General features: G+C 71.1%; 50 protein-coding genes (1 of these 50 running past the window's edge). 23 read left to right on the forward strand and 27 right to left on the reverse strand.

Annotated elements, in window-relative coordinates:
• Positions 1-705: 705 nt before the first annotated feature.
• Both B7W94_RS06735 and B7W94_RS06740 read right to left on the reverse strand, forming a co-directional pair.
• Complete coding sequence (locus B7W94_RS06735; protein ID WP_085605466.1) at positions 706-1,560, reverse strand: alpha/beta fold hydrolase; 855 nt, start codon at positions 1,558-1,560, stop codon at positions 706-708.
• Positions 1,561-1,569: 9 nt separating this feature from the next.
• Entirely contained in the window at positions 1,570-2,328 is a 759-nt protein-coding gene (locus B7W94_RS06740; protein WP_085605468.1) for a copper homeostasis protein CutC, read from the reverse strand.
• A 71-nt stretch (positions 2,329-2,399) separates the two neighbouring features.
• Between B7W94_RS06740 and B7W94_RS06745 the strand changes: the two genes are divergently transcribed.
• Genes B7W94_RS06745 through B7W94_RS06755 form a run of 3 tightly spaced genes read left to right on the forward strand, consistent with a single transcriptional unit; the run spans position 2,400 to position 4,522 of the window.
• Positions 2,400-2,840, forward strand: coding sequence for a MarR family winged helix-turn-helix transcriptional regulator (locus B7W94_RS06745; protein ID WP_025105433.1), 441 nt, complete (start codon positions 2,400-2,402; stop codon positions 2,838-2,840).
• Between the two features lie 5 nt (positions 2,841-2,845).
• On the forward strand, positions 2,846-4,177 hold the full coding sequence (locus tag B7W94_RS06750) for an MFS transporter (protein ID WP_025105432.1): 1,332 nt from the start codon (positions 2,846-2,848) through the stop codon (positions 4,175-4,177).
• A gap of 60 nt (positions 4,178-4,237) precedes the next feature.
• Positions 4,238-4,522, forward strand: a complete 285-nt coding sequence (locus tag B7W94_RS06755; protein ID WP_025105431.1) for a hypothetical protein — start codon at positions 4,238-4,240, stop codon at positions 4,520-4,522.
• Between the two features lie 90 nt (positions 4,523-4,612).
• On the opposite strand, the gene rocD is transcribed toward B7W94_RS06755, so the two are convergent.
• The 7 genes from rocD to B7W94_RS06790 all read right to left on the reverse strand — a co-directional run bounded on the left by rocD (position 4,613) and on the right by B7W94_RS06790 (position 13,620).
• Positions 4,613-5,842: an ornithine--oxo-acid transaminase gene (gene rocD / locus B7W94_RS06760; protein WP_085605470.1), complete on the reverse strand. Its 1,230-nt coding sequence runs from the start codon at positions 5,840-5,842 to the stop codon at positions 4,613-4,615.
• A 2-nt stretch (positions 5,843-5,844) separates the two neighbouring features.
• Entirely contained in the window at positions 5,845-6,723 is an 879-nt protein-coding gene (ddaH, locus tag B7W94_RS06765; protein WP_085605472.1) for a dimethylargininase, read from the reverse strand.
• Between the two features lie 163 nt (positions 6,724-6,886).
• Entirely contained in the window at positions 6,887-7,885 is a 999-nt protein-coding gene (locus B7W94_RS06770) for an NAD(P)-dependent alcohol dehydrogenase (protein WP_085605474.1), read from the reverse strand.
• A complete protein-coding gene (locus B7W94_RS06775) occupies positions 7,882-8,112 on the reverse strand; it encodes a helix-turn-helix transcriptional regulator (RefSeq protein WP_060922632.1) in 231 nt (76 codons plus the stop codon). The genes B7W94_RS06770 and B7W94_RS06775 overlap by 4 nt, the downstream gene beginning before the upstream one ends.
• Positions 8,112-8,546 (reverse strand): hypothetical protein, encoded by a 435-nt coding sequence (locus B7W94_RS06780; protein ID WP_085605475.1) that lies wholly within the window; start codon positions 8,544-8,546, stop codon positions 8,112-8,114. The genes B7W94_RS06775 and B7W94_RS06780 overlap by 1 nt, the downstream gene beginning before the upstream one ends.
• A 774-nt stretch (positions 8,547-9,320) precedes the next feature.
• Positions 9,321-12,995 (reverse strand): proline dehydrogenase family protein, encoded by a 3,675-nt coding sequence (locus B7W94_RS06785; RefSeq protein ID WP_085605476.1) that lies wholly within the window; start codon positions 12,993-12,995, stop codon positions 9,321-9,323.
• Between the two features lie 64 nt (positions 12,996-13,059).
• Complete coding sequence (locus B7W94_RS06790) at positions 13,060-13,620, reverse strand: acyl-CoA thioesterase (protein WP_025105424.1); 561 nt, start codon at positions 13,618-13,620, stop codon at positions 13,060-13,062.
• A 130-nt stretch (positions 13,621-13,750) separates the two neighbouring features.
• Here B7W94_RS06790 and B7W94_RS06795 point away from each other — a divergent pair, with 130 nt between their 5' ends.
• The gene (locus B7W94_RS06795) at positions 13,751-14,260 is read left to right on the forward strand and encodes a GNAT family N-acetyltransferase (protein ID WP_025105423.1); all 510 of its coding nucleotides are present in this window, start codon (positions 13,751-13,753) and stop codon (positions 14,258-14,260) included.
• A gap of 53 nt (positions 14,261-14,313) precedes the next feature.
• On the opposite strand, the gene B7W94_RS06800 is transcribed toward B7W94_RS06795, so the two are convergent.
• The 5 genes from B7W94_RS06800 to B7W94_RS06820 are packed head-to-tail and all read right to left on the reverse strand — an operon-like array spanning position 14,314 to position 19,354.
• Entirely contained in the window at positions 14,314-15,465 is a 1,152-nt protein-coding gene (locus B7W94_RS06800) for an acetyl-CoA C-acetyltransferase (protein ID WP_085605478.1), read from the reverse strand.
• Positions 15,466-15,478: 13 nt separating this feature from the next.
• Complete coding sequence (locus B7W94_RS06805) at positions 15,479-15,952, reverse strand: ASCH domain-containing protein (RefSeq protein WP_062636986.1); 474 nt, start codon at positions 15,950-15,952, stop codon at positions 15,479-15,481.
• A 3-nt stretch (positions 15,953-15,955) separates the two neighbouring features.
• Positions 15,956-17,602, reverse strand: a complete 1,647-nt coding sequence (locus B7W94_RS06810; protein ID WP_085605480.1) for a cytochrome b/b6 domain-containing protein — start codon at positions 17,600-17,602, stop codon at positions 15,956-15,958.
• A gap of 2 nt (positions 17,603-17,604) precedes the next feature.
• A complete protein-coding gene (locus B7W94_RS06815) occupies positions 17,605-18,576 on the reverse strand; it encodes an electron transfer flavoprotein subunit alpha/FixB family protein (RefSeq protein ID WP_085605482.1) in 972 nt (323 codons plus the stop codon).
• Between the two features lies 1 nt (position 18,577).
• Positions 18,578-19,354, reverse strand: coding sequence for an electron transfer flavoprotein subunit beta/FixA family protein (locus tag B7W94_RS06820; RefSeq protein ID WP_085605484.1), 777 nt, complete (start codon positions 19,352-19,354; stop codon positions 18,578-18,580).
• A 175-nt stretch (positions 19,355-19,529) separates the two neighbouring features.
• Here B7W94_RS06820 and B7W94_RS06825 point away from each other — a divergent pair, with 175 nt between their 5' ends.
• The 3 genes from B7W94_RS06825 to B7W94_RS06835 are packed head-to-tail and all read left to right on the forward strand — an operon-like array spanning position 19,530 to position 20,976.
• A complete protein-coding gene (locus B7W94_RS06825; protein ID WP_085605486.1) occupies positions 19,530-20,066 on the forward strand; it encodes a MarR family winged helix-turn-helix transcriptional regulator in 537 nt (178 codons plus the stop codon).
• Complete coding sequence (locus B7W94_RS06830; protein ID WP_085605487.1) at positions 20,066-20,536, forward strand: SRPBCC family protein; 471 nt, start codon at positions 20,066-20,068, stop codon at positions 20,534-20,536. Before B7W94_RS06825 ends, B7W94_RS06830 begins: the two co-directional genes overlap by 1 nt.
• Entirely contained in the window at positions 20,533-20,976 is a 444-nt protein-coding gene (locus B7W94_RS06835; protein WP_085605489.1) for a YdeI/OmpD-associated family protein, read from the forward strand. The genes B7W94_RS06830 and B7W94_RS06835 overlap by 4 nt, the downstream gene beginning before the upstream one ends.
• A gap of 14 nt (positions 20,977-20,990) precedes the next feature.
• Here B7W94_RS06835 and B7W94_RS06840 read toward each other — a convergent pair whose 3' ends face one another.
• From B7W94_RS06840 to B7W94_RS06855, 4 genes are all read right to left on the reverse strand, one after another.
• Positions 20,991-21,767, reverse strand: a complete 777-nt coding sequence (locus tag B7W94_RS06840; protein ID WP_085605491.1) for an enoyl-CoA hydratase — start codon at positions 21,765-21,767, stop codon at positions 20,991-20,993.
• 101 nt (positions 21,768-21,868) lie between these two features.
• On the reverse strand, positions 21,869-22,747 hold the full coding sequence (mmsB, locus tag B7W94_RS06845; RefSeq protein WP_085605493.1) for a 3-hydroxyisobutyrate dehydrogenase: 879 nt from the start codon (positions 22,745-22,747) through the stop codon (positions 21,869-21,871).
• Positions 22,744-23,925 (reverse strand): acyl-CoA dehydrogenase family protein, encoded by a 1,182-nt coding sequence (locus B7W94_RS06850; protein ID WP_025105413.1) that lies wholly within the window; start codon positions 23,923-23,925, stop codon positions 22,744-22,746. The genes mmsB and B7W94_RS06850 overlap by 4 nt, the downstream gene beginning before the upstream one ends.
• A 9-nt stretch (positions 23,926-23,934) precedes the next feature.
• Complete coding sequence (locus B7W94_RS06855; RefSeq protein ID WP_025105412.1) at positions 23,935-25,434, reverse strand: CoA-acylating methylmalonate-semialdehyde dehydrogenase; 1,500 nt, start codon at positions 25,432-25,434, stop codon at positions 23,935-23,937.
• Between the two features lie 394 nt (positions 25,435-25,828).
• Here B7W94_RS06855 and B7W94_RS06860 point away from each other — a divergent pair, with 394 nt between their 5' ends.
• Both B7W94_RS06860 and B7W94_RS06865 read left to right on the forward strand, forming a co-directional pair.
• Complete coding sequence (locus B7W94_RS06860) at positions 25,829-26,803, forward strand: hypothetical protein (RefSeq protein WP_085605495.1); 975 nt, start codon at positions 25,829-25,831, stop codon at positions 26,801-26,803.
• A gap of 154 nt (positions 26,804-26,957) precedes the next feature.
• Positions 26,958-27,560: an antibiotic biosynthesis monooxygenase gene (locus B7W94_RS06865; protein ID WP_062765537.1), complete on the forward strand. Its 603-nt coding sequence runs from the start codon at positions 26,958-26,960 to the stop codon at positions 27,558-27,560.
• Between the two features lie 9 nt (positions 27,561-27,569).
• Here the strand turns inward: B7W94_RS06865 and B7W94_RS06870 are convergent, their stop codons facing one another.
• The 6 genes from B7W94_RS06870 to B7W94_RS06895 all read right to left on the reverse strand — a co-directional run bounded on the left by B7W94_RS06870 (position 27,570) and on the right by B7W94_RS06895 (position 34,674).
• On the reverse strand, positions 27,570-29,057 hold the full coding sequence (locus B7W94_RS06870; RefSeq protein WP_085605497.1) for an MFS transporter: 1,488 nt from the start codon (positions 29,055-29,057) through the stop codon (positions 27,570-27,572).
• A 172-nt stretch (positions 29,058-29,229) separates the two neighbouring features.
• Positions 29,230-30,363: a bifunctional 2-methylcitrate synthase/citrate synthase gene (locus B7W94_RS06875; RefSeq protein ID WP_085605499.1), complete on the reverse strand. Its 1,134-nt coding sequence runs from the start codon at positions 30,361-30,363 to the stop codon at positions 29,230-29,232.
• A gap of 77 nt (positions 30,364-30,440) precedes the next feature.
• A complete protein-coding gene (prpB, locus tag B7W94_RS06880) occupies positions 30,441-31,349 on the reverse strand; it encodes a methylisocitrate lyase (protein ID WP_085605501.1) in 909 nt (302 codons plus the stop codon).
• Positions 31,349-32,875: an MmgE/PrpD family protein gene (locus tag B7W94_RS06885; protein ID WP_085605503.1), complete on the reverse strand. Its 1,527-nt coding sequence runs from the start codon at positions 32,873-32,875 to the stop codon at positions 31,349-31,351. Before B7W94_RS06885 ends, prpB begins: the two co-directional genes overlap by 1 nt.
• On the reverse strand, positions 32,872-33,537 hold the full coding sequence (locus tag B7W94_RS06890; protein ID WP_025105405.1) for a GntR family transcriptional regulator: 666 nt from the start codon (positions 33,535-33,537) through the stop codon (positions 32,872-32,874). The genes B7W94_RS06885 and B7W94_RS06890 overlap by 4 nt, the downstream gene beginning before the upstream one ends.
• Positions 33,538-33,729: 192 nt before the next feature.
• Positions 33,730-34,674 (reverse strand): EamA family transporter, encoded by a 945-nt coding sequence (locus B7W94_RS06895; RefSeq protein ID WP_085605505.1) that lies wholly within the window; start codon positions 34,672-34,674, stop codon positions 33,730-33,732.
• A 38-nt stretch (positions 34,675-34,712) separates the two neighbouring features.
• Here B7W94_RS06895 and B7W94_RS06900 point away from each other — a divergent pair, with 38 nt between their 5' ends.
• The 8 genes from B7W94_RS06900 (at position 34,713) to B7W94_RS06935 (ending at position 43,032) form a co-directional block, all read left to right on the forward strand.
• Positions 34,713-35,249, forward strand: a complete 537-nt coding sequence (locus tag B7W94_RS06900) for a CGNR zinc finger domain-containing protein (protein WP_085605507.1) — start codon at positions 34,713-34,715, stop codon at positions 35,247-35,249.
• 140 nt (positions 35,250-35,389) lie between these two features.
• Positions 35,390-36,658: an ABC transporter substrate-binding protein gene (locus B7W94_RS06905; RefSeq protein WP_025105402.1), complete on the forward strand. Its 1,269-nt coding sequence runs from the start codon at positions 35,390-35,392 to the stop codon at positions 36,656-36,658.
• 99 nt (positions 36,659-36,757) lie between these two features.
• The gene (locus tag B7W94_RS06910) at positions 36,758-37,741 is read left to right on the forward strand and encodes a carbohydrate ABC transporter permease (RefSeq protein ID WP_253247401.1); all 984 of its coding nucleotides are present in this window, start codon (positions 36,758-36,760) and stop codon (positions 37,739-37,741) included.
• Complete coding sequence (locus B7W94_RS06915) at positions 37,741-38,595, forward strand: carbohydrate ABC transporter permease (RefSeq protein ID WP_085605509.1); 855 nt, start codon at positions 37,741-37,743, stop codon at positions 38,593-38,595. The genes B7W94_RS06910 and B7W94_RS06915 overlap by 1 nt, the downstream gene beginning before the upstream one ends.
• Positions 38,592-40,508, forward strand: coding sequence for a hypothetical protein (locus B7W94_RS06920; protein WP_085605511.1), 1,917 nt, complete (start codon positions 38,592-38,594; stop codon positions 40,506-40,508). Before B7W94_RS06915 ends, B7W94_RS06920 begins: the two co-directional genes overlap by 4 nt.
• Positions 40,505-41,287 (forward strand): dimethylmenaquinone methyltransferase, encoded by a 783-nt coding sequence (locus B7W94_RS06925; protein ID WP_025105399.1) that lies wholly within the window; start codon positions 40,505-40,507, stop codon positions 41,285-41,287. Before B7W94_RS06920 ends, B7W94_RS06925 begins: the two co-directional genes overlap by 4 nt.
• Complete coding sequence (locus tag B7W94_RS06930; protein WP_025105398.1) at positions 41,257-42,201, forward strand: aldo/keto reductase; 945 nt, start codon at positions 41,257-41,259, stop codon at positions 42,199-42,201. Before B7W94_RS06925 ends, B7W94_RS06930 begins: the two co-directional genes overlap by 31 nt.
• Positions 42,202-42,222: 21 nt before the next feature.
• Positions 42,223-43,032, forward strand: coding sequence for an amidohydrolase family protein (locus B7W94_RS06935; RefSeq protein ID WP_085605513.1), 810 nt, complete (start codon positions 42,223-42,225; stop codon positions 43,030-43,032).
• 300 nt (positions 43,033-43,332) lie between these two features.
• Here the strand turns inward: B7W94_RS06935 and B7W94_RS06940 are convergent, their stop codons facing one another.
• Genes B7W94_RS06940 through B7W94_RS06950 form a run of 3 tightly spaced genes read right to left on the reverse strand, consistent with a single transcriptional unit; the run spans position 43,333 to position 48,672 of the window.
• Entirely contained in the window at positions 43,333-43,983 is a 651-nt protein-coding gene (locus B7W94_RS06940; RefSeq protein WP_060922931.1) for a GntR family transcriptional regulator, read from the reverse strand.
• A gap of 19 nt (positions 43,984-44,002) precedes the next feature.
• A complete protein-coding gene (locus B7W94_RS06945; RefSeq protein ID WP_085605515.1) occupies positions 44,003-44,608 on the reverse strand; it encodes an SGNH/GDSL hydrolase family protein in 606 nt (201 codons plus the stop codon).
• Positions 44,599-48,672, reverse strand: a complete 4,074-nt coding sequence (locus B7W94_RS06950) for an Ig-like domain-containing protein (protein ID WP_085605517.1) — start codon at positions 48,670-48,672, stop codon at positions 44,599-44,601. The genes B7W94_RS06945 and B7W94_RS06950 overlap by 10 nt, the downstream gene beginning before the upstream one ends.
• Before the next feature lie 438 nt (positions 48,673-49,110).
• Here B7W94_RS06950 and B7W94_RS06955 point away from each other — a divergent pair, with 438 nt between their 5' ends.
• The 6 genes from B7W94_RS06955 to B7W94_RS06980 form a co-directional block, all read left to right on the forward strand.
• Positions 49,111-49,965 carry a carbohydrate ABC transporter permease gene (locus tag B7W94_RS06955; protein WP_172400085.1) on the forward strand — a complete coding sequence of 285 codons (855 nt, stop codon included), beginning with the start codon at positions 49,111-49,113 and terminating at the stop codon, positions 49,963-49,965.
• Positions 49,962-50,867, forward strand: coding sequence for a carbohydrate ABC transporter permease (locus tag B7W94_RS06960; RefSeq protein ID WP_025105392.1), 906 nt, complete (start codon positions 49,962-49,964; stop codon positions 50,865-50,867). The genes B7W94_RS06955 and B7W94_RS06960 overlap by 4 nt, the downstream gene beginning before the upstream one ends.
• A 50-nt stretch (positions 50,868-50,917) precedes the next feature.
• Positions 50,918-52,243: an extracellular solute-binding protein gene (locus B7W94_RS06965; RefSeq protein ID WP_025105391.1), complete on the forward strand. Its 1,326-nt coding sequence runs from the start codon at positions 50,918-50,920 to the stop codon at positions 52,241-52,243.
• Between the two features lie 11 nt (positions 52,244-52,254).
• Complete coding sequence (locus B7W94_RS06970; protein WP_085605521.1) at positions 52,255-54,060, forward strand: BNR-4 repeat-containing protein; 1,806 nt, start codon at positions 52,255-52,257, stop codon at positions 54,058-54,060.
• A gap of 36 nt (positions 54,061-54,096) precedes the next feature.
• The gene (locus B7W94_RS06975) at positions 54,097-56,358 is read left to right on the forward strand and encodes an FAD-dependent oxidoreductase (RefSeq protein WP_025105389.1); all 2,262 of its coding nucleotides are present in this window, start codon (positions 54,097-54,099) and stop codon (positions 56,356-56,358) included.
• A 68-nt stretch (positions 56,359-56,426) separates the two neighbouring features.
• Positions 56,427-56,522, forward strand: partial view of a LacI family DNA-binding transcriptional regulator gene (locus B7W94_RS06980; RefSeq protein WP_025105388.1) — the 5' portion only. The gene runs 792 nt beyond the window's last position; the window shows 96 of its 888 coding nt (coding positions 1-96); it begins with the start codon at positions 56,427-56,429; the stop codon falls past the right edge of the window.

Consider the following 56,522-nt stretch of genomic DNA (forward strand, 5'->3'; position numbering starts at 1 on the left):
CAAAACCGCCCCCCGCCACCCCATCCCGCGCCCGTTTCTGACCCCGCCACCCGGGCGCCGCGACCGCCCCCTCCCGCGCAGGATCAAAACCGCCCCCTGGCACCGCGTTCCGCGCCCGTTCCTGATCCCGCCAGCCAGACCCGGCCCGCCACGCACCTCCCTCGGGTTCGAAACCGCACCCGCCATCCCGTCCCCCAGCCCGTTTGTGATCCCGCCACCGCGCGGCCCTCCGCCACTCGCACGCTCCGAACTCACCACCACCGCCCCGATCAGCGGCGCGGTCACCGGCGTACCCGCTCACCGCGTGTGTTCGAAAACGTTCTCCCGCCGCCCACCCCGGGCCCGAAAGTGATCCCGCACAGGGCCGGAGGGAGGCACGAACGTTGTCCCGGAGTGGGGTGAGGCGCCCGTGATCCCGACGATGAGCCCGGGCGCCAACGCACCCACTCACCGCGTGTGTTCGAAAACGCCCTCCCGCAGCCCGTCACAGGGCCGAAAGTGATCCCGCGGGATGGCCGGAGGCGCGAAAGTGATCCCGACACGTCGCCGCCGACGCTGCCTCGTCGACGCGCGCCGAGGCCCCACACTCGTCGCGAGCGCAAGAACGCGCCTCTGGGACGTGTTCCGGGCACCAAAGTGATCCCGCGTGGCGGACGGAAGGGGCGAAAGTGATCCCGGACGGAACGGCCGGCCGGGGCGGGGGGGTCAGCGGGCGGGGATGTGGGCGTCGAGCCACGCGAGGACGTCGGCGCGCACCTCGTCCTGCTGGAGCTCCTGGAAGATCTCGTGCCGCGCGTCGGGGTAGACGAGGGTCGTGACGTCGGTGAGCCCGGAGCGCCGGCGGTACGCGTCGGCGAGCTTGTGCACGCTGCGGGGACCGCCGACCGGATCGTCACGGCCGACCAAAAGCAGCACCGGAATGTCGCGCGCGAGGTGCTTCGCGGGACGCCCGTACAGCCGCGCCGCGTCGAGCAGGCCGAAGAGCTTGAGCAGCGGCACTCCCGTCGTGAGCGGATCCTCCTCGAAGGCCTTCCACACCGCGGGGTCCCGGCTCAGCCACTCGTATCCGGTCGCGTCGTCGGCGGCCCACGCGGCGTTCAGCGGCGCCGGGTTCAGGGAGCGGGGTGTGCGCAGCGCCGAGCCGGACAGGATGACCGCATCGAAGGCCTCCGCGTGCTCGTTCACCAGCATCTGCGCGAGGAACGACCCCCACGAGTGCCCGAGGAGCACGAGCGGGAGGTCGGGGTTCTCGTCGCGGATGATGCCGGTCAGCTGCCAGACCGCGTCCTTGGCCGCCCGGAGACCCCCGGGACCGAGCCGTCCGAGCTGGGCGCGGTCGCCGTGCTGACGCATGCCGGTGCGCCCGTGCCCGCGGTGGTCGTCGGCGTAGACGGTGAACCCGGCTCCGGTGAGCGCGGCGATCAGCGCCGGATACCGTCCCGCGTGCTCGCCCACCCCGTGCAGGAGCTGGACGACGCCGCGGGGCGTCCCCTCCGCCGGGTGGACGTCGTAGACGATGGCGATGCCGTGGCTGTCGGTGTACTCGCGGGTCTCGGTCATGATCCTGCCTTACCGGTCGGTCTCCGCGAGCGCCTCGCGGATGGCGTCGCGGATAGCGAAGGCGATGTCGCGATCCGTCACCTCGTAGCCGCCGACCCCGTCGGAAGCGGAGCCCATGCGCACGCCGCCGTCCTCCGTCACGGCCCGCTTCGCGGAGAAGTGGAGGGCGTCCACCCCGGTCCCGGCGAGCACCGGAGCGCTCGCGACGTCGACGCCGCTTCCGGCCATCACCTCGATCTGCCCCTCGGCGGCGGCGACGAGCGCGCGCAGGGTGTCGATGCCGTCGATCGCGGCGGACGCCCCTCCGGAGGTGAGCACGCGCCGGAGCCCGAGCTCCCTCGCGGCCCGCAGGGTCGCCACCGGGTCGGCGGTCACGTCGATCGCGCGGTGCAGGGTCGCCGGAGCTCCCCCGGCCGCATCCCGCAGCCGGGCCATGGCGTCGCGATCCAGCTGCCCGTCGCCGTCGAGAGCACCGATCACCACTCCCGCGGCCCCCGCCGCGACCGCGTGCCGCACGTCGCGTTCGGCGGCGGCCAGCTCGTCGGCGCTGTAGTGGAAGCCGCCGGCGCGCGGACGGATGAGGACGTGCACCTCGGGGCCGTTCGCCCCCGCGGCTTCGAGCGCGAGCTCCAGGGTGGCCGGCGACGGGGTGAGCCCACCCAGCGCGAGGGCCGTGGCGAGCTCGACGCGAGCGGCGCCGACCTCGGCGGCGATGCGCACTCCGGCGGGATCCTGGACGGCGATTTCGAGAGCGATCGTTCGGGTCACCCCTCCATTGTGCCCGCTGGCCTCGGCTCCCCCGGCCCCCGGGTCAGAAATATTAGATAGACTAACTAAGTATGTCTGCGTCCGATGATTCCCTGCACCTCACCGCCACAGACCTTCGCATGGCCACGTTCCGGCTCGCCCGCCGGCTCCGCTGCGCCCGTGCCGCCGACATGATGAGCGACACCCAGCTCGCCGTCCTCGCCGACCTCCGCATGAACGGTCGGCGCACGATCTCCACCCTCGCCGAGCGCGAGCGCGTGACCGCCCCCTCGATGACGAGCATCGTGAACGGCCTGGAGGAGCAGGGCTATGTCGCCCGCACCCCTGACGAGGACGACCGCCGCCGCGTGCAGGTGGACATCACCCCCGCCGGCGTCGAGATCGTCGTCGAGACCATCCGCCGCCGTGACGTGCTGCTGGCCGACATGCTCCGCGAGGTCGACTACACCGAGGAGGAGCTGGCGACGCTGCGAGAAGCGAGCGCCCTGATGCGGAGAGCGGTGGAGCGATGAACGCCATGTTCCGTTCGTTCGCGAACATCAACTACCGGATCTGGTTCGCCGGAGCCCTCGTGTCGAACGTCGGCGGGTGGATGCAGGCCACCGCGCAGGACTGGGTCGTGCTGACCGAGCTCACCGACAACGACGCGACCGCGATGGGCGTCACCATGGCGCTGCAGTTCGGCCCTCCCCTGGTGCTCGTGAGCCTGACCGGCTGGGTCGCGGATCGCTTCGACCGGCGGAAGATCCTCCTGACCACGCAGACCGCGCTCCTCGCCCTCGCGATCGCCGTGGGCTCCCTGCTGCTCGCCGGGGTGATGACCCTGCCGATGATGCTCACCTTCGCCCTCGGATTCGGCATCGTCAACGCCTTCGACGCCCCCGCGCGGCAGGCCTTCGTGTCGGACATGGTGTCCGCGACGGAGACCTCCAACGCCGTGGCGCTCAACTCCGCCTCCTTCAACCTCGCCCGGATGATCGGCCCCGCGGTCGGCGGTCTGCTCATCGTCGCCATCGGCTCCGGCTGGGTGTTCATCGTCAACGCCGCGACGTTCCTCGCCATGATCGTCGCGCTGCTGCTCATGCGCACGCACCTGCTCGCACCGCGGCCGAAGAACCGCAACCGCGGCGGCCTCGCCGAGGGATTCCGGTACGTCTGGGCGCGCAGCGACCTCAAAGTCGTGTTCGTGACGGTGTTCCTCATCGGCGCGTTCGGCATGAACTTCCCGATCTTCGCCTCGACCATGGCGCTGGAGTTCGGAGCCGGCGCCGACGGGTACGGGGTGCTGAGCTCGGTGCTCGCGATCGGGTCCCTGATCGGCGCCCTCCTCGCCGCGCGTCGGGACCGGGCGAGGGTGCGCGTGGTGATCCTCGCGGCGGGCGGCTTCGGGATCGCGGCCTTCGTCTCGGCCGCGATGCCCACCTACCTCTCCTATGCGGTCACGCTCACGTTCACCGGCTTCATGATCGTGACGCTGCTGACGACGGCCAACGGCTACGTGCAGATCACGACGGATCCGGCACTGCGCGGCCGCGTGCTCGCCCTCTACATGGCGGTCATCATGGGGTCGACTCCGGTCGGGGCGCCGATCGCCGGCTGGGTCGCCGACGCGTTCGGTCCTCGCGCCGCCATCATGCTCGGCGGGACCGCCGGTTTCATCGCGTGCGCGATCGGGGTGACGTGGGTGCTCACGTCCGGGCGTCTGCGCCGTGAGGAGAGCAGCCGCTTCCGCCTGACGCTCGACGAGACCCGGCCGCTGCGGGTCGTGCAGGCGGTCGAGCCGGTCGACTACACGGAGAAGGCGGCGGCGACCACGCCCATCCGGCTGCCGCGCCGCGACGGCGAGTGAGCTGCGAAGGCGTTTGTCAACGCCTTCCTCATCGCGGCCCGACGGTCGTAGCGTCGGGTCATGGACGAGAACATGAGCACCCCGCACCCGCAGGATCCGGCCGAAGGCGCTCCCGGCGTCGACGTCCCTGACGAGAACTCCGGCCAGGGCGACGGCACCGGCGGCGCCATCCAGGGCGACAGCTCTCGCGGCGAGTCGACCGGCGGCGCCATCCAGGGCAGTTCCGGCCCGGGCCACGACGCTCCGCTGGGCGGAGACGAGAACACCGAGGACGAGCTCGCGGCCGACAACGCCGCCGAGGAGGACACCCTCCGCACGCTCGACCCGGACTCCCCGCCGGCCTGAGCCGTCGACCCACCCCTTTCGAGACGAGCCACCCCCTTGCGAACGTTCGCAAGGGGGTGGCTCGTGCAGAAGGGGGTGGGTCGGCCGCGATCAGGCGTCGAGGACCACCTTGAGCTGCTCGACGGCCCAGTCGAGCTCGGTGGCCCGGATGACGAGCGGCGGGGCGATGCGGATGGTCTGCCCGTGCGTGTCCTTCACGAGCACACCGCGGTCGAGCAGCTTCTCCGCGATCTCGCGGCCGGTGCCGATGGCGGGATCGATGTCGACGCCCGCCCACAGCCCGGCGATGCGCACACCCGTGACACCGTGGCCGATCAGCGGCTGCAGTGCCTGCTCGAGGTGCGCGCCGAGCGCCCGCGCACGCTCCTGGAACTCGCCCGTCTGCAGCATCTCCACCACGCGGAGGCCGACGGCCGCCGCGAGCGGGTTGCCGCCGAACGTGGAGCCGTGCTCGCCGGGGCGGATCACGCCGAGCACATCCGTGTTCCCCACCACGGCCGAGACCGGCAGGATGCCGCCGCCGAGCGCCTTGCCCAGCAGGTACAGGTCCGGAACGACGCCTTCACGGTCGCACGCGAACGTCTCGCCGACCCGACCGAGCCCGGCCTGGATCTCGTCGGCGATGAACAGCACGTTCTTCTCGTCGCAGATCTCGCGGATGCGGCGGAGGTACCCCTCCGGCGGGATCACGACCCCGGCCTCGCCCTGGATCGGCTCAACGAGCACGCCCGCCGTGTCCTCCGTGATGGCCGCGGCGATCGCCTCCGCGTCGCCGAACGGCACACGGTCGAAGCCCGGCGTGTACGGGCCGAAGTCGTCGTGCGCGGTCTCGTCGTCGCTGAAGCTCACGATCGTCGTCGTGCGGCCGTGGAAGTTGCCCTTCGCCACGACGATCCGCGCTTTCCCCTCGGGGATGCCCTTCACGCGGTAGCCCCAGGCCCGGGCGACCTTGATGCCGGTCTCGACGGCCTCGGCTCCCGTGTTCATCGGGAGGACGAGCTCCTTGCCGCAGAGCTCGGCGAGCGCCGCGGCGAAGGGCTCCAGGGTGTCGCTCTGGAACGCCCGGCTGACGAGCGTGACCCGACCGAGCTGCTCGGTCAGGGCCGCGACGAGAGCGGGGTGCCGGTGCCCGAAGTTGACCGCGGAGTACGCCGCGAGCAGGTCGAGGTACCGCTTGCCCTCGACATCGGTGACCCACGCCCCCTCGCCGCGCGCGATCATCACGGGCAGCGGGTGGTAGTTGTGCGCGACGTGCGGCTCCGCGACCGCGCTGGGTCCCTGAGCCTGTCGAAGAGTCGAAGCGTCCGCCGCCTGCTCCATCGTCACTTCGCACCCCGCAGCTCGAGCGTGCAGCACTTGATGCCGCCGCCGCCGAGGAAGAGCTCGGAGAGGTCGACGGTGATCGGGTTGTAGCCGCGCTCGCGGAGCTGCTGCTCGAAGCCCTTCGCCCGCGGCGAGATGATGACGTTGTAGCCGTCGCTCGAGGAGTTCAGGCCGAACACCGCGCCGTCTTCGTCCGACACGAGGATCGCGTCCGGGAAGCGCTTCTCCAGCTCGGCACGGCTGGCGTCGTCGAAGGCCCCGGGGAGGTAGGCGATGTTCGCCCGCTCGGGGCCGCCGTTCTCCACGCCCTGCACGGGGTCGAGCACCGCGATCGCGGTGTCGAGGTGGTAGAAGCGGGGGTCGGTGAGGTTCAGCGACACGACCTCGCGGCCGAAGACCTCTCCGACCTCGCGGTGGCTGTCACCGGTGGAGCGGAAGCCGGTCCCGGCGAGGATCACGTCGCCGACGAGCAGGAAGTCGCCCTCGCCCTCGTTGACCTCCTTCGGCATCACCGTGTCGTAGCCCGCGGCGCGGAACCAGTCGGCGAAGGCCGGAGCCTCGCCCTGGCGCTCGACGAACCGGAACTCCGGCACATAGGCGCGGCCATCGATGAGGAAGCCGCCGTTGGCGGTGTAGACCATGTCCGGGTAGCCGGGGAGCGGATCGATGAGCTCGACCTCGTGGCCGAGCTCGACGTACAGGTCATAGAGCTTCTGCCACTGGGCGACCGCGTTGGCGGTGTCGGTCGGCCGCGACGGCTCCATCCACGGATTGATGGAGTAGTTCACCGTGAAGTGCTCGGGACGGCACATCAGGTAGTGGCGGCGGTGCGCGGTGCGCGTGGGGGCGGTGGTGACGGCGGTCTCCGGCGTCGACATGGATGCTCCTCGTGTGAACGGGCGCGGCGGACGCTGTCCAGGGGCCCGGCGGTCCTTCGACCCCCTGCTCGGACGAGGCGGAGGGGAAGATGCGACTCGGGCACGCCGGTGACCATTGTGCCACCGGACCCTGGGCGCCACCAGCATCCGTCCCGTGTCGCCCTCAGCCCTCGCGCTGCGTCACCACGACCTTGCCGACCGTGTGCCCGGCCTCGACGTGCGCGAGCGCCGACACCGCCTCGTCGAACGGGTACGTGCGCTCGATCACCGGAACCAGATGCCCCTCCTCGACGAGCTCGAGCAGCTTCGTGAGGACCTCGGGGCGCGAGGTCGCCGTGAGCGACACCACTCGGGGTCCGCGGAGCGAGAGCACGGCGGCGCGGATCATCCGCGGCACGGGGCCGAGCACGCGTCCGCCGTCGCCGGTCACGAGCACCACGCGGCCACCCGGACGGACGAGGCGCTGCAGCTCGCGGATCGGCACACCTCCCGCGATGTCGATGACGGCGTCGAATCGGGAGGAGGGCAGATGCGTGAGCGGAGACGTGCGGTGGTCGAGCGTGCGCACGGCTCCGAGGCGCTCCAGCAGGAGGGCGTTGCGCGCGCCGCACGTCGCCCAGACCTCGGCCCCGCGGAGCGCCGCGAGCTGTACGGCGAAGGTCCCCACGCCGCCGGACGCCCCGATCACGAGGACCCGCTGCGCACGGTGCCTCAACCCCACTCCGGCGGCATCGAGCGCCTGCCACGCGGTGCCTCCGGCGATCGGCAGGCAGGCCGCCGCCTCGGGTGTCACGTCGGGCGGGACGGGCACGACGCGGTCAGCCGCGATGCGGGCGTGGGAGGCGAGGCCGCCGCCGCCCTGCAGCTCCCCGACGACGAGTTCGCCGAGCTCGGCGTTCACCACGTCCGCGCCGACCGCCACGACGGTGCCGGCGACGTCGAGCCCGCGCACCGGGTGCTTGGGGCGGGTGAGCCCGAAGAACGGCCGGACCAGCAGCGGGTCGCCGAGGAGCAGCCGCACGTCGCCGGCGTTGAGGGCGGTGGCCTGCACGCGCAGCACGACCTCGCCCCGATGCGGCTGGGGGACGGGCTGCCGGGTCCGTGTTGTCCCGGCGGCCGGGCCGTACGTCTCGCGGGTCCAGGCTGGCATGGTCTCGGTCATGCGGCACCTCCGGGGTCGGTCGGATACGCGAACAGGTCGTCGATCCCGACCCCGAACGCCCGGGCGATCTGGAACGCGAGCTCCAGTGTCGGCGAGTACTTCTGCTGTTCGATCGCGATGAGGGTCTGCCTGGTGACCCCGATCGTGCGGGCGAGCTCGGCCTGCGTGAGTCCGGCGCGCTCGCGATGGGCGCGGATGGTGTTGGAGACGAGGGTGGGCTTGACCATCAGCGCAGCCCTCGGCGGTACGCGATGGCCCGGGCGACACCGCCGACGACGGCCGCCACGAGGAACCCGGCGAACATGGTGTTCGCGATCCAGAACACGTCGGCACCGAGACCGCAGAGGACGATGACCCCGAGGCCGGCGATGGTGACGAAGGCCTGCTCCACGCGGGCTCCCATCCGGCCGATGTCCCGGTCGCGGATGTCGGAGCGGCCGACGCCGTCCGGATCGGACATCCCGGCGAGGATGCCCCAGAGGACGCTGAGCACGATCGTCCCGACGATGCCCCCGCCGATCGTCCACAGCATCAGCGGGAACCAGTCCGTGGCGGTGAGCGGTCCGCCGCCGGCCTGCTGCAGCAGCAGCACGACGTAGACGACCGCGACGATCGGGCTGACGATGAGCCCGGCCCAGACGTTGCGCTCCTCGTAGACCATGCGAATCTCCTCGTGTCAAAAATTCTTGACACGAGACTACGTCCGCCCGCCCCCCATGTCAAGAATCTTTTACACCCATCCCCCCTCTTGTCCCCGTTCCGTCCCTTCCCCGCAGTCTCTCCCCGGGATCACAATCGCACCCCCGCACCTCCTCTCCCGCCCGTTTCCGATCCCGCACGCCACCCACTCCCCCACACCCCGCGCCGCGGGATCAATAACGCCCCTCCCCAGGCCCCCGACGGTACCTTTTCGATCCCGCCTCCCCGGAACCTCCCGCCCCTCCCCGCAGCACCCCACACCGATCCCGCACACCCACCGCAGGCGGGATCGAGAACGCACCCGCAATGTGGAGGGGCAGACCGCCAGGAGACGGGATCAAAATCACCCTTCCACAGACCTGCGTCAGCTCTCTTTTGCACCGGCACCGAAACCGGCGCGGCACCCCTCGGCACGGGCGGGATCAGGATCGCACCCCCGGAAGCCCGGAGCGGCACGTTTTTGCCCCGCACCCGAAAGGGGCGCGGAACCCTGGCGACGGGATCACAAACGGACCCCTGGGGGTTCCAAACCGGGTACCCATTCGCACCCGCACCCGAGACGGGCGCGGCATCCTCGGCTGGCCGGGATCAGAAACACACCCCGGGCGGCCCCACGCGGGGCCTTTTCGCCCCCACACCCGAGATGGGCGCGGCACCGCGGCGGGCCGGGATCAGAAACGGACCCCTGACGGACCGGAGCGGCACGTTGTTGCACCCGCACCGAAACGGCCGGGGGTCAGATGACGGAGGCGCTCCAGGGGTCGGGGTTTCCGTAGCGGTGGGCGGTGATCGAGACGGACTGCTCGTGCACGAACGGGAGGAGCTCGATGCGGGCCGCCGCCGTCACCTCCGCGTCGTACACCGCGAGGTCCGGGTCACCGCCGGTGGCCACCGCCAGCGCGGAGCGCAGCGCCGCCACCGACTCCCGTCCACCCACGAGCCGCACACGCCCATGCCGCGGAAGCACGGGAACACCCGCATCTCCCGCGGCCCCCGACTCCTCGGCCACCTGCATCCGCTGGAGCCACTCGACCTCCGTCTCCAGGAACACCACGGCGTCGAGGTCACCCAGAGCATGCCGCACGCCCGCCGGAAGCCCGACCGGAGTGGACACGACGAAGCCCGCCCCCGCGCGCACTCCCGCGATCACGACCCGCAGCAGGTCGTGCAGGGCGGCGTCCTCGGTGGCGCGGATCTCCACGGGTACGGGCCGATACCGGAAGAGGTTGCGCTCGATCTCCAGCCGCGAGACGTCCCGCACCCGGCCGAACTCCCGGTCCCAGGCCAACGCGTCCGACAGGGCGGACCGCCGGAGCCACTCGAACGACTCGAACGGGAGGGACGGCTGCGCGGCCTCGATGAGCCCCGTGATCCGGGAGTCGAGCCCCCGCAGATGGAGGGTGCTCGACGCCGGGGCCCCGTGCTGGGCGCGCCACGACCCGAGTCCGATGAGGTGGTTCGGCCCGCCCGGCTTGGCGCCGGCGCCGACGGAGGACCGCTTCCACCCGCCGAACGGCTGCCGCTGCACGATCGCCCCGGTGGTGCCGCGGTTGACGTAGAGGTTCCCGGCCTGCACACGGTCGAGCCAGAAGGAGAGGTCGTCCGGGTCCTGTGTGTGCAGCCCCGCGGTGAGACCGTAGGCGACGGCGTTCTGCAGGTCGACGGCCTTGGCGAGGGTCGGCGCGTGCATCACCCCGAGGACCGGTCCGAAGAACTCCTCGGTGTGGAAGCGGGAACCGGACTGCACGCCGACCCGCACGCCCGGGCGCCAGAGCCGGCCGCTGCCGTCGTCGGCGGAGTCGAGGGCGGGTTCGATGAGCCACCGCTCGTCGCCCTCCAGCTCGGAGAGGGCCCAGGCGAGCTTCCCCTCGGGCTTCTCGATGACCGGGCCCACCTCGGCGAGCGGATCCGAGGGCCACCCGACACGCAGCGAGCGGACAGCGTCGGCGAGCTGACGGGCGAAACGCTGCGAGCGCCCCACCGGCCCGACGAGGATCGCGAGCGACGCCGCGGAGCACTTCTGCCCCGCATGACCGAACGCGCTCTTCACGAGGTCGGCCACGGCGAGGTCGAGATCGGCCGAGGGCGTGATGATCAGGGCGTTCTTGCCGCTGGTCTCCGCGAGCAAGGGCATGTCGGGACGCCAGGAGCGGAACAGCGCCGCGGTCTCCCACGACCCGGTGAGGATCACCCGATCCACCGCCTCGTCCGTGATGAGGGCACGGCCGAGGTCGCCTTCCTCGATGTCGACGAGAGCGAGAGCCTCACGGGGCACGCCACCGTCCCACAGCGCCTCCACGAGCACCGCCGCACACCGCCGCGCCTGCGGGGCGGGCTTCAGGACCACGCCGGAGCCCGCGGCGAGCGCCGCCAGCACGCCACCGGCGGGGATCGCGAGGGGGAAGTTCCACGGCGGCGCGACGACGGTCACGCGGGCGGGGACGAACACGGCGCCGGAGATCGCGTCGAGCTCGCGGCACGTGGCGGCGTAGTACCGGGCGAAGTCGACGGCCTCGCTCACCTCGACATCGGCTTCGGCGAAGACCTTGCCCGTCTCCACCGCCGCGACCTCGATCAGCTCCGCACGCCGGGACTCGAGCGCCGCCGCTGCGCGCAGCAGCACCTCGGCCCGTTCGGCTGCAGGACGCGCACCCCAGGCCGCCGCCGCACCCTGCACACCGCGCACGATGCGGCCGAGGTCGTCGGCGTCGTCGACGCGGGCCGCGTCCAGGACCTCCGTCCCGACCGTCGAGTCCGCGAGCCGTGCGCGGATCCCCGCCGCCCACTCGCGGTTGGCGGGGAGCGCGAGATCCGTATCGGCCGTGTTCGCGAAGCCCGGGGCGCCCCCGGTGTCCTCCCCGCGCTCGCGCGCCGCGTACACGGCGGTCTCGAGGTAGGCGCCGGTGTCGGCGTCGTCCGAGCCGCGCACGATGCCGAGCACGGCCTTGGTGAGATCGGCCTCCGCGACCGGGCTGACCGGCGCCGGCCGCACGGACTCGTGCACGGGCGCGAGGCGGTCCTGCGTGCGCCGCGGCCCGAGGGCGAGCGCCGGGTCGGCCGCCCGGTCGAGCGCGTCGAGGAAGCGGTCGGCTTCCCGGGCGAAGAGCGTCTCGTCGTCGTGCAGATGGAACGCCGCGGAGAGGAAGTTCTCGGACGACGCGTTCTCCTCCAGCCGCCGCACGAGGTAGCTGATGGCCACGTCGAACTCGGCGGGCGCCACGACCGGCACGTACAGCAGCACCGGACCGACTTCGCGGGACACCGCCTGCACCTGCCCCTGAGCCATGCCGAGCAGCATCTCGAACTCGACCGCGTCGCGGACGCCCCGCTCCCCGGCCCGCAGCCATGCGTGCGCGATGCCGAAGAGGTTGTGGCCGGCCACGCCGATCCGCACGGCCGACGTGTGCTCGGGCCGCAGCGCCCAGTCGAGGCAGCGCAGGTAGTTGGCGTCGGTGTCGAGCTTGGTGTCGTAGGGCGCGGGCGTCCACCCGTGCAGCGTCGCCTCGACGTGCTCCATCGCGAGGTTCGCGCCCTTCACGAGGCGCACCTTGATGCGCGCTCCGCCGTGGATCACGCGGTCCTGCGCCCAGGCGGTGAGCTCCTGGAGGGCTGGGAGCGCGTCGGGGAGGTAGGCCTGCAGCACGATCCCGGCCTCGAGTCCGGCGAGCCGCGGATCCTCCAGGAGCCGTGTGAAGACGGCGATCGTGAGGTCGAGGTCGCGATACTCCTCCATGTCGAGGTTGATGAAGGTGCCGTCCGCCGCCGCCGTCACGTACAGCGGGAGCAGCCGCTCCACGACCCGGTCGACGACCTCGTCGAAGCCCCACATCGAGATGCGGCTGACGATGGCGGAGACCTTGACCGACACGTAGTCGACGTCCGGACGCCGGATGAGCTCATGGATGCCGTCGAGCCGCCGCTGCGCCTCCGCCTCGCCCAGCACCGCCTCCCCGAGGAGGTTGAGGTTCAGGCGCGAGCCCGACTCCCGCAGCTTCTCGATCGCGGGTCCGAGCTTCGCGGGCCGCGCGTCCACCACGAGGTGCCCCACCATCTCGCGCAGCGCCCGCCGCGCGAGGGGGACGACCGGTGTCGGCAGCACCGGGGCTACACCGCCGCCGAGCCGCACGGCGGAGCGCAGGTACCACGGCAGGAACTCCGGCACGATGGGCGCGATCCGGCGCAGCTGGGCGGCCGCGGCAGTCAGGCTCTCCGGCCGCATCACGCCGTCGACGAAACCGAGGGTGAACGGCAGACCGTTGGCGTCGCGCAGGACTCCGGCGAGGCGTTCCGCTGCGGGGTCGACGTCGGCCGCGGCCGCCTCGATCACCCAGCGGCGCGCGAGTTCGACGGCCTGATCGGCGAGGGATGCGGATGCCCCCGCCTCCGCGGAGGATGACGACGACTCTGCCATGTGACCACCCTAGGTCGCCGGTCGCGGAATCCCGGGGTGCCCGACCGGGCGGGCCGCAGTCGAGTCAGTTCCAGATGCTGGGGGCCGGCGTCCGCACGGGAGGCAGGGCGGACGCGGCCGCCCAGTCGTGCACCCAGGCGTCGATCTCCGGCACCCCGTCGGGCTTGCCCACCGCGGCGAAGAGCTCCTCGTTGCTGACCGTGCCGCCGGAGCGCCGCAGCACGCGGGCCCGCACGATGGCCCGGGCGTAGACCTCGCCGCCGACCACGGCGCGATGCTCCAGGAACAGGGCCTTCTCGTCGTGTCCGATGAACCGGGACTGCACCTCGAACCGCTGCCAGAGCTGGAGCGACTTGCGGAAGGTGATCGTCTCGCTCGACACGACCGCGTACCAGCCCTGCTCCTTCATCACGTCGAACAACCCTGTGCGGATCAGGTGGTCCCAGCGACCGAGGTCGAACAGCGACAGGTACCGGCCGTTGTTCATGTGGCGGAGGATGTCGAGGTCGGTCGGCAGGGTGGTCACCGTCACGGTGCCGACGGCGGTGGGGTCGAGGGTCTTCCCCTGCCGCACGCGACGACGCGCACCGAGGATCACGAGGAGGGTCCGCCAGATCACGTTCACGAGGACTGATCGTAGCCATCCGCGCACGACGGTCGAACTTCGTTGTCCGATTCCTCCATGCCGTCGGAGTGCCTCTCGGGGGCCGTCGTCCCGATTTCCGATTTCCACGGACCCGCCGTAGAGTCACCGCATGAGCGCCGAAGCCCAGCCCGAAGTCATCGTCCGTCCGGTCCGTGATGTGGATGCGGAAGCCCTCGGTCGCGTGCATGCGCAGTGCTGGCACGAGACCTACGATCACCTCATCAGCAAGGCGGCTCTGGAGAAGGTCTCCCCCCGCCGCATGGCCGAGCTCTGGACGCACTGGGCGGCGCAGGGCCCCGACTTCAAGATGAACGCGGCGCTCGTCGACGGCGAGATCGTCGGCTTCGTCGGCTCGGGTCCGGCCCGCGACAAGGACGCCCCGGCGTTCCGCGAGCTGTACTTCATCTACCTGCTCGACGCGTACCACTCGACCGGCATCGGGCAGAAGCTGTTCGATGCGGCCGTCGAGAAGGACGAGCCGCTCTACCTCTGGGTCGCCGAGGACAACCCCCGCGCGCACCGCTTCTACACGCGCAACGGATTCCACCTCGACGGCGCCGCGCACACCGAGCCGTTCCTCGGGGAGACGCTCACCGAGGTCCGCTTCGTGCGCCCCTGACCCTCGTCTTCACAGAAAGGGCCGCCCCCGCGGGGCGGCCCTTTCGTCTGCACTCAGAGGCGTTCGATGATCGTGACGTTCGCGACGCCGCCGCCCTCGCACATCGTCTGCAGGCCGTACCGACCGCCGGTGCGCTCCAGCTCGTTGAGCAGGGTCGCGAGGATGCGGGTGCCGGTCGCGCCGATCGGGTGCCCCAGCGCGATGCCGCCGCCGTTGACATTGACCTTCTCGTGCGGCGCACCGGTCTCGCGCATCCACGCGAGCACGACCGAGGCGAACGCCTCGTTGACCTCGAACAGGTCGATGTCCTCGATCCGGAGTCCCGTGCGCTCCAGCGCGTACCGGGTCGCCGGAATCGGCGCGGTGAGCATGAGCACGGGGTCGTCGCCGCGGACGGAGACGTGGTGGATGCGGGCCCGCGGGGTGAGGCCGTGCTCCTGCACCGCCCGCGCACTGGCGATGAGCACGGCACTCGATGCATCGCTGAGCTGCGACGCGACCGCGGCGGTGATCCGTCCCCCGGGCGCGAGCGGCGGCAGTCCGGCCATGCGTTCCAGAGTCGTGTCCCGGCGCACGCCCTCGTCGTGGTCGAGCCCGGCGAGCGGCGCGGTCTCCGCCGCGAACCGCCCCTCGTCCTGGGCCACGGCCGCCCGGCGGTGACTCTCCAGCGCGTACCGCTCCATCTCCTCCCGCGAGATGTCCCAGCGCTCGGCGATGAGCTCCGCGCCCCGGAACTGCGAGATCTCCTGGTCGCCGTAGCGCTCCTGCCATCCGGGCGACTCGGCGTACGGCGTCGTGAAGCCGTACTCCCGGCCGACGGTCGCGGCGGCGGTGAGCGGGATCCGCGACATGTTCTGCAGCCCGCCGGCGATCACGAGGTCACTGGTGCCGCTGAGCACCGCCTGCGCGGCGAAGTGCACGGCCTGCTGACTGGATCCGCACTGGCGGTCGATCGTCACGCCGGGCACGTGCTCCGGGAAGCCGGCGACGAGCAGCGCGGTGCGGGCGACGTTCCCGGCCTGTCCCCCGATCGCATCGATGGCTCCGAGGATCACGTCGTCCACGGCGCCGGGGTCGATGCCGGTCCGGTCGACGAGGGACCGCAGACTGTGCGCGCCGAGGTCGGCGGGGTGGATCTCCGCGAGAGCGCCGCCACGGCGTCCGACCGGCGAACGGACCGCGTCGACGATGTAGGCCTCTGCCATGATCTCCCTCTCCTCAGTCCTCCGTGCCGGCCGGCAGGAGCAGCCGGAAGCGTTCGCACAGCACCGGCATGTCGGGTTCATAGCCGCGCGGGTTCTCGGAGTGGGTGCGCCAGTAGCGCTCGTGCACCTCGCGCCAGTGCGCGAGCGTGCGATCCCCCTCCCCCTCGGCGAAGGCGTGCGCCTCGTCGACCTCGTCGAAAGGCACGATGTCGATCGCCGTGGTCTCGATCACGGCGCGCGGGGCGCCGGTTCCGTCGAGGATGATGCTGAGTTCGCCGACGGTCGGCAGCGGATCCCCCGTCTCCTCGTAGTCCCAGACGGAGGACGCGGTGCCCACCTTGATGCCGCGGAGCACGAGCTCCAGGAGCTCGTCGGCGTGCTCCGGCGTCGCACCGAAACCCCACGCCTCGGGAAGGGCCTCGGGCAGGTGCGGCAGCGCGATGCGGGCCTCGCGCCAGTACTCCTCGATGGCGGTGCGGTCGGTCATGGATCAGCGCCCCGAGACCTTGCCGAACACCTTTGCGATCGGCGCGAGCACGAGCGGCCGCGCCGCGACCCACGCGATCGCGATCACGACGAGCGAGGCGATGAACACCCAGAACCCCGTCCACGTCGCGGCATCCTGCGCGGCGAACATGTGGTTGAGGTTGCGCAGGAAGCCGGTCAGCATCACGAGCGCGACGTGCGCGATGATGAACGCCACGAAGTAGAGCATCACCGGGAAGTGCAGGGCGCGCGCCCATTCCACCGGATACGCCTTCGACAGGCGCTCCGCCTTCTTGGGCCAGAGCCCCGACATGCGGAACCCGGTGACGGCGGCGAGCGGTGCCGCGAGGAAGACGGTGACGAAGTAGGCGAGCTGCTGCAGGCTGTTGTAGTTGTTCCAGCCGTTCTCGTGCGGCCAGTCGAACGAGATGTACTGCAGCGCCGCCGACAGCGCATTCGGGAAGACCTCCCAGCTCGTCGGCACGATCCGCACCCAGTGCCCCGTGGCGAACAGCAGCACCACGAAGATCACACCGTTCAGCAGCCACAGGATGTCGAGCGCCTGATGGAACCAGAGGTTCAGGCTGATCTTGCCCTTCGGGTTGTTCCGCGGCGTCCAGAACACGCTCGGACGCTTCTCCGTGCGCACCTGCAGCCCCGAGCGGATGATCAGCACGATCAGGAACATGTTGAAGAAGTGCGCCCAGTTGACCCACGGCGCGAAGCCGGGCTCGACCGGGATCGGCGGCTCGTACTCGCCCGGGAAGGCGGCCAGGAAGTCCTGCATGAAGGGGAGGCTCAGCAGCGTGCGGACGAGGGCCACGGCCGCGGCCGCGAGCACACCGAGGGCGGCGGCGCCGAACAGCGCTGCGATCGCCTGGGTCCAGGTCGGACGCCGGCGTGCGGTCGGGGTGGTCGAGGCGGCGGCCGGAAGGTGTCGGGGGGCACGACCGTTCCAGACCGTGCGGGTCCAGGGCAGCGGCGTGCTGATGTCGGCGGTCGGGGTGAGCGCGGTGCCGGGGATGGCGGGCTCCGCCGTCGCGGGTGCCGCGGCCGGAGCCGGAGTCTCCGCGATCGCGGGGGCGTCCGCCGCTACGGCTGAGGAGGTGTCGGCGGTCGCCCGCGCAGGCACGGTCCCTGCGGGCGGCCAGGGCTCGCCGCCCGGGACACGGGGCAGTCCCCGACGGACGCTCTCGCCTCCGGCGGGCGTCGCGGCGGCGGACGTCGCGGCGGCAACGGGCGCGGCGGCAGCCAGCTCGGCAACGGGCGCGGCGGCAGCCGGCTCGGCAGCGGGAGCGTCGGGCGCCGTGACCGCGGCACGTGACGTCTCGGCCGGCACCGCGGCGACGGCCGACACCGCCGGCGCGGCCTCGGCCGGCGGCCACGGCTCGCCGCCCGGGACGCGCGGGAGGCCGCGACGGAGAATCGGGCGCGGGGCGGCGTCCTCCGGCAGAGAGGGGGTCGCGACAGCGGCCTCGACCTCGGCGGCCCCGCGCTCGACGCGCTCCGCCGGCGCCGACACCGGAGCCTCGACGGCCGCCACCTCGGCCACCTCGACCGCATCGACGGTCTCGACCGTCACCTCGGCGGGCGGCCACGGCTCGCCGCCCGGTACCCGCGGAAGCCCGCGGCGCAGCACCCGCGTCGCCATGGCTACTTCTTCCGCGCCTCGAGCGCGGCGATCACCTGCGGCACGATCGTGAACACATCGCCGACGATGCCGAAGTCGGCGACGTCGAAAATCGGCGCCTCCGGGTCCTTGTTGATCGCCACGATGTTCTTCGACGTCTGCATGCCGGCGCGGTGCTGGATCGCGCCGGAGATCCCGAGCGCGACGTAGAGCTGCGGCGACACCGAGACCCCGGTCTGCCCGACCTGGTGGGACTGCGGGATGTAGCCCGCGTCGACGGCGGCGCGCGAGGCGCCGACCGCGGCCCCGAGGGCATCGGCGAGCTCCTCGACGAGCACGAACTTCTCCTTCGAGGCGAGACCCCGGCCGCCCGACACCACGCGGGTCGCTCCGCGTAGCTCGGGCCGGGACGAGGTGGCCTCGACCGTCTCGACGGGGCCCGCCGTCGCGGCGACCGCTCCGGACGGAGTGACCGCGAGCTGCTCGACCTGCGGGGAGGCGACCGCCTCGGCCCTGGCTTCCACCGCACCCTGGCGCAGCGTGACGACGAGCGTGCCGTACGTCGCGGCGGCGTCGACGAGGTACGCCCCGCCATAGACCGAGTGGTGGGCGACGATGCCCTCGTCGTCGCGGGAGACCCCGACCGCGTCCACGGCGAGCGCGCTCTTCGTCCGCACCGCGAACCGGCCGGCGACATCGCGTCCGGAGATCGAGTTCGAGATGAGGACGGCCGCGGGATGCACCTGCGCGGCGGCGGCCTGCAGCGCGTCGACGATCGGGACCGTCAGCGCGGACGGGTCGCCGTCGGCCGTGAGCACGACCGCGGCTCCGGCCTCCGCGGCCGTGGCGACCGCCGCCTCGGAACCGCCGACGATCACCGCGACCGGTGTGCCGACGCCTGCCGCCGCGCCGAGGAGTCCGGCGGTGCTGCTGGCGAGTGCACCGGACGGGTCGACGTCGAGGAGCACGAGGATCGGGTTCTCGGGGTACGCCATGTCACACCAGCCTGTTCTGCACGAGGAACTCGACGAGCTTCTCGGCGGCATCGCCCTCGTCGGTGATCTTGACGCCGGCGGCCCGCGGGGGCTTCTCCGAGACCGCGGTCATGATGGTGCGCGGCGCCGCCGCCGGGTCGGCCGACACGTCGAGGTCGGCGAGGGACAGCACCTCCAGCGGCTTCTTCTTCGCCGCCATGATGCCCTTGAAGTTCGGGAACCGGGCGTCCGCGAGCGCCTCGGTGATGGAGATCACGGCGGGCAGCGGCGCGGTCACCTGCTGGTTGCCCGCATCGGCACCCCGGGTACCGGAGACGCCCTCGGCGGTGATCTCGACTGCGGTGAGGGCGGTGGCCTGCGCCCAGCCGAGGTGTTCGGCGAGCATGGCGGGGAGGACGCCGCCGGCGCCGTCGGTGGACAGGTTGCCGGTGATGACGAGGTCGGGGGCGCCGCGGCGGATCGCGGCGGCGAGCACCTCGGCAGTGAGACCCAGGTCGGCGCCGACGAGCTGCTCGTCGACGATGTGGATCGCGGAGGCGGCACCGATCGCGAGGGCCCGGCGCACGGATGCCGTCGCACTCTCGGGCGCCATCGTGAGGGCCACGACCTCGGTGCCCTCGTTCTTGTCGGCGTGGGCCAGGGCGACCTCGAGGGCCCGCTCCGTGATCTCGTCGAGGACCACATCCCCGGCCCCGCGTTCGGCGAGTCCGGTCTCGAGATTCAACGTGCGATCGCCATAGGTGTCCGGTACCTCTTTGACCAGGACGAAGATCTTCATCGAATGCTCCTCACGACACGCTGAGTCTATCCGCACGCTCTTCTATGTAGCCAAAGGCGGAGGGATCCGCAGGTGGCACCCCCGATTTCGGCCGCCAATGTATACATAGTCGACAGTCGGGCCCCGCGGCTCGCCGCTGACAGCCGGGGGCGGACTCCCCCGGTACCGTAGAGACGTGGTCCGACCCCGCCCGCTTCCCGTCGACCCGCTCGCCGAGGCGAAGCGGCAGTGGATCGCGCACGGCTGGACCGAGGCCGCGGACGGCATGACGGTGGTCACCTCGGTGATGCGCGCCCAGCAGCTCCTCCTGGCCCGCGTCGACGCGGCCCTCAAGCCCTTCGCGCTGAGCTTCGCCCGCTACGAGGTGCTGCGGCTGCTCGCCTTCAGCCGCGCCGGACGCCTGCCGTTGTCGAGTGTCGTCGCGCGCCTGCAGGTCCACGCCACCACCATCACGAGCACCGCCGAGCGGCTCATGCGCGACGGCCTCGTCGTCCGCGAACCGCACCCGCACGACGGACGCGCGGCGATGCTCGCCCTCACCGACGACGGCCGCGATCTCGTCGAGCGCGCCACGACCGCCCTCAACGCCGACGTCTTCGCCGACCCCGGCATGAGCGAGGCCGACGCCGCCGAGCTCGTCGCCATCGTCGCCCGTCTGCGTCGTGACGCCGGCGACTTCATCGACCCGCGCCCCCTCCCCGAACCGCTCTGATGCCCCGGTTCGTGCTCGAGACCGTGATCGCGGCACCGCGCCCGCTGGTCTTCGCCGCCGCGCTGGACCCGGAACTGCATCTGCAGTCGATGGCGCGCTACGACGAGACGATGATCGAGGAGCCCGCGGGCGGCGCGTTCACCGAGGGGTCCACGGTCACCTGGCGCGCGCGGCACTTCGGCATCCCGTTCCGCCTGCGCTCCGTGGTGTTCGACATCGACGCGCCGCATCGGTTCACCGACCGTCAGATCGCCGGACCGTTCCGCGAGCTCCGGCACGAGCACGTGTTCGAGGAGCATCCGCGCGGCACCCTCATGCGTGACACGATCGTGTTCCGGTCGCCCTTCGGGCCCCTCGGCCGCGTCGTCGACGCCCTCGTGCTCGGCCGCTACATGGAGCGCCTGATCGGCGAACGCAACACCGCCCTGGTCGCCGCGATCGAGGATGGCGGGCGTACTCTTCCTGCATGAGCGAACTGCGCGTGCACACCGTCCTCACCGGTCGCGGCCCCGCCGCGGCGATCCTCCTCACCGACGAGCAGGTGGCGTCCTTCGGCGCCGGCAAGGCCTTCCCGGTCGCCGTCACGATCGGCGGGCGCACCGCGCGCCTGCGCCTGGCCCGCGTGGGCGGCGAGAACATGATCGGGCTCAGCAAGGCCGCCCGCGCGGACCTCGGTGTCGAGATCGATCAGGAGGTCGACGCCGTCATCCGGCTCGACACCGCGGAGCGGGTGGTCGAGGTGCCGCCAGCACTGGCCGCTGCCCTCGACGCCGATCCGGCCGTGCGCGCGGCGTTCGACGCCCTCTCCCCGTCGGCGCGCAAGGAGCACGCCAAGGCGGTCGCCGAGGCCAAGCAGGAGGCGACGCGCGAGCGCCGGATCGCGAAGATCGTGGAGTCCCTGCGCGGCTGACCCGTGCCCCGCGGTCAGCGGTTCTGGAAGTCCGGCGTGCGCTTCTCGCGGAAGGCCGCCATCCCCTCCTTCTGGTCGTGCGTGTCGAACAGCGCCGCGAATGCCTGCTTCTCGTGGGCGAGGCCCTCGGAGAGCGTCGTCTCCATGGCGGCATCGAGCGCGGCCTTGGCGGCGTAGACCGACGGCAGCGACTTCGACGCGATCGTCTCGGCCAGCGTCGTCGCCTCGGTGAGGAGATCCGCCGCGGGGACGACACGGGACACGAGTCCGGAGCGCTCGGCCTCCTCTGCCCCCATGAAGCGGCCGGACAGCACGAGCTCCGCCGCCTTGTAGTACCCCACCGCGCGGATGAGCCGCTGGGTGCCGCCCATGCCGGGGATCACTCCGAGGTTGATCTCGGGCTGTCCGAACTTCGCGGTGTCCGCGGCGAGGATGATGTCGCACATCATCGCCAACTCGCAGCCGCCGCCGAGCGCGAACCCGGAGACCGCCGCGATGACCGGGGTGCGCACGGCCGCGAAGTCGTGCCAGACGCCGAAGTGGTCGGTCTCGAGCATCTCCGCCGCGGACATGCCCTCCATCTCCTTGATGTCGGCGCCGGCCGCGAAGGCCTTCTCGGAGCCGGTCACGACGATGGCCCCGACGCCGTCATCCGCATCGAAGGCCTGCGCGGCCGCGGTGACCTCCTCGGCGAGCCGGCTGTTCAGCGCGTTGAGCGCCTCCGGTCGGTGGAGGGTGATCCAGCCCACCCGTCCGCGCTGCTCCACCAGGATCGTCTCGTACTCGGTCATCGCTCCCGCCTTCCTGTTGTCATCCACCCTCCCCTTCGAATCGCCCGATTTGCTGCATTTCGGCCGGATTTGCGACCATTCAGGCGATTCGAAAGCGGGAGTCAGCCGCGGATCTCCGTGATGATGCCGGAGAAGTCACGGGCGGCGCCGTCGCCGGCGGCGTAGGCGGCGTACAGCTCCTGCGCCAGACGACCCATCCGCGCGTCCGTCGAGGTCTGCTCGATGGCCTGCAGCGCGAGACCGAGGTCCTTCGCCATGAGGGCGCCCGCGAACCCCGGCTGGTAGTCCCGGTTCGCGGGGCTGGTGGGCACCGGACCGGGCACGGGGCAGTTCGTGGTGAGCGCCCAGCACTGCCCCGACGCCTGGGACACCACATCGAACAGGGCCTGATGCTCGAGCCCCAACCGCTCGCCCAGCACGAACGCCTCGGCGACGGCGATCTGCGACACCGCGAGCACCATGTTGTTGCAGACCTTCGCCGCCTGTCCGAGTCCCGGTCCGCCGCAGTGCACGATGCGCTTCCCCATGATCTCCAGCAGCGGCAGCGCCGCCGCGAAGTCGTCGTCGGAACCCCCGACCATGAACGCCAGGGTCCCGGCCTCCGCCCCGACCACACCTCCGGATACCGGAGCATCGATGTGCCGGTGGCCGGCGGCGAGCGCGAGCGCATGGGCGGCCCGCGCCTCGTCCACCGCGATGGTCGACGACTCGATGAACAGCGTCCCGGGGCGCGCGGCCGCCAGCAGCTCCGTGCGGTAGGCCTCGATGACGTGCTTCCCCGCCGGGAACATCGTCACCACGACCTCCGCGTCCGCCACCGCCTCCGCGCCGCTCGCCGCCACGGGGATCCCGGCCGCCCCGGCCGCCTCGATCGCCGCGGGTATGAGGTCGAAGCCGTGCACCTCGTGTCCGGCGGCGACGAGGTTCTTCGCCATCGGCAGCCCCATGTGCCCGAGCCCGAGGAAGGCGACGCGGGTCATGATGCGCTCCGCATCGACGTCGACCCCGCGGGTCGCAGCATCTCCCGGCCGACGATCAGGCGCATGATCTCGTTCGTCCCCTCGAGGATCTGGTGCACGCGGAGGTCGCGGACGATCTTCTCGATGCCGTAGTCCTGCAGGTAGCCGTAGCCGCCGTGCAGCTGGAGGGCGCGGTTGGCCACCTCGAAGCCGGCGTCGGTCGCGAAGCGCTTGGCCATCGCGCAGCGCATCGTCGCGTCCGGCGCCTTCTCGTCCACCGCCTGCGCGCCGTCGCGCACCATGAGCCGCGCGGCCTGCAGGTCGGTGCGCATGTCGGCGATCGCGAAGAGGATCGACTGCTTCTCCGCCAGCGGCTCCCCGAACGCGACGCGCTCGTGCACGTACTGCACGGCCTTGTCGAGCGCGGCCTGCGCGCCACCGAGAGAGCACGCCGCGATGTTGAGGCGGCCACCGTTGAGCGCCGACATCGCGATCGCGAAACCTCGTCCCTCGTCGCCGAGCATCGCGGACGCCGGCACCCGCACGCCGTCCATGATCACGGGCCGGGTGGGCTGCGCGTGCCACCCCATCTTCTTCTCCGGAGCACCGAAGCTCAGGTTCTCCGCGTCGCCGGGGACCAGGAAGGCGCTGATCCCGCGGGCTCCCGGCTCGCCGGTCCGCGCCATGACGACGTACACCGCGGCCTCACCGGCTCCGGAGATGAACTGCTTCACCCCGGTCAGCACGTACTCATCGCCCTCGCGGACGGCGCTGGTCGCGATGTTCGCCGCGTCGGATCCGGCCCCCGGCTCGGTGAGGCAGTAGCCGCCGAACTCCTGCATGGCGGTCAGCGACGGCAGCCAGCGCGACCGCTGCTCGTCGTCGCCGTAGGTGTCGATCATCCACACCACCATGTTGTGGATGGAGATGTAGGCGGCCACCGCGGGGTCGGCCTTGGCGAGCTCCTCGAAGATCGCGACGGTGTCGACGCGGGTGAGGCCCGTGCCGCCGAACTCCTCGCTCACGTAGATCCCGCCGAGGCCGAGCTCGCCGCCGCGCTGCAGCGACTCCCGCGGGAACAGGTGCTTCTCGTCGCGTTCCGCGGCGAACGGGGCGAGCTCCGCATCGGCGAACTCTCGCACGGCGTCGAGGATCGCCTCGCGCTCGTCATCGGTGGTGGTGACGGTGGTCATGGTCATCGCGTGTCCTTAGTGCATCGTGGGGATGACGAAGCTGGCGCCCTCGCGTATCCCCGACGGCCAGCGGCTCGTCACCGTCTTGGTCTTCGTGTAGAAGCGGAAGGCGTCGGCGCCGTGCTGGTTGAGGTCGCCGAAACCGCTGCGCTTCCAGCCGCCGAACGTGTAGTAGGCGATCGGCACCGGGATGGGCACGTTCACGCCCACCATCCCGACCTCCACGCGTGCGGCGAAGTCGCGGGCGGCGTCACCGTCGCGCGTGAAGATGGCGACGCCGTTGCCGTACTCGTGCTCGGAGGCCATGCGCAGCGCCTCTTCGTAGTCGGCGGCGCGGGCGATCACGAGCACCGGGCCGAAGATCTCCTCGCGGTAGATCGCCATGTCGGTCGTCACGTGATCGAACAGGGTCGGTCCGAGGTAGAAGCCCTCCTCGTGCCCGTCGACCGTGAAGCCGCGGCCGTCGGCGAGTAGCGTCGCGCCCTCGTCGATCCCCTGCTGGATGTAGCCCTCCACCCGCTCGACCGCTGCCCGCGTGACCAGGGGTCCGTAGTCGACGTCCGCCGCGAGGGAAGGGCCGACCCGCAGCTGAGCGACGCGTTCGGCGAGCTTGGCGGCGAGGGCGTCCGCGGTCTCCTCGCCGACCGGCACGGCGACCGAGATGGCCATGCACCGCTCCCCCGCGGAGCCGTAGCCGGCGCCGATGAGGGCGTCGACGGCCTGGTCGAGATCCGCGTCCGGCATCACGATCATGTGGTTCTTCGCGCCGCCGAAGCACTGCGCGCGCTTGCCGTGGGCGGCCGCGGTGGCGTAGATGTACTCGGCGATGGGCGTGGAGCCGACGAAACCGACCGCGCGGATCCGGTCGTCGGTGAGCAGCGTGTCGACCGCCTCCTTGTCGCCGTGCACCACGTTGAGGACGCCGGCCGGCAGCCCCGCTTCGAGGAAGAGCTCGGCGAGGCGCACCGGCACCGAGGGGTCGCGCTCGCTGGGCTTGAGCACCACGGCGTTGCCGGCGGCGAGCGCGGGCCCGGCCTTCCACAGGGGGATCATGGCGGGGAAGTTGAAGGGCGTGATCGCCGCGACGACCCCGAGCGGCTGCCGCATCGAGTACACGTCGATGCCCGCCCCGGCACCGGTGGAGTACTCGCCCTTGAGCAGGTGCGGGGCTCCGGCGGAGAACTCGATCACCTCGAGGCCTCGCTGGATGTCACCCTTGGCGTCGTCGACGGTCTTGCCGTGCTCGCTCGCGAGGAGTTCGGCGAGCGAGGTCATCTCCTGCTGCACGAGGTCGAGGAACCGCAGGAGGACGCGGGCGCGCTTCTGCGGGTTGGTCGCCGCCCACGCGGCCTGAGCCTGCTCCGCGTTCCCGATGACGCGGCGCACCTCCTCCGCGGACGCGAGCGGCACCCGGGCCTGCACGGCTCCGGTGCTCGGGTCGAAGACGTCGGCGAAGCGTCCGTCTTCCGGGGTGACATGCGTTCCGCCCACGAAGTGCGGGATAGTACGGGTCATTGTGCGACATCCCTCCGTGCCCTCTTTGGCACATCGGCGAGTTTACTCCGACTACCGTGAAAATACGAGGACGTCCTTGTATCTTGCGGCGCCCCGCGTTCGGATGCCGCCGTCGCCCGTTCTCCGGCCGTTCACCCGCCGGACATCCAGGCCGATTACAACTGCAGATGCACGGCACAGACTCAGACCGGATCGGGTAGTCGCGTCTCCCGTGCACACGGTGAGCACTCTCGCTCCCGAGACCCCCGCCGAATCGGGTCGGCGGGGGTCTTCTTCTTCCCTTCGAATCGCTTGCTTTGCTCCATTTCGGCCGGGGATGGAGCACAGTGCGCGATTCGAACCGGGGCTGTGGAAACCGACCCCGCCCCGACCGCCGGGGTGGGAGCGTGGGGGCATGGGACGACGACAGCAGCTTCCGGCCCGCTTCGAGGCGGACTTCGCGGTCCGGACGGCGCGACTGCACGGCCTGAGTCGCGGACGGCTGCGCGGATCCGACCTCCAGGCTCCGTTCCACGGGGTCCGCGTGTACCCCCGCCCGGCTCCCGGGCTCGACATCGCAGACCCGTACGAGCGGCAGCGGCACGCGCGGGTCGCACGAGCGCAGTCCTATGCCCCGATCCTGCACACCGGACACTTCTTCAGTCACGAGACGGCCGTGTCGATCTGGGGAGGCCCCCTGCCGCTCGCCTTCGACGATCACGGGGGCATCGCGACGGCGGACGACCTCGCCCTCCACGTCAGTGCGTCCGGCGGGATCCCGTTCCCCCGCGCCCGCGGCGTGACCGGGCACCGCACGCTGTCCAGCCTCACCTCGATCCGCTATCGGGACGGCCTCCGGGTGAGCTCCCCCGCCGCGACTTGGGTCTCCCTCGGCACGCTGCCGCTGGTGGACCTCGTGGCCCTCGGCGACTACTTCTGCCGGCGCTGGAGACCGGGTGTCGGGCGGCCGGATGTCACGCGGCAGCCCTGGGCGACGATCGATGAGCTGCGGGAGATGCTGGCGGCTGGGCGGAGGCGCGGGGCGGCACGGTTGCGGGAGGCGGTCGAGCTCGTGCGGGAGGACTCGTGGTCGCCGCGGGAGAGCCGGCTGCGGTGCCTCCTGGTCGCGGCCGGGATCCCGGAGCCTCAACTCAACGTGGACGTGTTCGACGACCGAGGTCGCTTCCTGGCCTGCGTCGACATGGTCTGGGAGGCCGAACGCGTCGCGGCGGAGTACCACGGCATGGTGCACGGCGCGCAGTGGGCACGGGATATCGAGCGGGTCGCGGCGCTGCGGGCTGCCGGGTGGACGGTGATCGAGGTCACCGCACCCCTCCTCCACAGACCGGGGGAACTGATCCGCCGTGTGGCGTCTGCCCTGGGGCGGTGACCCCGCGTTCGAATCGCGCGAATGGCGGCATCCGGGCCGGATTTACAGCCAATCGCGCGACTCGAACGGGAACTAGAATCGACCAGGCGCCGCGACCCTGGCGCCGCCACCCCGCGTCCGCACCCCGACGCCGCTCACCCCCGAGGACCGCACCATGTCCGCATCCGCGCCCGTCTCCGAACCCGTCACCGTCTCCATCCGCCGCGAGGTCGACCCGGAGCGCATCGCCGAGGCCACCGCGTGGGTGCAGACCGGGGTGAACCTCGCGACGAAGTACCCGGGATTCCTCGGCTCCGGCTGGGTCCGCGCCGGCGAGGACTCCCAGGTCTGGCACATGCTCTACCGCTTCGCGAGCGAGGACGCGCTCACCGCGTGGGAGCAGTCCGGGGAACGCGCGTGGTGGCTGTCGATGGGCCAGGGCTTCGTCCGCAGCGAGCGGTCCAAGCGCCGCTCCGGCATCGAGGGCTGGTTCGACGAGCCGTCCACGGGATCCATCCCCGTCGTCGACCCGGACGGCACGACCAGCACCGTGACCGTCGCCCCCGCGCCGCCGCGGTGGAAGCAGGCCGTCTCGATCTGGCTCGGCTTCTTCCCCGTGAACCTCGCGTTCACCTACGCTATGAGCCCGGTGCCGGGATGGGACGCCGTGCCGCTGTGGCTCCGCGTGCTCATCACCACCCTCGTGCTCACGCCGATCATGACGTACTGGGTGCTGCCGTTCGTCACGCGCTCCCTGCGGAACTGGCTCGCCCGCTAGCGCCGCCCCTCAGGAGCCGGACTCCGCGCCCGGGGTGACACCCTTCTTCGCCGGTTCCACGAGCGAGAGCGGATCGGCGATGTCCTCCAGCGACTTCCCGGCGGCACTGACGCCGAAGACGCCGCACACGACACCGCCGAACATCATGATGGCCGCACCGAGCACGTAGCCCCAGAACAGCGGACCGCGGTCGCCGGACTCCGCGCTCGCACCGATCAGCGCGCCGTAGAGCACCGGGGCGACGGCGCCGACGAGCTGCCCGATCGAGAAGACGTAGGAGATCACCTGGCTGCGCAGTTCGAGCGGGAAGATCTCGCTCACCGTCAGATACGCGGCGGACGCGCCGGCCGAGGCGAAGAAGAACGACGCACACCAGAACGCCGTGTGCGTGCCCGCGTTCAGCACCCCCGCGTTGAAGAGGAAGGCGCTGACGAGCAGGATCAGTCCCGCGAGCACGTAGGTGCCGAACAGCATCCGCCGACGACCCCACGTGTCGAAGAAGTGGCCGAGGATGAGGGCGCCGGCGAGGTTGCCCACCGCGAAGACGATGAAGTACTGCGACGCGGATGCCGGCGGGGTGTCGTAGAAGTTCTCCAGCACGAGCGCGTACGTGAAGAAGATCGCGTTGTAGAGGAAGGACTGCGTGACCATCATCGTGATGCCGACGAGCGTGCGCCGCGGGTACTTCTTAAACAGCACCTTCGCGATCACGAGGAACGGGACGCTGCCGTATTCCTTGACCGTGATGGCCTTGCTCTCGTCGACGGGCTCGATCGTCTTGCCCTCCTTGCGGATGCGCTCCTCGATCTCGTCGACGTTGCGTTCCGCCTCCTCCTCGCGGCCGTGCGTCATCTGCCAGCGCGGGCTCTCCGGGATGTGCCGTCGCAGCCAGATGATGAGGAGGCCGAGGATCGGGCCGAGGAAGAAGCTCAGCCGCCAGCCGATGTCGGCGGGCAGGATGTCGGTGTTGAGGAAGAACATGTTGGCGATGGCGCCGAGGGCCGCACCGCCCCAGTAGGTGCCGTTGATGGCGATGTCGACCCGGCCGCGGTACTTCGCGGGGATGATCTCGTCGATGGCCGAGTTGATGGCCGCGTACTCGCCGCCGATGCCCGCCCCGGCGACGAAGCGCCAGATGTAGAAGAACCAGGGGGCGAACGCGAGCCCGGCGACGGCCGACCCGACGAGGTACACCCCGAGCGAGAGCAGGAAGAGGTTCTTGCGGCCGAGGCGGTCGGCGAGACGGCCGAATACGAGGGCGCCGAACACCTGGCCCAGCAGGTAGCAGGTGCCGGCGAGGCCGACCTCGGCCGGGCCCATCCCCAGCGTCTGCGCGTAGCCGTTGGCCGCGACGATCTGCACCTCGAGGCCGTCGAGGATCCAGGAGAACCCGAGTCCGACGACGATCATCCAGTGGAAGCGCGACCAGGGGAGCCGGTCGATGCGCGCGGGGACGAGCGACCGGACCTCCTTGACGGTGACGTCGGACGCGGACATGGGGGCCTCCTTCTCGCGGGACACGCTTTCATCCCGGATCCGGTTTACTCCTCCCGGAAATCCGCCGCATCCGCTTGACCCGGGGCCGTCGGCACGCTACCGCTTCGAATCGCGCGAATGGCTCCATCCCGGGCGAGAATGGAGCCAATCAGGCGATTCGAACGGAACGGGGTCAGCGGGCGACGTGCCGCTCGTCGGGGCCGTCGTAGTGCGACAGCGGGCGGATCAGGGCGTTCGCGCCGGCCTGCTCGATGACGTGGGCCGTCCACCCTGTCACGCGTGCCGCGACGAACAGCGGCGTGAAGGTGAGGGTGTCGAAGCCGATGAGGCTGTATGCGGGACCGGACGGGTAGTCGAGGTTCGGGTGGATCCCCTTGCGCTCGACGAACTGCGACTCCAGGGCGTCGTACAGCGCGGCGACGTCCTCCCGGCCGTAGTGCGCGACGAGGGTGTCCAGCGCGGCCTTCATCGTCGGCACGCGGGAGTCGCCGTTCTTGTAGACGCGGTGCCCGAAGCCCATGATCTTGCGCTTCTCCGCGAGGGCCTTGTCGAGCCAGGCCTCGACGGCGTCCGCCGAGCCGATCTCCTTGAAGATGTGCAGCACCGCCTCGTTCGCCCCGCCGTGCAGCGGGCCCTTGAGCGCGCCGATGGCGCCGACGACCGCCGAGTAGATGTCGCTGAGGGTCGAGGTGATGACCCGGGCGGTGAAGGTCGAGGCGTTGAAGGAGTGCTCGGCGTAGAGGATCATCGACCGGTTGAACGCGTCGACCACGACATCGTCGGCCTCCTCCCCGAAGGTCATCCAGAGGAAGTTCGCCGAGTAGTCGAGGTCGTCGCGCGGAGCGATGAGCTCCTGGCCGCGACGGCGTCGCTGGCCGTAGGCCACGATGGCAGGCAGCGCGGCGAACAGGCGGATGCTGCGCGCCAGGTTCTGCTCCGGGCTGCCACCGGCGTCGAGCACGGAACCGCCGGCCTCGGGGTCGGATGCGCCGATCAGGCTCACGGCGGTGCGCACCTCGTCCATCGGGTGCGCCTCGAGCGGCACGAGGTCGATGGCGGCCTTCACGTTGTCGGCCAGGGCGCGGTGCTTCCGCTCCTCCAGCCGGAACGCGGCGAGCTCGTCGTCCGTCGGCAGCTCGCCGTTCCACAGCAAGTACGCCACGGCCTCGAAGGACTGCGTGTCCGCGAGCTCCTGCACGGGATAGCCGCGGTAGAGCAGGCTGTTCGTCTCGGGGTTGACCTTCGAGATCGCCGTCGTGTCGACGACGACCCCCGCGAGGCCCTTCTTGATGTCCGGCTCGGTCATGGTCACTCCTTCGTGTACTTCGACTCGTCGCTGCGCTCCTCGCTCAGCAACCGCGTCGTGTGTCCGCTTCGCTGCGCTCAGCGACCGGTGTTGTCGAGTGTGAAGTTGAAGACGCCCGAGTCGAAGTGGTTGTACGACTCGTAGTCGATCAGCTCGTAGAGGTCGGCGCGGTGCTGCATCTCCCCGAGCTTCGAGGTCAGGTGCCCCTCGTCGTTCAGCGTATCGAGCGCACGGCCCGCCGCCCCCATCGCGATCCGCAGCAGTGACACCGGCCAGATGACCATGCGCACCCCGGCATCGCGGAGAGCGTCGACGGAGAACAGCTCGCTCTTGCCGAACTCGGTCATGTTCGCGAGGATCGGCACGTCCAGCGCCGCGGCCATGGCCTCGAACTCGCCGATCGTGCGCATCGCCTCGGGGAAGATCGCGTCCGCCCCCGCGTCGACGAGCGCCTTGGCCCGGTCGATCGCCGCGTCCAGCCCCTCGATCGCACGGATGTCGGTACGCGCCATGATCAGGAAGTTCTCGTCGCGGCGGGCGTCGGCGGCCGCGCGGATCCGCTTGATCGCGGTGTCCTCGTCCACCACGGCCTTGCCGTCGAGGTGTCCGCAGCGCTTCGGGTTGATCTGGTCCTCGATGTGGGTGCCGGCGAGGCCCGCGTCTTCGAGCTCCTGGATCGTGCGGGCGACGTTCATCGGCTCACCGAAGCCGGTGTCGGCGTCGACGATCGCGGGCAGCTCGGTCATGCGGGCGATCTGCTTCGCGCGCCCGGCGACCTCGGTGAGCGTGGTGAGGCCGATGTCCGGCAGCCCGAGGTCCGCGGAGAGCACGGCGCCCGAGATGTAGACGCCCTCGAACCCCTTCTCCTCGATGAGCCGGGCGCTCAGCGGGTTGAACGCGCCGGGGAACCGCAGCAGCTCCCCCGAGGCGAGCCGCTCCCGGAACAGGCGCCGCTTCTCGGCGGGCGTCGTGGTGGAGTACAGCATCAGAACAGGCCCGTCGGGGCGTCGGCGTCGTCGAGCAGACCCGGCTTCGCGACGATCGAGAGCTCGGCGACCTCGGCGGCCGTGAGCTCGGGCAGGCGCTGCACGAGCTCGAGGAACCGCTCGATCTCGGCGGGCTCGAGCACGGGCTCCGCGAGCAGGCGGAACTTGGCGATGTAGTTCTCCCGCGCGAACGGGCGCGCGCCGAGGGGGTGGGCGTCGGCGACGGCGATCTCGTCGACCACGGTCGAGCCGTCGGTGAGGCGGATCTCGACGCGACCGCCGAAGGCCTTCTCGTCCGGGTCCTCCGAGTGGTAGCGGCGGGTCCACTCCGCGTCCTCGGCCGTGGTGATCTTGTGCCACAGCGCGACGGTGTCGGCGCGACCTGCGCGCTCCGGCGTGTAGGAGTCGACGTGGTGCCAGCCGCCGTCCTGCAGCGCCACCGCGAAGATGTACGGGATGGAGTGGTCGAGCGTCTCGCGGGAGGCCGTCGGGTCGTACTTCTGCGGGTCGTTCGCGCCCGAGCCGATCACGTAGTGGGTGTGGTGGCTGGTGTGCAGCACGATCGACGCGATGTTCGCGGGGTCGCGGAGGGCCGGGTTCGCGGTGCCGAGCTTGCGGGCGAGGTCGATCCACGCCTGCGCCTGGTACTCCGCGGAGTGCTCCTTCGTGTACGAGTCGAGGATCGCGCGCTTGGCCTCGCCGGCGGCGGGCAGCGGCACCTCGTAGGCCGCGTCCTTGCCGTCGAGCATCCAGGCGATCACGCCGTCCTCGCCTTCGTAGATCGGCGCGGGGCTCGTCTGTCCGCGCATCGCCCGGTCGACCGCCTCGACGGCCATCTTCCCGGCGAAGGCCGGGGCGTGCGCCTTCCAGGTGGAGATCTCGCCCTTGCGGCTCTGGCGCGTGGCGGTCGTGGTGTGCAGCGCCTGTCCGACCGCCTGGTAGATCGTCTCGACGTCGAGGCCGAGGAGCGTGCCGATACCGGCGGCGGCGGACGGGCCGAGGTGCGCGACGTGATCGATCTTGTGCTTGTGCAGGCAGATCGCGCGCACGAGGTCCATCTGGATCTCGTACCCGGTGGCGATGCCGCGCACGAGCGCGCGCCCGTCCTTGCCGGTGTGCTGCGCGACCGCGAGGATCGGCGGGATGTTGTCGCCCGGGTGCGAGTACTCGGCGGCGAGGAACGTGTCGTGGTAGTCGAGCTCGCGCACGGCCACGCCGTTCGCCCAGGCCGCCCACTCCGGGCTGGTGCGGCGGTCGAGCGGCGTTCCGAACAGGTTGGCGCCGGCCCCGCCCGTCGAGACGGGGTGGCTGAACGCCTGCGCGCGGGCGGCGACGATCGGCGCGCGGGTGAGAGAGGCGGCGGCGACGGCGGCGTTGTCGATGATGCGGTTGATGATCATGTCGACGACGGGCTGCTCGACCTCGACCTGGTCGACCGCGACCTCGGCGATCTTCCAGGCGAGCTGATCCTCGCGGACGAGGTTCTCGGAGCTGGCGTGCACGCGGACGTGGTGGGTGACGGTCATGAGTGTCCTTCGCTGTCGGGGAGGGAGTCGAGGATGCCGGTGAGCGCGTTGTGCAGGTGCACGTGCGTGGCATGGGCGGCGAGGTCGCCGTCGCGGGCGGCGAGCGCCTCGGCGATCGTGCGGTGCTCGGCGGCGGAGGCGGCGAGCCGGGCGGGCTTGTCCCGCGCCATGCGCCGCACGCGGACGAGGTGGGTGCGGACCGTGCGCAGCGCCGCAGCGATGTAGTCGTTGGCGACGGCGTCGTCGAGGGCCGCATCGAATCGCGCGATCAGGGCGTAGTAGGCGTCGCGGCCCTCCGCCCTGGTGAGGTCCACGTGCGCGAACTCCGCGGCGAGCGCGGCGAACCGGTCGGCGTCACCCCGGACGGCCGCCAGCCGGGCGGAGGTCTCCTCCAGCGCGCGACGGATCTCGAACAGGGACCGGATGTCGTCGGCGTCGAGGTCGGCGACCACGGTGACGCGAGGCGACTGCTGCACGACCAGACCGTCGGCGGCCAGGCGACGCAGAGCCTCCCGCAGCGGCGTCCGGCTCACACCGAGGCGCTCGGCCTGCTCCACCTCGCCGAGCACGTACCCGGCCGGCAGCTCCCCGGACTGGATGCCGTCGAGGAGCGCCGCATAGGCGCGATCGCCCATGGACGTGCGCTCGACAGGGAGGACCATTCCGCCAGTGTATACATAAACGGCGCTTCGCGGTCGACTTCTCGAGCGCGAGCGGTCGATTCGTATACATAGCCTCCCCCGCCCCCTTCCTCATCCGGGCACAGCTTCGGAGATCGGCCGGGACACGCCGCACCGCGGGGCCGGAGGCCGGCGTGTCGGCTCCGATCTCCGAAGTTGTGCGCGCGAGTGGGCTCAGGCGGCAGGACGGGGCTCGCCGAGCTTCACCACGACCACGCCGGCGAGGACGAGCACGCCCCCGAGGGCCTGCAGCGGGCCGGGGAGCTGTCCGAGCAGGAGCCAGCCGAAGAGCAGAGCCGCCACGACCTCGGCGAGCGCGACGAACGAGGCCAACCGGGAGCCGAGCATCCGTGTCGAGACGATGCCGAGCACGTACGCGAGAGCCGTGGCGATCACGCCGATCACGAGAACCGGCACGAACCACGGCACCGCGCCGAACCGGTACTCGACGTCGGCCGTCGTCCACGCGAACGGCAGCACGCCGATGAGCGCGGCGAGGCTCAGACCCACGGCACCGAGCAGCAGCCCACTGCCCGCGAGGGCGATCGGCGGGATCCCGGTGTCCGCCCGCGCGGACAGCACGAAGTAGCTCGCGGCACCCACCATCGCCCCGAGCGCCCAGAGGACACCGACCACGTCCACCCGCGCCCCGGTGACGATGTCGAGCATGAGGACGAGCCCGACGAAGGCGATGCCCGCACCGAGGATGCTGCGCCGGGTGGGACGCTCGCCCCGGCGCAGCCACAGCCAGAGGAGCACCGCGACCGGGGCGGTGTACTCGATGAGCAGCGCGATCCCGACGTCCATCACCGCGACGGCCTGGAAGTAGCAGAGCTGGGTGGCCGCGACCGCGAGGAGGCCGTAGGCGGCGACCATCCCCGCGTTCTGCCGGAGAGCACGCCACCGCCCGCGGAGCGCGAGGACCGTGGGGACGAGCAGCACGAGCGCCGCGACCCAGACCCGCACAGTGACGGCGGCCCCCGGCGTCCACCCCGCATCGATGAGTCCGCGCGCCCACGCCCCGGAGGAGCCGAACGCGAAGGCGGCGGCGACAGCGAGCGGCAGGCCGAGGCGCACCCCGGTCCGGGTGCGCGGAGTGTCATCAGCCACCGTGCTCATGAGGGATGACGCTACGCCGGCGGGAGTAAGCTGTCAACATGGTCTTCACCGATGACACAGAGGATGCGCTGCGCGCGGCGGTCTGGCTCGCGAACTCGGCGGAGGACCCGGACACCCTGGTCGACATCGACGACGAGAAGGCCTTCCTTCGGGTGTTCCCGTACACGGGACGGGTCGACGGGGACACGGTGGAGCTCGACGACCTCCGCGCTCTGCGGTCGCGCCTCCGCGCCATGCTGCTCGCTCCGCGCGACGAGATGGCCGCACACGTCAACGCCGCTCTCGCCGAGGTGCGCCTGACCCCGCGGCTCGTGCGCCACGACGAGCTGGACTGGCACCTGCACGGGCTCGCCGACGATCGCCCGCTCGCCGAACGGGTGCTCGTGGAGACCGCGATGGCCCTGATCGACGTCATCCGCACGGACGAGGGCTCTCGCCTCACCGTCTGCGCGGACGGGACATGCCAGGCGATCGCCCTCGACCTCTCCCGCAACCGCTCCAAGCGCTACTGCTCGACGAGCTGCGCCAATCGCAACGCCGTGGCGGCGTACCGCGCCCGCCGCGCCGCCGGCTGACCGCGCCGCGCGCCCCGCTCGGAGACCGCAGACCGGAATGCGGTCCGAGCGGGTTCGATGCTGCCCACTCTTCACAAACGATTATCGATTAGTGTAATGTCGCGAGCGGCCCTCCCTCATGCATCAGGAAAGGATCAACGATGATCAAGGCCCGAGTCCTCCCCCTCGCCGGCATCGCGGCGGTGTCCGCCCTCGCCATCGCCGGCTGCTCGACCACCGCCGGCGACGACGGCGGTGACGCCGGCGGCGACGTCACCGTGCGCATGCTCGTGAACGTCACCCCGAACCTGACCGAGGAGTTCTGGAACGACCTCGTCGCGCCGTTCGAGGACGCCAACCCGAACATCGACGTCGTCATCCAGAACCCGGGTGCGGAGGGCGTCGAAGCCGCCGTGCCGCGCCTGCTGGCCGCCGGTGACGCTCCCGACGTCGTGCAGTCCATCGCGCCGACGACCAAGCTCGCCCCCGAGCTCGTCGACCTCTCGCAGTACGAGTGGGCGTCGTCCGGTCCGCTCGCCGACCAGTACTCGATCGACGGCAAGAACTACATGGCCGGCATCGGCGTGCAGCTGCAGAGCCTCTTCTTCTACAACAAGACCGCCTTCGAGGAGGCCGGGATCACGGAGGTGCCGACGACGGTCGACGAGCTCACCGAGGCCCTCGGCAAGCTCAAGGACGCCGGGTGGACCCCGGTCCAGACCGGCGGCGACTGGATGACGAGCCACACCCTGCAGGCGCTCGGACTGCCGACCATCATCGCCGAGGACCCGGAGTGGTTCCAGGACATCTCGGCAGGCGACGTCACCTTCAGCGAGACCTACGGCGATGCGGTCGAGACCTACGCGGACTGGGTGTCCGAGGGCTACATCCCCGGCGACGCCCTGGGCATCAAGTACCCGGACGCCGAGCAGGCCTTCCTCTCGGGCAAGACGGCGGTGTACTCGATGGGCAGCTGGTTCGCCGGCACGCAGGCGAAGGCCGCCGACTCCGCGGACATCGGCGTCTTCCGCGCCCCCGCCATGAGCGCCGACGAGCAGCCCGCGATGGGCGCCAACATCGCCAGCCCGTACTCGATCCTCAAGGCGAGCAAGAACCAGGACGCGGCGGCGAAGCTCATCGAGTTCCTCACCACCGACCAGACCGCGGTGAGCGACCAGCTCGCGGTCGACGGCAACTTCCGCGACGGCTACGAGTACGACATGACGCCGCTCGGCGAGGAGCTGCTGCAGATCGTGGCCGACACCCCGGCCGAGGCCTACACGCCCACCGGCGGCGGCTACGGCGAGCGCACGCTCCCGGACGGCTACTCCGGCGAGATCAACACCCAGACCCAGGCCCTGCTCGGCGGCGCACCCGCCGACCAGGTGCTGCAGGCCATGGACGACTGGTTCGCCGCCAACGCCGGTTGACCCTCGCGGCGCCCGGGACGCGACAACCGTCCCGGGCGCCGTCCCGGCGCTGCCCCAGCGCCTCCCCCTGAACGCGCCACCGAGAACGAGAGTGCCGCCATGACTCCGCCCACCACGACCGCGCCGCCTCCGGCCGCCGCCGCCGCCCCGACAGGACCATCGACGCCGATGAGCTCGCCCCCCGCCCCGCGCCGCCGCACGGCGCTGCAGCAGTGGCGGAACCGGATCCCCGGCATCCTCATGGGCGGCCCGGCCGTCGCGGTCTTCCTCGCGATGTTCGTCATCCCGATGATCCTCGCGGCGGTGCTCAGCTTCACCGACTGGAACGGGTACAGCCTCAACTTCAACTTCATCGGCTGGGACAACTACATCAAGGCGTTCCGCAGCCCGCGCTCGACGCAGGCCGCGATCTTCACGGGCATCATCGCGGTGGTGGGCACGATCCTCTGCAACGCCATCGGCCTCGCGATCGCCGCCCTCATCTCCGGGCCCGGCCGCTCGAACACGATCCTGCGCACGATCTTCTTCTACCCGTACGTGATCAGCGCCCTCATCATCGGCTTCCTCTGGTCGGCGATGCTCTCCCCCACCGGCGCCGTCAACGGTCTGCTCAGCACGCTCGGCCTCCCGGCGATGCCGTTCCTCACGGACCCGACCTTCGCCAAGGCGAGCGTGATCTTCACGATCGTGTGGTCGCACTTCGGCTTCAACATGATCCTGTTCCTCGCCGGCATCAAGTCCGTCCCCGCGGAGTACTACGAGGCGGCGACCGTGGACGGCGCCTCGCGGTGGCAGCAGTTCCGGTCCATCACGCTGCCTCTCATCGCGCCGGTCTTCACCGTGAACCTCGTGCTCACCCTCGTCGGGCTCCTCAAGGCGTACGACGTGGTGCTGTCGCTCACCGACGGCGGGCCTGCCGGATCGACGCAGACCATCGTGTACCAGATCCTCAAGGACTCCTTCGCGAACTCGGCCCTCGGCTTCGGCGCCGCGCAGTCCATGATCCTCCTCATCGTCACCGCGGTCGTCGGCCTCGCCGTCACGCTGGTGCGACGCCGCGCCGAGCAGAAGGCGACCGACTGATGAAGCAGACCCGCAACCGCCCGGCCCTCGCCGTCAGCACGATCCGGTGGTTCGTCCTCGGCGTCGTCGCGATCACGATGCTGATCCCGATGTACACGATGCTGATCAACGCGTTCAAACCGCAGGCCGACATCATCGAGAACCCGCTGCTGATCACGCCGCAGATGTTCACGTTCGACTACCTGTGGGCCGCGATCACGAGCAGCAAGTTCAACGTGATCGCCGCGTACGGCATCACGCTGCTGTTCGTCGTGCTCGTGAACCTGTGCTGCATCGCCCTCGCCGCGCCCGTCGCCTACGTCATCGCCCGCGGGCGGTCGAAGTGGCATCTGGGACTGCTGCTCCTCTTCGTCTCCGGGCTCTTCATCCCCGGTCAGGTGACGCTGATCCCCGTCGTCTTCGTGCTGCGGGTGCTCGGGCTCATCAACACGATCCCCGGGTTCATCCTCTTCGAGACGGCGGCGACCCTGCCGGTGACGATCTTCCTGTTCACGGCCTACCTCCGCAGCGTGCCGCGTGACATCGACGAGGCGGCGTCACTGGACGGCGCCGGGCCCATCCGCGCGTTCTGGGCGTGCATCTTCCCGATCATGAAGCCCGTCGTCGCGACGGTCGTGGTGCTCAACTCGATCGGCGTGTGGAACGACTTCGTGAGTCCGCAGATCATCCTCGGGCCGAGCTCGGGGATCTACACGGTCACCACCGGTGTCTACGCGGCGGTCGGACAGTTCTCGACCGACTACACGCAAGTGTTCCCGACCCTCCTGCTGGCCGTGCTGCCCGCGATGGTGTTCTTCATCGTGATGCAGCGCCACATCATCGGCGGCCTGGTCGCCGGAGCGACGAAGGGATGACCGTGCCGGAGACCCCGCTCACCCGTCCGCTGCGTGTGATCCCGGCCTGGGCCGTGCTGCAGCGCCGGCTCTTCGCCGAGGTCGAGGAGGCCCGCCGCCTCTTCCGCGACCGCTACACGCTGCCGGACGGCCGCCTCCGCGGCGTCGCGGAGTTCATCGACCGCGACGGCGTGGACGACCTGTACGAGCCCTTCTTCAACTGGCCCGCGTTCTACCTGCTCGGTGGCTCCGACGAGGTGCTCGCCGACGCCAAGCGGCACTGGGAGGGCGTGACCGTGCAGCTCGCCGAGGCGGGCATGCTCACCGAGGAGTACGACAACGGCTACGACTGGTTCCATCAGGGCGAGTCGCTGCTGTTCCTCGCCGGCATCTGCGCCGCCGACCCGGCCGACTCCGCGTTCGCCGCGCGCGCCGCCCGGTTCGCGGCCCTCTTCACCGACCCCGCACAGGGCAACTACGACGCCGAGCGCAACATGATCCGCTCGCCGCACAACGGCGCTCTGGGTGCCCGCGAGGGTCTCGACGAGAAGATCGTGCCGTACACCGCCGACCGGGACGAGATGCGCCCCTACGGTCTGCCGCTGCACGGCCTGGACGGCATCGCCTCCTGGGACGACCTCGCCGACCCCGCCCACGCCCAGCGGATGGCGGAGGAGATGCAGCGCCGGGCAGCCGGCGACATCGCCGTGAACCTCGCCGCGACCTCCCTCGCCGCGAACCGCTGGCTCTACGACGGCGACGAGGAGGCGGCCGCCTGGATCCGCCGGTACGTCGACGGCTGGCGTGCGCGCGCGGGCGGCGGGCTGCTCCCCGACAACGTCGGCCCGGACGGCACCGTCGGCTCCCTCCACGACGGCCGCTGGTGGGGCGGGCACTACGGCTGGGCCTGGCCGCACGGGCTGCACTCCGTCGGCATGAGCGCCCTGATCGGTGCCCTGAACCACGCGCTCGTCACGGGCGACGACGGCGCCCTCGACCTCGTGCGCACCATGCTCGACACCGTGCTCGCCGAGGCGCGCACGGGCAGCGTCGCGGAGTCCGCGTACAGCCTGCGCGGCGGGTGGATGGCCCGGCTCGGAGCGGCCGCCACCGAGCCCGCTCTGCTGGTCCCCTACCGCCACGGCGCGGACGGCTGGTTCGACTACGGTCCGCTGCAGCTCGACCTCCCCCTGTGGCTGTGGTGGTGGTCGCGGCGGCCGTCCGACCGGGAGCGGCTGGAGACGGCGATCGCCGGCCTCCCCTCCTCCGCCGACCTCGTCGCGCCGTTCCGCGACAAGGAGGAGGCGGGTCACGAGGCCGGCTGGTTCGCGTATCTCTCGGGCGGCCTGCCCGATTATCCGGTGCGGGCGCTGGAGATGGCGCTCGGCCAGGTGGCACGTCGTGCCGCGATGATGCTCGCCGACGACCGCGACCCCGACGCCGCGCACCTGCACTTCTGGCAGCGTGTGAACCCGGTGGTGACGGAGGTGCTGACCCAGCTCGTCGGCGGGGCGCCGCAGGTGCTCTACAACGGCGGGCTCGGTTTCACGGCGCTCCGCTACGAGGACGTCGACCGCGCGCGGCCCGGACTCCCGGAGGACGTCGCCGCGCTCGTGCACCGTCTCGACGACGACGGCATCGGCGTGCAGCTCGTGAACACCTCCGCCGTGCACACCCGCACCGTGCGGCTGCGCGGGGGGCGCTTCGGCCTGGACCGGATCGTGCGGGTCACGGCGACCGGCGAGGAGCCCGGCTTCTGGCCCGGCGCCTCGGGCACCTACACGGCCCCGGACGCCCCGACCGTCACCACGACGTTAGACGTGGACGACGACCTCGTGGTGACCCTGCCCCCGGCGCACACCGCCGACCTCGACCTGACCATCGCGCGTGCGACCGGATCGCCGCGCCACCTGTTCCCTGAAGGAGACGCATGAGCGCCGATCTGATCCGACCCGACTTCGCCCTGCCCGTGCGGGGTGGGGCCTACCAGCGGCCCTCGCGCGAGGTGGTCGAGTCCTTCGACGCGATCTCCTCCGCCACCGCGTGCGCCAAGCTGCACGGACTCGGGATCCGCCGCAGCTACATCGACGGACCGGAGCCGCTGAGCCTCGGCCAGCGCGTCGTCGGTTCGGCGCTGACCCTGCAGTTCATGCCGCAGCGCGAGGACATGGCCTCGGGCGACGGCCAGGAGTACGCCGAGCGGCACACCGCCCTGTGGCACGTGCTCGAAGCCGTGCAGCCGGGCGACGTGCTGGTGATCCAGGCCTACGGCAGCCGGTTCTCCGGGTGCATCGGCGACATCCTGGCGCGCTACTTCGCACGCAAGGGGGGCGCGGGGATCGTCGTGGACGGCCGCATCCGCGACGCCGGCCGCATCCGCGAGCTCGGGATCCCGGTGTGGTCGACGGGCACGACCCCGCACTACGCCTCGCAGTCGGAGCTCGTGCCGTGGGCCTACGACGTGCCGGTCGCGGTGGGCGGCGCGCTGTGCATGCCCGGCGACCTCGTGGTGGCAGACGACGACGGCCCGGTCGTGGTGCCGCAGGCCATGGCGCCGCGGGTCGTGGACGACGCGCGCGATCATGAGGAGTGGGAGGTGTTCAGCCGCCGCCGTCTCGACGAGGGCGCGCGCCTGAGCGACTACTACCCGTTGACCCCCGACAGCCGCGAGGAGTACGAGGCATGGCGTTCCGTCCAGAGCTCCGTCCGCTGAATCCCGAGGTCGCCGCCCGCGACGACGTCGGACTCGGGTGCGCGCCGATCGGCAACCTCTTCGCCCCTGTGCCCGACGGCGACGCGGTGGCGACGGTGCAGGCGGCGCTCGCCCGCGACGTCCGTTTCTTCGACACCGCACCGCTGTACGGCTCGGGCGAGAGCGAGCGGAAGCTCGGCCTCGCCCTGCGCGGCGTGCCGCGGGACGACTACGTGATCGCGACGAAGGTCGGCCGGGTGCTGGTCGATGCGGACGGCCGCCCCGTCGCGGGCGCCGCGAGCGGACACGACTCCGTCGTCGACCTCAGCAGGGACGGCGTGCGGAGGAGCCTCGACGGCAGCCTCGCCCGGATGGGTGTCGATCGCGTGGACGTGCTGCACCTGCACGACCCCCTGGACGTGGAGGCGGCGTTCGCGACGGCGCTTCCGGCCCTCGTCGAACTGCGCGACGAAGGGGTCGTGCGCGCGATCAGCGTGGGCCTGGGACGGCTCGACCCTCTGGAGCGCTACGTCGCCGAGGCGCCGCTCGACGTGGTGATGGAGGCCGGTCGGCTCACGCTGCTCGACCGCACCGCCCTGGACCGGTTGCTGCCGACCGCGGCGGCCCGCGGCATCGGGGTGCTCGCGGCCGCGGTGTTCAACTCCGGCATCCTCGTCGACCCGGTCGGCTCCCCCTTCTTCGAGTACAAGCCGGCACCCCCGGAGCTCCGGGAGCGGGCACAGCGCCTGCAGGCCGTGTGCGCCGCGTACGGCGTGCGCCTCGCGGATGCCGCGGTGCAGTTCCCGCTGCGGCAGGGTGCGGATGCGGTGGTCGTCGGGGCGCGCACCCCCGCCGAGGTGGACGCGTTCGTGGACGGCCTCGACGCCGTGCTGCCCGCCGCGCTGTGGGACGCCCTCGATGCGGAGGCTGCATGACCGCGCGGCCCGGGAGCTGACGTGCGGATCGTCGACGCCCATGTGCACGTCTGGGATGCGGACGCCGTGCCGATCCCGTGGTTCCGCGACGACCTCGGGCTCCCCCGGCAGGCCGCGGCCGCTCGGCTCGGACGGGAGCTGACCGACGCCGGCGTCTCCTCCGCCATCGCCGTGCAGGCGGCGGACTCGGTGGCGGAGGCGGACTGGCTGACCGCGACCGCCGCCCGCGACCCGTTCCTGCGACGCGTGGTGCTGCAGTACACCCCCGCGCCGGGACGAGCCGCCGGCGCCACCGCAGTCGCGTTCTCTCCCGCCGTGGTCGGCGTGCGCGCCGCGGTGCCGAAGTGCGCAACTGACCTGTCCGATGTGGACGGCCTCGACGCCCTCGCCGACCACCTGGGCGCGACCGCCCGCACCCTCGAACTCCTCATCCGTCCGGACCAGCTGCCCGCCGCGGCCGCCCTCTCCCGACGGCACCCCGACACCGCGATCGTCGTCTGCCACCTCGGCCTCGGCGCCCGGACGGCCGATGCCGCATGGCTCTCCGCCCTCGCCGAAGCCGCGTCGGCTCCGGGGGTGTCGGCGAAGGTCTCCGGGCTCGACCTCGCGGCGCGCGGGCCGGAGGAGTCGCGGGGACTGCTGCGCTCCGCGTTCGCCCTCTTCGGCGCGGAACGGCTGATGTACGGCAGTGACTGGCCGATGTCCACGCGGACCACGACCTACGCGGAGGTGCTCGCCGCGACCCGGCAGGCTCTCCCTCCCCTCTCCCCGGCCGAGGCTCGAGCATTCTGGTCCGGCACCGCCGACCGCCTCTCGCCATTCACCGCGTAACCCCGGTCGCAGTTTCGCACCCGCGTCGCTGGGACTCCGGGGATGGGTGCGACCGCGTGCCGAATCTGCGACTTCGCGCCGGAACACCCCATCCCGGAAGCAGAGTCGCGTCCCGCCGCGGATTCGCACCGCGTCGCTGGGACTCCGGGGATGGATGCGACACCGGTGCGAAACTGCGACCTCGCGCAGGGACTCCCACCCCGGGGACACTTCCTCAACCCCGTCGCAGATCCTCACCGTGCCGCAGGGACTCCGGTCAGCCGTGCGACCTCGGTGCGAAACTCCGACCTCGCGCGGGGGTCAGTCGAGGAGGGTGCCGGCGGCGTGGGCGCGGAACAGGGCGGACGCGGCCTCTTCGTCACCGGCCTCCAGGGTGTCGAGCAGGCCCTTGTGCCAGTCCGCGACCTCGTGCCAGTCCCCCGTGAAGGTGGGGTCGCCGAGCACGTGCATGACGCGCAGGCTCGGCTCCAGGAGGTCCCACATGCGGGGGAGGTACACGTTGCCGCTGGCCTCGATCACCGCACGGTGGAAGGTGAAGTCGAGTTCGCGGAACCGGGCGAGGTCTTCCGCCTCAGCCGCCTCATGCATCTGCGCGATGAGGCCGACGAGCTCGGCGCGGCGAGCAGGGTCGAGCGCCCCGCAGGCCAGCCGACCGGCGAGCCCCTCCAGCTCGACGCGGGCGACCTTGGCCTGCGCCGCCTCCTCCGCGGAGTAGCTCGCGACGAAGTTGCCCTGATGCCGCACATGCGACACGAGACCCTCGTGGGCGAGCCGCTTGAGGGCGTCGCGCACGGGCGCCTGGCTCACCTGCATCTGCCGGGCGAGCTGCGACTCCACGAGCTGCTCGCCGGGAGCCAGCGTCGAGTCCTTGATCATCGCCTTGATGAGCGCGTAGATCTGATCCGACAGCAGTCCGCGCTGCAGTCCGGCCGTGCCGAGAGCATCCGTCATGACCATCAGTCTACGTCCATTATCGACTATCGCTAATGGACGCGGCCGTGCACCAGGCATCCGCGATGAGGGCGGATCCGCGGGGTGTCGGGTGCACCCCGTCCGGCGCGAGCTCGACGACCGGATACTGCTCCGCCGCCGCCGTGAACACCTCGTGCAGGGGGACGAACGCCGCCCCGTGCTCCGCGGCGAGAGCCCGCACCGCCGCCCGCTTCCCGTCGAGGTCGTCGAGCCACGTGCGCTGCTCCTCCGTCACCGGGAGGAAGTACGGCTCCATGAGGATCAGCCGCGGGGCGTGCGCGGCCACCGCGCGACCGAGGAGGTCGCCGAGCGTGGCGGCGAACTCCTCGGCCGAGGTCGGGTCGTCGCTGTCGAACCGCCGCCACATGTCGTTCACGCCGACGTACACGGTCAGCAGCTCCGGCGCCGTGGGCAGCAGCTCCGCGTCCCACCGCGCGGCCAGGTCGCGGGCGCGGTCCCCCGCGATCCCGAGGTTGCGGACCGTGGCCCCCGCGGCCTGCAGCTCGGGGGCGAGGAGCGACACGTAGCCGTCCCCGAAGGACTCCGGGTCGGAGCGATCGCGCCCCGCGTCGGTGATCGAGTCTCCGATGAAGGTCACCCGCATCGTGGCACGTCCTGTTCGTCGTTCTTGAGCTTCGGTCGCACCGAGATCGGGAGCTCGACGCTCGCGCCAGCGTACGTCACGGTGAGCGTGTGGTGCGGGCGCACCTTGCTGCTGTCGAAACCGCTGACCATGTCCGCCGTCACCTGCTGGGTGGTACGGGATCCGTCGCTCCAGTCCACGCCCAGCAGCATGCCGGTCACGTCGAGCTCCTCGCCGCGCACGTAGCGGGTCTTCGGGTCGGCTTCGGGCGCCCAGCAGATGCCGGTCACCGTCGCGGGAGGGGGTGTCGGCCGCACGGCCAGGGTGTTCGTCTTGCCGTAGTGGTAGACGTTGAAGAAGCCGTCCGCACCGATGCGGAGGTTCTCCCGGGCGTCGACCATGTTCCACACCGTCACGTCGTCCACCCGGAGCACGATGCGGGTGCCGCCGTCCTCGGCGACGGCCCCGAACTCGATGCGGTGCGTGGAGCCCGGCTCGATGACGGTGTTGGGGATGCTGTCGAGCATGGTCTGGCCCGGGGTCCAGCTCTGGAACTCGATCACGTCCTCCTTGATCACCGCGAGGTACCCGGTGTTGGAGTTCTGCCAGGCCGGGAGGCCGGTCTGGTCGGAGCGCGCCTGGAAGCCGTACCAGCCGCCGTCGAAGGCGCCGAACTCCGCCTCGAACTGCAGCAGGGTGTCGCCGAAGCGCTCGGCCTCGTAGCCGTGCACGCCCTGACCGCTGATCACGACGCCCGTGTCGTCCACCGCGATGAGGTCGGACTCACTCCAGTTCGCCCCGTCCTTCAGCTGACCGTCCAGGCGGGTGGTCGGGTACTCGGCGTCGTCCACGGTCACGGTGACCGTGTCGCTGAGGCTCGGATCGGCGACCGAGGTCGCGGTGATCGTCGCCGTGCCCGCCGTCACTCCCGCGATCCGTCCCCCGGAGACCGTGGCGACCTCCGGAGCGTCGGTCGTCCAGGTGACCCGGGCGTCGCTGGCGTCCTCCGGGGCGACCGTGGCCGCGACGGACCGCCGCTCCCCCACGGTCAGTCCCACGGCATCGGCGTCCAGGCTCACGCCCGTGACCGGCACGCCCGAGAGCGAGAACCCGATGTCGTCGAAGTCGAGCGAGGCGTAGTTCTCCACGTAGAACCCGACCCGACCGGCCTTGCCGGGGCCGGGGTCGGCGCCTTCCAGCGCGATCGCCCCGTTGACGGAGATCCGGATCTGCCCGTCCTGCACCGCGATACGGACGTGCGAGGTCTCGCCGGGGGTCAGGCCCTGCGCCGCCGGCACGACCTTCTCGGCGACGACCTTCCAGGCGTCGTCGAAGATCGTCCAGGTCGGCCCGGCCGCGGCCTGGCGGAAGCGGATGTAGCCGCCGCCCTTGCCGTTGCGGTCGTAGACGATGAGTCCCGCGTTGGCGGGGGTCGTGGCCGGCGCCGTGACGTCGAAGTCGAGCACGAACTCCGTGAAGTCCCGCGGCAGGATGCTGTTGGCGCCCTTGAGGATGCGGTACACCTTGTCGCCCGACGCATCCACCTGGATGGAGCGGTTCGGGTCGGTCGGCCAGCCGTTCGCCCCCGACTCGAAGTCGGTGAAGTGCAGCACGCCGTCGCCCTCCTCGACGATCACCTCGATGGTCGCGGTCTTGGTGGCATCGGCTTTCGCCGTCGCCGTCACCGTGGTCGTACCGGGGCCCATGCCGAGCACTACACCCTTGTCGTTGACGGAGGCGATGGCGGGGTCGGCCGAGGCGTAGGTCACCGCGGCGTCGTCGGCGTTCCAGGGCAGCGGCACGGCGCGTACGCGCACCTCGTCGCCCGCGTCGATCGTGAGCGTGTCGCTGTCGAACGCGATGTCCTCGAGCGGGATGGTCTGCGGCTGCTGCGTCTGCCCGATCGCGCCGTCGACCCCGATCTCGCCGAAGGCGATGGCCTCGAAGCCCGGGATCTGGTCGAACACGGCCGCATCGGCCTTCAGCGTGTAGTCGCCGTTCGCGGCGTCCACGAAGCCGGGGTCGGCGTCGGCCACCCAGTTGTCCTCGTAGTTCAGGAGGTTCTTCCCGTCCTTCGCGCCGTGCTCGTTGACGCCGGCCATCCGGGCGCGGTTCGGGTTCCACACGACGTTCTCCGCGAACGTGCTGTGGTTCGGGAAGTAGTGGTCGTCCTCGAAGAAGTGCGCGAGCTCGGGGTACTTCGTCAGATACGGCGTGCCGACGAAGTCGTTGTTGTCGGCGAACACCTTCTCCCAGGCCGGCATGTAGTCGCGGTCGACGACGTTGCCCTCCTGATTGCCCATCCACTGCTCGTAGTTGTCGTACGGGGCGTAGGCGTCGACGAAGACGTTGTTGCGCGCCTCGATGTAGTCGGCCGAGCCGCTCTTGATCGCACCGTTGCCCATGTTCACGAACACGTTCTTCTCGATCGTGAGGTCCCACGTGAAGTTGTCGGCGTAGATGCCCTCGACGCCCGCCATGCCGACGCCGATGTCGTGGAAGTAGTTCTCCCGGAACACGTGACCGCGCTGCTGCGGGGTCTTGCCGGAGTTCATGTAGATCGCACCGAGGTCGTGGAACTGCTTGCAGACGTCGTACACCTCGTTGCGTTCGAACAGGTGGTCGTTGCCGTGCACGATGATCCCGGGGTGCGGAGCGTCGTGGATCTCGTTGTCCCTGGCGATGTTGCCGACGCCGTCGAACATCACGCCGGGGTTGTAGGCCTTGTGGTAGTACGCGAAGTCGGCGATCTCGGAGTTCTCGACCCGGTTGCGGCCGGGTTCGAGCGTCGTCTTGTCACCGCCCTGGAGCACCACGCCGACGCCGCCAACGTGCGTGAGCCGGCTGTCGGTGACGGCGTGGTCACGGCCGCCGCGGTTCACCGGGATGCCGTCGTACGTGTAGCGCCCTGGCGAGTTGATGAGCACGCCGCCGTCGGTGAAGTTGCGGATGTCGCTGTGCGAGATCGTCACGTGCGAGCCGCCGAGGATGACCGCGGCCGTCGCGCGGCCGTACTCCATCACGAGGTCATCGAAGTTCACGTAGGAGGCCCCGTCGGCGCGCAGCATCGGCTCGTCGAGCGTCGTGACCGTCACGGCGCCGCGGCCGGACGTGAAGGCCGCGTTCGGGATGAGGTACAGCTTCCCGGCGTCGCGGTCGATGTAGTACTCGCCGGGGGCGTCGAGCTCCTCCAGCAGGTTCTGGGCGAAGTGGAAGTCGGGGAACCAGCTCTTCATGATCCCGGACATCTCGCCGTAGCGGAGGGTGATGGTCTTCGCCTCGGTGTCGATGCTCTCGATCTTGTTGTACGACCACTCCCAGCTGTAGCCGAAGATGCCGTCCAGCCACACGTCCTCGGCCTGGGTCCAGTGCTTCGGACGGTCGTAGCCGTAGCTGAACGTGCCGCCGCGCTCCTGCAGGTCGGCGTCGTTGCGGTCCGGCCCGGCGTCGATGATGTCACCCATCTGCACGGTCGGGGTGGCCGCGTCGGCGTTGGGCCAGCGCGCGAGGGTCATGCCCTGGCCGTCGATGAACAGCTCCATGGGCGGGGTGGTGCTGACGTCGTTGGCCTTCCAGTAGCCGTGGCGGCTGAGCTGGCCATAGTCGGTGATGCCGAGGTCGGCGAGGTCGATCCCGACCACGCGGTCGCGGGCAGCCGGGTCGATGATGCGGTCGGTCACCGCCGCGTCGTCGACCGCGGCGAACTGGTCGCGCGGCAGCTCGCGACCGCCGGTGAGGGTGGCGGTCTCCCCCGGGTACGAGCGGTAGGTGATGGGGGCGTCGGCAGTGCCCGAGTCCTGCGCGCCGATCTCGAACGACGCCGAGCGGGGGTACGTGCCCTCCCGGAGGTACACCGTGAGGCCGTCGTCCGGGAGCGCGGAATCCGCCTTCAGCGCGCGGATCCGGTCGCGGGCGCCTTCCAGCGTCGCGAGGGGGTCGTCGATCGTGCCGGCTGCCGCGTCGTCACCTCCCGGCGCGAGGTAGAGGGCGTCGTCGTCCGCGGCCGCAGCCGCCGACGGGACCGCCGCAGCGAGGGCGGATCCGAACACCGCCGCCAGGGTCAGGCTTGCCAGTACACGCTTCATCGCGTCTCCGAACTGTCGCTTCCCGCACGGCCGATGCGCGCGGCGCCGCGGGAGCGGCTGATCCGACCGTAGCCAATCGATAATCGACTAGCAAGGATCGATACTGATCGCTTTGGTTCTTCGAGGCGCCAGGGCGTCGCGGCTGATCGGGCTCGGCGCTGGTCGACGCCGCCTTCGGCATCCCGATCCCGATGGCCCTCGCGTACCGAGGCTCGCATCCGAGAAACCAGTTAACAAAACAACCACTTTCCACCACTTTCTGACTATTGCGCTCTCCAGTTGACGTCGCTGTAATCTGCCGGAAATACTGAGGAAGCCCGAGACCGCACCACGAGAGTGCGGACACATCACCCCAGGCCAAGGATGACCTAGATGACAGAACAGACCATTTCCTCACAGATAGGAACAGGTCGCCGGCCCCGTCGCCTCTCGGACGGGATGTTCGCGCTCCTCCTCACGGCTCCCGGCCTCGCGCTCCTCGCCGCCGTCGTCGTGTACCCGCTGATCACGGCCCTCATCACCGCGTTCTACAAGCAGAGCCTCGTCGAGCCCGGCCGCGAGTTCGTCGGCTTCCAGAACATCGTCGACGTGCTGACGGGCGAGTTCTTCCCGCTCCTCACGCAGACGCTCGTCTTCACCCTCGGCACGACCATCGCGCCGTTCGTGATCGGCTTCGGCCTCGCCCTCGCCCTGAACACGCGCATCCGCGGCGCCAAGGTGCTCCGCGGCCTCATGCTCATCCCGTGGCTGATCCCCGGCGTGGTCGTGTCGTTCCTCTGGATGTGGATCTTCAACGCCAATTACGGCGTGCTCAACGCGGCCCTGGAGACCGTGGGCCTCATCGACTCCCCGCAGGCGTGGCTCGCGAACCCCACCACCGCCATGATCGCCGTGATCGTCGCGAAGACGTGGCAGTCGTTCCCCTGGATGATGGTCATGCTCCTCGCCGGCCTGCAGACCGTGCCGATCGAGCTGCACGAGGCCGCCGAGATCGACGGCGCCGGCACCATCCGCCGCTTCTTCTCCATCACTGTCCCGCAGATGAGCGGCATCATCGGCCTCGTGATCCTGCTGGAGTTCATCTGGAACTTCCAGCACTTCGACATCATCTACGTCCTCACCGGCGGCGGTCCCGCCGGCTCCACCCAGACGTTCGCGACCGCGGTGTACGAGACCGCGTTCGACGGCTTCGACCTCGGCCACGCCGGGGCGCTCGGCCTGCTCTGGATGATCCTGCTGATGGCGCTCGTCGTCGTCTACGTCCGCCTGTCCGAGAAGGGAGAGAAGCGATGACCGCCGTGCTGACCGAAGAGACGGTGGCCGCCGTCTCCGCCCCACCCGCCGCGCCCCGCCGTCGGCGCCACCGCGCCGACCGCCGCGCCTCCACCGTGAGCGCCTGGATCGCCGTCGTCGTCTTCGGCGGGTTCGCCCTGTTGCCCGTGTACTGGCTGCTCGCGACGTCGCTGACCCCGCGCACCGAGGTGTTCAGCTACCCGCCGAAGCTGTTCCCCACCGAGATCACGTTCGAGGCCTATGCCGCGCTCGCGAACAACCCGGCCCTGTTCGGCTACCTCCGCAACAGCATCGTGGTCTCCGTCATCACCGCGATCCTCTCGGTGCTGGTGTCGGCGTACATGGGCTACGCGTTCTCGAAGTTCCGCTACCGCGGCCGCCGCAGCCTCATGTACTTCGTGCTGGCGTCGCAGATGTTCCCGCAGGCGCTGCTGCTCATCACCCTCTACGCGGTGTTCTCGGCCTACGGCCTGCTCAACACCTACACGGCGCTCGTGCTGTCGTTCACGACGTTCACGCTGCCGCTGTGCGTGTGGATGCTGAAGGGCTTCTTCGACACGATCCCGGACGAGCTCATCGAAGCCGCCCGCGTCGACGGCGCGTCCCGCCTGCGCATCATCCACTCGATCGTGCTGCCGCTGGCCGCCCCCGGCCTCATCGCCGCCGGACTGTTCGCGTTCGTCCGCGGCTGGAACGACTTCATCTTCGCCCTCACCCTCGCCGGTCCCGACAAGCAGACCCTGCCGCCCGGCCTCGTCAACACGTTCATCGGCGAGGCGTCCACCGCCTGGCCGGAGCTCATGGCGGCTTCGCTCGTGGTCTCGCTCCCCGTGGCCATCGCGTTCATCGCCCTGCAGCGCTTCCTCGTCGGCGGACTCACCGCCGGCGCGGTCAAGGGCTGACCCGCACCACCCCCTCATCCGCAGTCCCTCGAAGAAGAGAGAGCACCCTCATGTCCGAGAACACCACCGTCTCCCGTCGCCAGCTGCTGCAGTTCGCCGGGCTCGGCGCCGCCGGCCTCCTCCTCGCCGGTTGCATGCCGAGCGGCGGCGGCAGCGGCAGTCCGTCCTCCTCCCCCGGCGCCGGGCTCGGCGCGGGCGACTTCACCGCCACCGACTTCTCCTTCTCCAGCTGGTCCCTCACCGAGGAGGCCGCCGCCCCGGCCACCCGCGCGCTGCTCGACGGCTACAAGAAGACCAACGACGTCGGCATCACCGAGGTCTCCTTCCCCTACAACGAGTACTTCAAGCAGCTCATGCTGCAGGTACGCGGCGGGCAGTTCACCGGCGCCGCGCACGTCGACGTCGCCTGGCTCGCCTCGCTGGCCGCGCTCGGCAAGCTGGAGGACGTCTCGGCGCTCACGAAGGGGCGCGGCTACACGGCCTCGAGCCTGGAGGCCACGCAGCTCGACGGGAAGCAGTACGCCTTCCCGTGGACCATCGGCGCGATCGGCCTCATCACGAACTCCGAGCTGCTGACGAAGGCGGGGATCTCCACGTTCCCGACGACCGTCGACGACTTCGAGGCGGCGCTGAAGAAGCTCAAGGCCCTCGGCGGCGGCCTCATCCCCTACGCCGCCTCGACCAAGGCCGCCCAGCTCAAGGACGTTCTCATCTGGATGCAGACGTTCGGCAGCGACCTCGTCAAGGACGGGAAGGTCACGATCGGCGACGACGCCAGCATCGAGGCGGTCACCTGGTACAAGTCGCTGTACGACCAGGGGCTCATCGCCGCCGACGTCGACCGCTTCGATGCCCGCTCCCTTTTCTCCCAGGGCCGCGCCGCCATCTACGACGACGCCCCCGTGGGCCGCGCGTCCGTCACGCAGGACTCGCCGGATCCCGACCTCGCCTCCAAGCTCGTGCCCGAGTCCCGCCCGGTGCTGAAGAAGGGCGACACCCCGCGCGCTCTCGTCTGGGGCGGCGCCATCGCCATCGTCGGCGGCGGCTCCGGCGACAGCACCCGCACGGCCGCGGACTTCGGCCAGTGGGCCACGAGCGACCTGAAGGCTGTGCTCGGCGACTACGAGCTGCGCGGCCTGCCGCCCGTGACCGAGGAGGCGCAGGCCTCGAAGGAGGTGGCGTCCGACGCGTTCGGCTCGCGCTTCGCCGAGAAGATCACGGCGACCGCCACCACCAACCCGTTCTGGCAGTACCCGCAGTACGCCCAGATCGAGACGGTGATCGCCGACCGCGTGCAGGCCGTCCTCGTCGGTCAGCAGAGCGCCAAGGACGCGATGGCGCAGGCCGGCGACCAGGCGCAGAAGCTGCTGGGCTGAGGAGCATCGCCATGACCCTCCGCTCGAAGGTCGGCGCCACCGCTGCCGCCGCCCTCGCCGCACTCGTCCTCGCCGTGCCCGCTCCGGCCGCTGCCGCGACCCCCGACGTCGAGACCGTGCCCGTCACGGTCGACAGCTCCAACCAGTCCGGCTGGTGGAACCCGCTCGTCGTCGACGGCGACGAGACGTACTTCGCGTACAACGTGCCCGGCTCGGTGGCCGCGAAGCACCAGGTGAACCTCGCCGTCCGCGCCGCCGACGGCACGTGGACCTCGGGCTGCCTGCGGCTGGCGACCGGGGCCTGCGCGGAGTACCTCGACGACAACGGCCACAACCAGCCGTCGATCGCGATCGACGGCGACGGATACATCCACGCGTTCGTCTCGATGCATCACGAGCCGTGGAAGTACTTCCGCTCCACCGCGCCCTACGACGCGACCTCGCTCGTCGACGTGAGCGCCGAGATGCCCGACGCCGGGGCCGCGGTCTCCTACCCGGTCACGGCGCAGGGAGCCGACGGCGACATCTGGCTCATGGTGCGCATCGGCGCCGACCCGCAGGCTCGCCGCGACGGGGTGCTGTACCACTACGACCCCGTGGCCGGGACGTGGAGCCGCGAGACGACGATCGCCGCCGCCGTGAACCACTCCTTCTACCCGGACGACCTCGAGGTCGATGCCAGCGGCAAGGTGCACGTGCTGTGGGAGTGGGGCCCGTGGCCCGCTGATCCCTATCGCCACCTCGGCTCCTACGCGGTGTACGACCCTGCCGCAGGCGGCTTCCGCGACGTCGCCGGGCAGGCGCTGCCGACCCCGATCCGCCCGGACACCCCCGGCGCCGTCGTGTGGCGCGGCTACGAGCCCGGCGAGACCATCGGCGACGCCGTGCCCGCGGTGCAGACCGCGAAGATGGCCCTCGCCGACGGTGAGCTCGTGGGCGTGACCTACCGGTACGCGGACGAGACCGAGAACGCCTTCGACGTGCGGTGGACGACCTGGACCGGCTCCGCCTGGACGAGCGAGACCCTCGTGGACACGGACGCCCTCGGTGGCGGCGTGCAGACCATCGCGGCGCTCGACACCACCACCGCCGGCGGCGAGACCCGCGTCTACGCCGTGGTGTCGGTGCAGGACTGCGGCATCACCCGCAGTCAGACGGTGCTGCTGACCGCCGGGGCCTCCGGATGGACCGCCGACGCCGTGGGCGATCCGGTCGTGGGCCAGCAGCGCCTCCGCGCGGCGACCCGCACGGACGGCACCGACATCGTCTACCTCAGCGCCCCCGCCGTTCCCAGCGGCGGCACGCTGCGGCACGCCGAGATCCCGCGCGACGGGCAGCCGGGGGCGACCACCCTCCCCGCCATCGTCGCCTCCCTCCGGGGCGACGCCGGCGGCGAGAACCTGGCGCTCGGCAGCACTGCGACCGCCTCGTCCCAGCTCCGCGCCGACACCGGCCCGGAGAAGGCGATCGACGGCGGCTGCACGGATGCGAGCCGGTGGATCTCGGCGGCCTCCGACACCCAGCCGACCATCACGGTCGAGTGGGACGAGGCCGCGCCGCTCGACGTCGTCCGGGTCCGCAGCGGATACACGGTCGGCCCGCCGCAGACCTCCGTGCTGCGCGACTTCACCGTCCAGCTGCGCACCGCGAGCGGCTGGGTCACGGTCGGCACCGTCACCGGCAACACCCAGACGACGGTCGTGGTCGACGCCCAGGGGCGGACGGCCGATGCCGTGCGCCTGGTCATCACCGACCCGTCCGACTCCGCCACCGACGTCGCCCGCGTCTACGAGATCGAAGCGATCGCCGCGCGCTGAGCGGCATCATCCCCCTCCCGAAAGGAACCCATCCCCATGCGCACCCAGACCGTCGAAGCCGACATCATCGTCGTCGGCGGCGGCCTCGCCGGAGTGAGCGCCGCCGTCGCGGCCGCCCGCCTCGGCCGACGTACCGTGCTGATCAACAACCGGCCGGTGCTCGGCGGCAACTCCTCCTCGGAGGTGAGGGTCTGGGTGTGCGGAGCGACCGCCCACGGCAACCAGCGGTGGGCGCGGGAGACCGGGATCATCGGCGAGATGTACCGGGAGAACCAGTTCCGCAACCCCGAGGGCAACCCCGTGTACTGGGATGACGTGGTGCTCGACATCGTGCGCCGCGAGCCCAACCTCACGCTGTTCCTCAACACGGAGGTGCTCGAGGCCGAGGCCACCGGACCCGACGACGCCCGTCGGGTCCGGTCGGTCACCGGCTGGACGATGGGCTCGGAGATCCGCACCGTCTTCCGCGGGCCGCTCTTCCTCGACTGCACCGGAGACGGCCTGGTCGGACGGCTCGTCGGCGCCCGCCACCGACTGGGCAAGGAGAGCCGCAGCGAGTTCGGCGAGGACTGGGCGCCCGAGCAGCCCGTGCGCGAGTTCCTCGGCTCGACGCTCCTCTTCTATACGAAGGATCTCGGGCACCCGGTGAAGTACGTCGCGCCGGAGAGCGCGAAGGACATCTCGACCACCCCGATCCCCTCGTCGCGCATCATCCGCAGCGGCGACAGCGGCGCGCACTACTGGTGGATCGAGTGGGGCGGCACGCTCGACATCGTCGACGACAACGAGGCGATCCGCGACGAGCTGCGGTCGGTGATCCTCGGCATCTGGGACCACATCAAGAACTCCGGCGAGTTCGACGCCGACAACCTGACCCTGGAGTGGATCGGCAACATCCCCGGCAAGCGTGAGTACCGTCGCTTCATCGGCGACTACACGCTGCGCCAGCAGGACATCCTGGAGCAGACGTCGTTCGACGACGGCGTCGCGTTCGGTGGCTGGTCCATCGACCTCCATCCCGCCGAGGGGATGTACGCGACGGGGGCGGGCGCGGTGCAGCGCTTCTCGGACGGCGTCTTCGAGATCCCGTTCCGCACGCTCTACTCCGTCAACGTCGACAACCTGCTCATGGCGGGCCGCGACATCTCGGCCACGCACATCGCCTTCGGTGCCGCCAGAGTGATGGCCACGTGCGCCGCGATGGGCGAGGCCGCGGGCACCGCCGCCGCCCTCTGCTACGCGCACGACGCCACGCCCCGCGAGCTGTACGAGCACCATCGTGCGGAACTCCGGCAGACGCTGCTCCGCGCCGACGCCTCCCTCATCGGAGTCGCGAACGAGGATCCCTCCGACCTCGCCCGCACCGCCGCCGTCACCGCGTCCAGCACCCTGCGCACGATCGGCACCCCGGAGACCGCCGCGGCCGCGGCGGCCCCGCACACCCTGACGGACGACCTCGGCATCGTCGTCCCCGTGCACCCGCGCCTCGACACGACCGAGCTGCTGCTCGGCGCCGAGGCCGACACGCAGGTCACGGTGGAGGTCTGGTCCACGGGCCGCCCGCAGAACATCGTGCCCGCGGTTCTCGAGCACCGCACCGTGATCGACGTCCCCGCCGGTGGGCCGTCCTGGGTGCGGGCGGAGACGCCTTTCGCCCCGGAGGACCCGCAGAACGCGATCATCGTGCTCCGCGCGAACCCGCAGGTGCAGGTGCAGCTCGCCGACGAGCTCCCGCCCGGGGTGCTCACCCTCGTGCACCGGGTCGACAACGACGACCGGAACGTGCAGGTCGACCGCGACGGTCTCCTCGTGCAGTGGCCGACCAAGCCGCTGCGCGGGCGGGTGCCGGCGTTCCGCACGAGCCCGCACTCCGAGGCGGTCGCGCCGGAGCGCGCCGTCTCCGGGTACAACCGCCCGTTCGGCGGTCCGCACCTGTGGGCGTCCGCCCCGGAGGCCGAGGGCCCGCAGTGGCTGCGCCTGGACTGGGAGCAGCCCGTCACGGCCTCCGAGATCCGCCTCGTGTTCGACGACGACGTGGACCTCGAGCTCAACACCTTGCACCACCACCGCAGCCCCGACGAGGTGCTGCCCCAGCTCGTGCGCGACTACCGGGTCGAGGTGCAGCAGGCGGGTTCCGAGGAGTGGCGCACCGTGGCGGAGGAGCGCGACAACCGCCATCGTCTGCGGGTGCATCCCCTGCCGGACGACCTCGGCGCCCTCACGGCCGCCCGCCTCGTGGTGGAGCGGACGAACGGCGTCGCGGAGGCACGCGTGATCGCGTTCCGAGTGCAATCGTGACGGAGAGCGCTAACGTGAAGGGCATCCGTCGTCCCGGCGGAGACCGTCGTCCCTCCAGGAGGCCGCAGGTGACCACCTCGCCCGGCGGCCGCGTGCTCCCTGTCGCGCGGGCCACCCGCACGGGACTCATCGCGCTCGCGGTGCCGCATCTGGAGGAGCCGTAC

The organism is Microbacterium sp. LEMMJ01 (assembly GCF_002114135.1).
Lineage (GTDB): Bacteria > Actinomycetota > Actinomycetes > Actinomycetales > Microbacteriaceae > Microbacterium.

Coding starts and splice junctions, on each gene's coding strand:
- B7W94_RS06735 (WP_085605466.1), bottom strand. CDS start 1,560: ATGACCGAGACCCGCGAGTACACCGACAGCCACGGCATCGCCATCGTC.
- B7W94_RS06745 (WP_025105433.1), top strand. CDS start 2,400: ATGTCTGCGTCCGATGATTCCCTGCACCTCACCGCCACAGACCTTCGC.
- B7W94_RS06750 (WP_025105432.1), top strand. CDS start 2,846: ATGTTCCGTTCGTTCGCGAACATCAACTACCGGATCTGGTTCGCCGGA.
- B7W94_RS06755 (WP_025105431.1), top strand. CDS start 4,238: ATGGACGAGAACATGAGCACCCCGCACCCGCAGGATCCGGCCGAAGGC.
- rocD (WP_085605470.1), bottom strand. CDS start 5,842: ATGGAGCAGGCGGCGGACGCTTCGACTCTTCGACAGGCTCAGGGACCC.
- ddaH (WP_085605472.1), bottom strand. CDS start 6,723: ATGTCGACGCCGGAGACCGCCGTCACCACCGCCCCCACGCGCACCGCG.
- B7W94_RS06770 (WP_085605474.1), bottom strand. CDS start 7,885: ATGACCGAGACCATGCCAGCCTGGACCCGCGAGACGTACGGCCCGGCC.
- B7W94_RS06775 (WP_060922632.1), bottom strand. CDS start 8,112: ATGGTCAAGCCCACCCTCGTCTCCAACACCATCCGCGCCCATCGCGAG.
- B7W94_RS06780 (WP_085605475.1), bottom strand. CDS start 8,546: ATGGTCTACGAGGAGCGCAACGTCTGGGCCGGGCTCATCGTCAGCCCG.
- B7W94_RS06785 (WP_085605476.1), bottom strand. CDS start 12,995: ATGGCAGAGTCGTCGTCATCCTCCGCGGAGGCGGGGGCATCCGCATCC.
- B7W94_RS06795 (WP_025105423.1), top strand. CDS start 13,751: ATGAGCGCCGAAGCCCAGCCCGAAGTCATCGTCCGTCCGGTCCGTGAT.
- B7W94_RS06800 (WP_085605478.1), bottom strand. CDS start 15,465: ATGGCAGAGGCCTACATCGTCGACGCGGTCCGTTCGCCGGTCGGACGC.
- B7W94_RS06805 (WP_062636986.1), bottom strand. CDS start 15,952: ATGACCGACCGCACCGCCATCGAGGAGTACTGGCGCGAGGCCCGCATC.
- B7W94_RS06810 (WP_085605480.1), bottom strand. CDS start 17,602: ATGGCGACGCGGGTGCTGCGCCGCGGGCTTCCGCGGGTACCGGGCGGC.
- B7W94_RS06815 (WP_085605482.1), bottom strand. CDS start 18,576: ATGGCGTACCCCGAGAACCCGATCCTCGTGCTCCTCGACGTCGACCCG.
- B7W94_RS06820 (WP_085605484.1), bottom strand. CDS start 19,354: ATGAAGATCTTCGTCCTGGTCAAAGAGGTACCGGACACCTATGGCGAT.
- B7W94_RS06830 (WP_085605487.1), top strand. CDS start 20,066: ATGCCCCGGTTCGTGCTCGAGACCGTGATCGCGGCACCGCGCCCGCTG.
- B7W94_RS06835 (WP_085605489.1), top strand. CDS start 20,533: ATGAGCGAACTGCGCGTGCACACCGTCCTCACCGGTCGCGGCCCCGCC.
- B7W94_RS06840 (WP_085605491.1), bottom strand. CDS start 21,767: ATGACCGAGTACGAGACGATCCTGGTGGAGCAGCGCGGACGGGTGGGC.
- mmsB (WP_085605493.1), bottom strand. CDS start 22,747: ATGACCCGCGTCGCCTTCCTCGGGCTCGGGCACATGGGGCTGCCGATG.
- B7W94_RS06850 (WP_025105413.1), bottom strand. CDS start 23,925: ATGACCATGACCACCGTCACCACCACCGATGACGAGCGCGAGGCGATC.
- B7W94_RS06855 (WP_025105412.1), bottom strand. CDS start 25,434: ATGACCCGTACTATCCCGCACTTCGTGGGCGGAACGCATGTCACCCCG.
- B7W94_RS06860 (WP_085605495.1), top strand. CDS start 25,829: ATGGGACGACGACAGCAGCTTCCGGCCCGCTTCGAGGCGGACTTCGCG.
- B7W94_RS06865 (WP_062765537.1), top strand. CDS start 26,958: ATGTCCGCATCCGCGCCCGTCTCCGAACCCGTCACCGTCTCCATCCGC.
- B7W94_RS06870 (WP_085605497.1), bottom strand. CDS start 29,057: ATGTCCGCGTCCGACGTCACCGTCAAGGAGGTCCGGTCGCTCGTCCCC.
- B7W94_RS06875 (WP_085605499.1), bottom strand. CDS start 30,363: ATGACCGAGCCGGACATCAAGAAGGGCCTCGCGGGGGTCGTCGTCGAC.
- prpB (WP_085605501.1), bottom strand. CDS start 31,349: ATGCTGTACTCCACCACGACGCCCGCCGAGAAGCGGCGCCTGTTCCGG.
- B7W94_RS06885 (WP_085605503.1), bottom strand. CDS start 32,875: ATGACCGTCACCCACCACGTCCGCGTGCACGCCAGCTCCGAGAACCTC.
- B7W94_RS06890 (WP_025105405.1), bottom strand. CDS start 33,537: ATGGTCCTCCCTGTCGAGCGCACGTCCATGGGCGATCGCGCCTATGCG.
- B7W94_RS06895 (WP_085605505.1), bottom strand. CDS start 34,674: ATGAGCACGGTGGCTGATGACACTCCGCGCACCCGGACCGGGGTGCGC.
- B7W94_RS06900 (WP_085605507.1), top strand. CDS start 34,713: ATGGTCTTCACCGATGACACAGAGGATGCGCTGCGCGCGGCGGTCTGG.
- B7W94_RS06905 (WP_025105402.1), top strand. CDS start 35,390: ATGATCAAGGCCCGAGTCCTCCCCCTCGCCGGCATCGCGGCGGTGTCC.
- B7W94_RS06910 (WP_253247401.1), top strand. CDS start 36,758: ATGACTCCGCCCACCACGACCGCGCCGCCTCCGGCCGCCGCCGCCGCC.
- B7W94_RS06915 (WP_085605509.1), top strand. CDS start 37,741: ATGAAGCAGACCCGCAACCGCCCGGCCCTCGCCGTCAGCACGATCCGG.
- B7W94_RS06920 (WP_085605511.1), top strand. CDS start 38,592: ATGACCGTGCCGGAGACCCCGCTCACCCGTCCGCTGCGTGTGATCCCG.
- B7W94_RS06925 (WP_025105399.1), top strand. CDS start 40,505: ATGAGCGCCGATCTGATCCGACCCGACTTCGCCCTGCCCGTGCGGGGT.
- B7W94_RS06930 (WP_025105398.1), top strand. CDS start 41,257: ATGGCGTTCCGTCCAGAGCTCCGTCCGCTGAATCCCGAGGTCGCCGCC.
- B7W94_RS06940 (WP_060922931.1), bottom strand. CDS start 43,983: ATGACGGATGCTCTCGGCACGGCCGGACTGCAGCGCGGACTGCTGTCG.
- B7W94_RS06945 (WP_085605515.1), bottom strand. CDS start 44,608: ATGCGGGTGACCTTCATCGGAGACTCGATCACCGACGCGGGGCGCGAT.
- B7W94_RS06950 (WP_085605517.1), bottom strand. CDS start 48,672: ATGAAGCGTGTACTGGCAAGCCTGACCCTGGCGGCGGTGTTCGGATCC.
- B7W94_RS06955 (WP_172400085.1), top strand. CDS start 49,111: ATGTTCGCGCTCCTCCTCACGGCTCCCGGCCTCGCGCTCCTCGCCGCC.
- B7W94_RS06960 (WP_025105392.1), top strand. CDS start 49,962: ATGACCGCCGTGCTGACCGAAGAGACGGTGGCCGCCGTCTCCGCCCCA.
- B7W94_RS06965 (WP_025105391.1), top strand. CDS start 50,918: ATGTCCGAGAACACCACCGTCTCCCGTCGCCAGCTGCTGCAGTTCGCC.
- B7W94_RS06970 (WP_085605521.1), top strand. CDS start 52,255: ATGACCCTCCGCTCGAAGGTCGGCGCCACCGCTGCCGCCGCCCTCGCC.
- B7W94_RS06975 (WP_025105389.1), top strand. CDS start 54,097: ATGCGCACCCAGACCGTCGAAGCCGACATCATCGTCGTCGGCGGCGGC.